Source organism: Ruminococcus sp. AM31-15AC, from assembly GCF_003462045.1.
Lineage (GTDB): Bacteria > Bacillota > Clostridia > Oscillospirales > Ruminococcaceae > Hominimerdicola > Hominimerdicola aceti.
Genome location: NZ_QTYG01000006.1, coordinates 1 through 57,671, shown reverse-complemented (window position 1 = coordinate 57,671; position 57,671 = coordinate 1). Strand labels below are relative to the sequence as shown.

Annotated in this window: 48 protein-coding genes and 3 pseudogenes (1 of these 51 running past the window's edge); 25 read left to right on the top strand and 26 right to left on the bottom strand. The window is 43.7% G+C overall.

Annotation, left to right across the window (positions count from 1 at the left end):
- Window positions 1-671, bottom strand: the 5' portion of a protein-coding gene (locus DW793_RS03025) for an ABC transporter substrate-binding protein (protein WP_118157022.1). 352 nt of this gene lie to the left of the window's left edge; the window shows 671 of its 1,023 coding nt (coding positions 1-671); it begins with the start codon at window positions 669-671; its stop codon lies beyond the left edge, outside the window.
- A 218-nt stretch (window positions 672-889) separates the two neighbouring features.
- Here DW793_RS03025 and DW793_RS03020 point away from each other — a divergent pair, with 218 nt between their 5' ends.
- Window positions 890-3,280, top strand: a complete 2,391-nt coding sequence (locus DW793_RS03020) for a CotH kinase family protein (RefSeq protein WP_118157021.1) — start codon at window positions 890-892, stop codon at window positions 3,278-3,280.
- 52 nt (window positions 3,281-3,332) lie between these two features.
- Here DW793_RS03020 and DW793_RS03015 read toward each other — a convergent pair whose 3' ends face one another.
- From DW793_RS03015 to DW793_RS03005, 3 genes are all read right to left on the bottom strand, one after another.
- Window positions 3,333-4,523 carry a metallophosphoesterase gene (locus DW793_RS03015; protein WP_118157020.1) on the bottom strand — a complete coding sequence of 397 codons (1,191 nt, stop codon included), beginning with the start codon at window positions 4,521-4,523 and terminating at the stop codon, window positions 3,333-3,335.
- A 79-nt stretch (window positions 4,524-4,602) separates the two neighbouring features.
- Entirely contained in the window at window positions 4,603-5,709 is a 1,107-nt protein-coding gene (locus tag DW793_RS03010) for an ATP-binding protein (protein WP_117876339.1), read from the bottom strand.
- A 125-nt stretch (window positions 5,710-5,834) separates the two neighbouring features.
- Window positions 5,835-7,145 carry an MATE family efflux transporter gene (locus DW793_RS03005; protein WP_118157019.1) on the bottom strand — a complete coding sequence of 437 codons (1,311 nt, stop codon included), beginning with the start codon at window positions 7,143-7,145 and terminating at the stop codon, window positions 5,835-5,837.
- Window positions 7,146-7,454: 309 nt separating this feature from the next.
- Here DW793_RS03005 and DW793_RS03000 point away from each other — a divergent pair, with 309 nt between their 5' ends.
- Window positions 7,455-8,381 carry a LysR family transcriptional regulator gene (locus DW793_RS03000; RefSeq protein WP_022286543.1) on the top strand — a complete coding sequence of 309 codons (927 nt, stop codon included), beginning with the start codon at window positions 7,455-7,457 and terminating at the stop codon, window positions 8,379-8,381.
- Window positions 8,382-8,460: 79 nt separating this feature from the next.
- On the opposite strand, the gene DW793_RS02995 is transcribed toward DW793_RS03000, so the two are convergent.
- Entirely contained in the window at window positions 8,461-8,943 is a 483-nt protein-coding gene (locus DW793_RS02995) for a metallophosphoesterase family protein (RefSeq protein ID WP_022286542.1), read from the bottom strand.
- A 108-nt stretch (window positions 8,944-9,051) separates the two neighbouring features.
- Here DW793_RS02995 and DW793_RS02990 point away from each other — a divergent pair, with 108 nt between their 5' ends.
- From DW793_RS02990 to DW793_RS02980, 3 genes are read left to right on the top strand one after another with little or no spacing between them, the layout of a single operon-like run.
- Entirely contained in the window at window positions 9,052-9,285 is a 234-nt protein-coding gene (locus DW793_RS02990; protein WP_118157018.1) for a hypothetical protein, read from the top strand.
- A 39-nt stretch (window positions 9,286-9,324) separates the two neighbouring features.
- The gene (locus DW793_RS02985; protein ID WP_252969628.1) at window positions 9,325-9,777 is read left to right on the top strand and encodes a hypothetical protein; all 453 of its coding nucleotides are present in this window, start codon (window positions 9,325-9,327) and stop codon (window positions 9,775-9,777) included.
- The gene (locus DW793_RS02980) at window positions 9,764-10,099 is read left to right on the top strand and encodes a hypothetical protein (protein WP_117896778.1); all 336 of its coding nucleotides are present in this window, start codon (window positions 9,764-9,766) and stop codon (window positions 10,097-10,099) included. Before DW793_RS02985 ends, DW793_RS02980 begins: the two co-directional genes overlap by 14 nt.
- On the opposite strand, the gene fliB is transcribed toward DW793_RS02980, so the two are convergent.
- Together fliB and DW793_RS02970 are read right to left on the bottom strand one after the other, a co-directional pair.
- Window positions 10,096-11,199: a flagellin lysine-N-methylase gene (fliB, locus tag DW793_RS02975; protein ID WP_118157017.1), complete on the bottom strand. Its 1,104-nt coding sequence runs from the start codon at window positions 11,197-11,199 to the stop codon at window positions 10,096-10,098. The genes DW793_RS02980 and fliB overlap by 4 nt on opposite strands.
- Window positions 11,200-11,304: 105 nt before the next feature.
- Window positions 11,305-12,237 carry a hypothetical protein gene (locus tag DW793_RS02970; RefSeq protein ID WP_118157016.1) on the bottom strand — a complete coding sequence of 311 codons (933 nt, stop codon included), beginning with the start codon at window positions 12,235-12,237 and terminating at the stop codon, window positions 11,305-11,307.
- Between the two features lie 337 nt (window positions 12,238-12,574).
- On the opposite strand from DW793_RS02970, the gene DW793_RS02965 reads away from it, so the two are divergent.
- The 3 genes from DW793_RS02965 to nrdD all read left to right on the top strand — a co-directional run bounded on the left by DW793_RS02965 (window position 12,575) and on the right by nrdD (window position 14,267).
- Window positions 12,575-13,102 carry an SH3 domain-containing protein gene (locus tag DW793_RS02965; RefSeq protein ID WP_118157044.1) on the top strand — a complete coding sequence of 176 codons (528 nt, stop codon included), beginning with the start codon at window positions 12,575-12,577 and terminating at the stop codon, window positions 13,100-13,102.
- Between the two features lie 55 nt (window positions 13,103-13,157).
- Window positions 13,158-13,844 (top strand): M48 family metallopeptidase, encoded by a 687-nt coding sequence (locus DW793_RS02960; protein ID WP_118157015.1) that lies wholly within the window; start codon window positions 13,158-13,160, stop codon window positions 13,842-13,844.
- 132 nt (window positions 13,845-13,976) lie between these two features.
- Complete coding sequence (nrdD, locus tag DW793_RS02955) at window positions 13,977-14,267, top strand: anaerobic ribonucleoside-triphosphate reductase (RefSeq protein ID WP_117857504.1); 291 nt, start codon at window positions 13,977-13,979, stop codon at window positions 14,265-14,267.
- Window positions 14,268-14,342: 75 nt separating this feature from the next.
- On the opposite strand, the gene DW793_RS02950 is transcribed toward nrdD, so the two are convergent.
- The 5 genes from DW793_RS02950 to DW793_RS02930 form a co-directional block, all read right to left on the bottom strand.
- A complete protein-coding gene (locus DW793_RS02950; RefSeq protein ID WP_181988272.1) occupies window positions 14,343-15,164 on the bottom strand; it encodes a zinc ribbon domain-containing protein in 822 nt (273 codons plus the stop codon).
- A gap of 133 nt (window positions 15,165-15,297) precedes the next feature.
- A complete protein-coding gene (locus DW793_RS02945) occupies window positions 15,298-18,246 on the bottom strand; it encodes a YfhO family protein (protein WP_118157013.1) in 2,949 nt (982 codons plus the stop codon).
- Window positions 18,233-19,129 (bottom strand): glycosyltransferase family 2 protein, encoded by an 897-nt coding sequence (locus DW793_RS02940; protein WP_390624612.1) that lies wholly within the window; start codon window positions 19,127-19,129, stop codon window positions 18,233-18,235. The genes DW793_RS02945 and DW793_RS02940 overlap by 14 nt, the downstream gene beginning before the upstream one ends.
- Window positions 19,130-19,257: 128 nt before the next feature.
- Window positions 19,258-19,842: a hypothetical protein gene (locus tag DW793_RS02935; RefSeq protein WP_038670641.1), complete on the bottom strand. Its 585-nt coding sequence runs from the start codon at window positions 19,840-19,842 to the stop codon at window positions 19,258-19,260.
- A 48-nt stretch (window positions 19,843-19,890) separates the two neighbouring features.
- Window positions 19,891-20,760, bottom strand: coding sequence for an AraC family transcriptional regulator (locus tag DW793_RS02930; protein ID WP_117938759.1), 870 nt, complete (start codon window positions 20,758-20,760; stop codon window positions 19,891-19,893).
- 170 nt (window positions 20,761-20,930) lie between these two features.
- Between DW793_RS02930 and galE the strand changes: the two genes are divergently transcribed.
- From galE to DW793_RS02900, 6 genes and pseudogenes are all read left to right on the top strand, one after another.
- Window positions 20,931-21,941, top strand: coding sequence for a UDP-glucose 4-epimerase GalE (gene galE, locus DW793_RS02925; RefSeq protein WP_118157012.1), 1,011 nt, complete (start codon window positions 20,931-20,933; stop codon window positions 21,939-21,941).
- A 123-nt stretch (window positions 21,942-22,064) separates the two neighbouring features.
- Window positions 22,065-22,283 carry a type II toxin-antitoxin system RelB family antitoxin gene (gene relB / locus DW793_RS02920; RefSeq protein ID WP_118124598.1) on the top strand — a complete coding sequence of 73 codons (219 nt, stop codon included), beginning with the start codon at window positions 22,065-22,067 and terminating at the stop codon, window positions 22,281-22,283.
- Window positions 22,280-22,548: pseudogene (locus tag DW793_RS02915) on the top strand (type II toxin-antitoxin system RelE/ParE family toxin). Before relB ends, DW793_RS02915 begins: the two are co-directional and overlap by 4 nt.
- A 150-nt stretch (window positions 22,549-22,698) precedes the next feature.
- Window positions 22,699-23,115 (top strand): STAS domain-containing protein, encoded by a 417-nt coding sequence (locus DW793_RS02910; RefSeq protein WP_117928104.1) that lies wholly within the window; start codon window positions 22,699-22,701, stop codon window positions 23,113-23,115.
- A 4-nt stretch (window positions 23,116-23,119) separates the two neighbouring features.
- On the top strand, window positions 23,120-23,536 hold the full coding sequence (gene spoIIAB / locus DW793_RS02905; RefSeq protein WP_117863155.1) for an anti-sigma F factor: 417 nt from the start codon (window positions 23,120-23,122) through the stop codon (window positions 23,534-23,536).
- 1 nt (window position 23,537) lies between these two features.
- Window positions 23,538-24,203: a sigma-70 family RNA polymerase sigma factor gene (locus DW793_RS02900; protein ID WP_118157011.1), complete on the top strand. Its 666-nt coding sequence runs from the start codon at window positions 23,538-23,540 to the stop codon at window positions 24,201-24,203.
- Window positions 24,204-24,240: 37 nt separating this feature from the next.
- Here DW793_RS02900 and DW793_RS02895 read toward each other — a convergent pair whose 3' ends face one another.
- Window positions 24,241-25,650, bottom strand: a complete 1,410-nt coding sequence (locus DW793_RS02895) for a helix-turn-helix domain-containing protein (protein WP_181988271.1) — start codon at window positions 25,648-25,650, stop codon at window positions 24,241-24,243.
- Between the two features lie 209 nt (window positions 25,651-25,859).
- Between DW793_RS02895 and DW793_RS02890 the strand changes: the two genes are divergently transcribed.
- Window positions 25,860-26,768, top strand: a complete 909-nt coding sequence (locus DW793_RS02890) for a 2-hydroxyacid dehydrogenase (protein WP_390624611.1) — start codon at window positions 25,860-25,862, stop codon at window positions 26,766-26,768.
- 176 nt (window positions 26,769-26,944) lie between these two features.
- Here the strand turns inward: DW793_RS02890 and gdhA are convergent, their stop codons facing one another.
- Window positions 26,945-28,297 carry an NADP-specific glutamate dehydrogenase gene (gdhA, locus tag DW793_RS02885; RefSeq protein ID WP_117876322.1) on the bottom strand — a complete coding sequence of 451 codons (1,353 nt, stop codon included), beginning with the start codon at window positions 28,295-28,297 and terminating at the stop codon, window positions 26,945-26,947.
- Between the two features lie 409 nt (window positions 28,298-28,706).
- Here gdhA and nth point away from each other — a divergent pair, with 409 nt between their 5' ends.
- The 5 genes from nth (at window position 28,707) to DW793_RS02860 (ending at window position 31,216) form a co-directional block, all read left to right on the top strand.
- Window positions 28,707-29,333 carry an endonuclease III gene (gene nth, locus DW793_RS02880; RefSeq protein ID WP_117876321.1) on the top strand — a complete coding sequence of 209 codons (627 nt, stop codon included), beginning with the start codon at window positions 28,707-28,709 and terminating at the stop codon, window positions 29,331-29,333.
- 66 nt (window positions 29,334-29,399) lie between these two features.
- Window positions 29,400-29,936 carry a DUF5662 family protein gene (locus DW793_RS02875; protein ID WP_038670656.1) on the top strand — a complete coding sequence of 179 codons (537 nt, stop codon included), beginning with the start codon at window positions 29,400-29,402 and terminating at the stop codon, window positions 29,934-29,936.
- A gap of 11 nt (window positions 29,937-29,947) precedes the next feature.
- Complete coding sequence (locus DW793_RS02870) at window positions 29,948-30,151, top strand: hypothetical protein (RefSeq protein WP_038670658.1); 204 nt, start codon at window positions 29,948-29,950, stop codon at window positions 30,149-30,151.
- Window positions 30,152-30,501: 350 nt separating this feature from the next.
- Complete coding sequence (locus tag DW793_RS02865) at window positions 30,502-30,777, top strand: HU family DNA-binding protein (RefSeq protein WP_022286828.1); 276 nt, start codon at window positions 30,502-30,504, stop codon at window positions 30,775-30,777.
- Window positions 30,778-30,808: 31 nt separating this feature from the next.
- Window positions 30,809-31,216 (top strand): DUF6465 family protein, encoded by a 408-nt coding sequence (locus DW793_RS02860; RefSeq protein WP_117891225.1) that lies wholly within the window; start codon window positions 30,809-30,811, stop codon window positions 31,214-31,216.
- A 178-nt stretch (window positions 31,217-31,394) separates the two neighbouring features.
- On the opposite strand, the gene DW793_RS02855 is transcribed toward DW793_RS02860, so the two are convergent.
- Window positions 31,395-31,949: an SH3 domain-containing protein gene (locus DW793_RS02855; RefSeq protein ID WP_118157009.1), complete on the bottom strand. Its 555-nt coding sequence runs from the start codon at window positions 31,947-31,949 to the stop codon at window positions 31,395-31,397.
- A 344-nt stretch (window positions 31,950-32,293) separates the two neighbouring features.
- On the opposite strand from DW793_RS02855, the gene DW793_RS02850 reads away from it, so the two are divergent.
- The gene (locus DW793_RS02850) at window positions 32,294-33,493 is read left to right on the top strand and encodes a 6-phosphofructokinase (RefSeq protein WP_118157008.1); all 1,200 of its coding nucleotides are present in this window, start codon (window positions 32,294-32,296) and stop codon (window positions 33,491-33,493) included.
- Between the two features lie 363 nt (window positions 33,494-33,856).
- Window positions 33,857-36,484, top strand: coding sequence for a valine--tRNA ligase (locus tag DW793_RS02845; protein ID WP_022286824.1), 2,628 nt, complete (start codon window positions 33,857-33,859; stop codon window positions 36,482-36,484).
- 140 nt (window positions 36,485-36,624) lie between these two features.
- On the opposite strand, the pseudogene ileS reads toward DW793_RS02845, so the two are convergent.
- From ileS to DW793_RS02820, 5 genes and pseudogenes are all read right to left on the bottom strand, one after another.
- Window positions 36,625-39,773, bottom strand: a pseudogene (ileS, locus tag DW793_RS02840) (isoleucine--tRNA ligase).
- A gap of 364 nt (window positions 39,774-40,137) precedes the next feature.
- Window positions 40,138-40,911, bottom strand: coding sequence for a putative ABC transporter permease (locus tag DW793_RS02835; protein ID WP_207722524.1), 774 nt, complete (start codon window positions 40,909-40,911; stop codon window positions 40,138-40,140).
- Between the two features lie 264 nt (window positions 40,912-41,175).
- Window positions 41,176-41,460 carry a hypothetical protein gene (locus tag DW793_RS02830; protein ID WP_118157007.1) on the bottom strand — a complete coding sequence of 95 codons (285 nt, stop codon included), beginning with the start codon at window positions 41,458-41,460 and terminating at the stop codon, window positions 41,176-41,178.
- 56 nt (window positions 41,461-41,516) lie between these two features.
- Window positions 41,517-42,365: a hypothetical protein gene (locus DW793_RS02825; protein WP_118157006.1), complete on the bottom strand. Its 849-nt coding sequence runs from the start codon at window positions 42,363-42,365 to the stop codon at window positions 41,517-41,519.
- Between the two features lie 222 nt (window positions 42,366-42,587).
- Window positions 42,588-43,247 (bottom strand): Crp/Fnr family transcriptional regulator, encoded by a 660-nt coding sequence (locus DW793_RS02820; RefSeq protein WP_118157005.1) that lies wholly within the window; start codon window positions 43,245-43,247, stop codon window positions 42,588-42,590.
- A gap of 147 nt (window positions 43,248-43,394) precedes the next feature.
- Here DW793_RS02820 and DW793_RS02815 point away from each other — a divergent pair, with 147 nt between their 5' ends.
- Window positions 43,395-44,087, top strand: coding sequence for an ATP-binding protein (locus DW793_RS02815; RefSeq protein WP_118157004.1), 693 nt, complete (start codon window positions 43,395-43,397; stop codon window positions 44,085-44,087).
- A gap of 101 nt (window positions 44,088-44,188) precedes the next feature.
- Here DW793_RS02815 and DW793_RS02810 read toward each other — a convergent pair whose 3' ends face one another.
- Together DW793_RS02810 and DW793_RS02805 are read right to left on the bottom strand one after the other, a co-directional pair.
- Window positions 44,189-45,361: an FprA family A-type flavoprotein gene (locus DW793_RS02810; protein ID WP_118157003.1), complete on the bottom strand. Its 1,173-nt coding sequence runs from the start codon at window positions 45,359-45,361 to the stop codon at window positions 44,189-44,191.
- Between the two features lie 96 nt (window positions 45,362-45,457).
- Window positions 45,458-46,453, bottom strand: a complete 996-nt coding sequence (locus DW793_RS02805; RefSeq protein ID WP_118157002.1) for an asparaginase — start codon at window positions 46,451-46,453, stop codon at window positions 45,458-45,460.
- A 532-nt stretch (window positions 46,454-46,985) separates the two neighbouring features.
- On the opposite strand from DW793_RS02805, the pseudogene DW793_RS02800 reads away from it, so the two are divergent.
- Window positions 46,986-48,295 (top strand): annotated as a pseudogene (locus DW793_RS02800) (alpha-amylase family glycosyl hydrolase).
- Window positions 48,296-48,638: 343 nt separating this feature from the next.
- On the opposite strand, the gene DW793_RS02795 reads toward DW793_RS02800, so the two are convergent.
- Window positions 48,639-50,795, bottom strand: a complete 2,157-nt coding sequence (locus tag DW793_RS02795) for an Ig-like domain-containing protein (protein WP_118157001.1) — start codon at window positions 50,793-50,795, stop codon at window positions 48,639-48,641.
- 495 nt (window positions 50,796-51,290) lie between these two features.
- On the opposite strand from DW793_RS02795, the gene DW793_RS02790 reads away from it, so the two are divergent.
- Complete coding sequence (locus tag DW793_RS02790; protein WP_118157000.1) at window positions 51,291-52,808, top strand: glycoside hydrolase family 43 protein; 1,518 nt, start codon at window positions 51,291-51,293, stop codon at window positions 52,806-52,808.
- 121 nt (window positions 52,809-52,929) lie between these two features.
- Here DW793_RS02790 and putP read toward each other — a convergent pair whose 3' ends face one another.
- The 3 genes from putP to DW793_RS02775 all read right to left on the bottom strand — a co-directional run bounded on the left by putP (window position 52,930) and on the right by DW793_RS02775 (window position 57,200).
- Window positions 52,930-54,489: a sodium/proline symporter PutP gene (putP, locus tag DW793_RS02785; RefSeq protein WP_118156999.1), complete on the bottom strand. Its 1,560-nt coding sequence runs from the start codon at window positions 54,487-54,489 to the stop codon at window positions 52,930-52,932.
- Window positions 54,490-54,764: 275 nt separating this feature from the next.
- Window positions 54,765-56,711 carry a threonine--tRNA ligase gene (gene thrS, locus DW793_RS02780; protein WP_117923423.1) on the bottom strand — a complete coding sequence of 649 codons (1,947 nt, stop codon included), beginning with the start codon at window positions 56,709-56,711 and terminating at the stop codon, window positions 54,765-54,767.
- A 132-nt stretch (window positions 56,712-56,843) separates the two neighbouring features.
- On the bottom strand, window positions 56,844-57,200 hold the full coding sequence (locus DW793_RS02775) for a hypothetical protein (RefSeq protein WP_051706305.1): 357 nt from the start codon (window positions 57,198-57,200) through the stop codon (window positions 56,844-56,846).
- Between the last annotated feature and the right edge of the window lie 471 nt (window positions 57,201-57,671).

Below are 57,671 nucleotides of genomic sequence, written 5' to 3'. Positions count from 1 at the left end.
AGGTTCTGAGCAGCTTCCTGAACCTCAGATGTGTTTGAAGCAGCGCCTTCAATAACAGTGATGCCCTTTTCCTCACAGTAAGCCTTTACTTCTTTAAGGGTAGAAACTGAGTTGTCCTCGCCTGTGTTGTAAAGATAACCGAGAGTTTTTATTTCAGGCTTCATTTCAAGCGCAAAGTCAAGTATCTTTGTGATAGCGAGCTTGTCAGATGTGCCTGTGATGTTTGCCCCTGTGCTTTCAAGCGAGTCGCAAAGACCTGCACCGATAGGGTCTGTTACTGCGGAGAATACTACAGGTATCTCCTCAGAGTATGGAGCTGCGAGCTGTGCGCATGGTGTTGTGATAGCGATGATGATATCGTCACCGTCAGCCTTGAACTGGTCGAGTATCTGCTGAACAGTTGTTGACTCATTGTTAGCCTGCTGAGCGTCGATAGTGCAGTTTTTGCCGTCAACATAGCCAAGCTCTGCAAGTCTGTCAATAACAGCGTCTCTGATAGTGTTGAGAGATGTATGCTCCATTATCTGCACAATGCCTATCTTATAGTGCTTTTCTGATGAGCCGCCTGCCTTTGAATCGTTTGAGGAGTCCTCCTTAACGCCGCATGACACAAGAGCAGCCACAGCCATTACCGCAGCAGCGGCAAGCGCCAGAACTTTTCTTAACTTCATATATGTACCATTCCTTTCGTATTTACGGGGATTTTACCCTACTACTCTATTAAAGCACAGCCGTAAAAGTTTGTCAAGTAAAAGTTAAAAGGATTGTAGAAATAGTAAAAGTCACAGAGAAAATTCCCATGGATTTTGTATGTTTTGCAGTCGGTTGACAGAAATGTGAAAAAAGGCTATAATGATATTTGTAATATTGCAGAGCGGGAGGTTTCATATTGGGACTGAAAAGGGTTTCCGTGATAGGGCTTTGTCTTGCGGCGGTGGCAGCGGTTGTAATGCTTGCTGCGGTGATAATAAGACCGCCGAAAATATATATAAGCGAGATATGCCCCTCAAACAGTGAAACATCTGAGAAAACAGCTATGCAGGACAAAAACGGAGAACCAAGCGATTGGATAGAGATATATAATCCCACGAATAAAGATATTTCTCTTACGGGATTTTCACTTTCAAAAAATGGCGGTGGAGATCAGCCTTTGGGCGGATATGTCATTAAAGCCCATGACTATATAATAGTATACTGCTCGTCAGCAGGCTTTGAAAATGCTGATTTTCCTCACGCTGATTTCAGCATAGGCAAGGTCAGCGAAGCGGAGATAATATTGAAATATGACTCGCTTCAGTGCGAGAGCATAAAATTGCCTAAGCTTAACAAGGGCGTGAGCTATTCTAAAAATGCCAAGGGTGAAATGTACGTTTCAGAGCCTACACCTCTTGCGGCGAATGCAGAGAAAACTATTGGCGATACGCCTGTGTTTTCTCAGGCAGCAGGCAGCTATGAAAAGGCTTTTGACCTTGAGATAACCGCAGGAGAGAGTCAGACGGTGTATTATACCGCCGACGGCACTGACCCTGCCACGTCGGACACAAGAAAGGTCTATGAAAATGCCCTGAGAATTGACGACAGGTCAGATGATGAAAATGTCCTTTCGGCTTATAACCCTATGAAAATACAGCTTGATTATCGTGACAGCATAGAACTGCCTGACAAAAGCGCAGTTGATAAAGGCACTGTCATTAGAGCCTGCGCAGAGGGTACAAGCGGAAAGTGCGGAAAAACTGTTACTGCCACCTATTTTGTGGACGTTTCAAGTGCAGATCATAACGATTTGCCTATAGTATCCATTACCACCGATCCTGATGGGCTTTTCAACGAAAAAACGGGCATTTACTGTCTTGGGGACGTATACAAAGAATATGACGAAGAAAACCCCGACCACCCTTGGAACGGCTCTATCCCTGCAAACTATAATCAGCGTGGCAGAGAGTGGGAAAAGGAATGTTATGTTGAGTATTTCGACAGTGAGGGCAACAGCCTTATTTCTCAGGATTGCGGCATAAGGATACAAGGCGGCTGGTCTAGGGCGGATTATCAAAAGTCGTTCAGGCTTTATGCTCGAAACGATTACGGCAAAAGCTCTTTTGATACAGTTTTCTGGGATAGCTTTACAGATGTAAACGGCGAGGCTATCACCTCATGCAAGACCTTTGTGCTTAGAAACGGCGGAAATGACGCCAATTATTCAAAGTTCAAGGACATGATGATACAAAATATGGTGTCAGGCAGAGGTGTTGAAACTCAGCAGGGAACAGCCTGCGTGCTGTTTATAGACGGTGAATACTGGGGTCTTTATACTCTCCAATCCGATTACAGCGACAGATATTTTGCGGATAGATATAATGTTGCAAAAAGCAACGTTGTCATGTATAAAAATGATGAGCTGAGCGAGGGTGAGGCTGAGGACGAAAAGCTTTTCAATGATATGTATAAGTTTATCACAGAAAACGATATGTCCATTGAGGAGAATTATCGCAAAGCCTGCGCAATGATAGATATGGATAACCTTGTGGAGTATGCCGCCACGGAAATGTATATCTTCAATGACGATTGGCCGCAGAACAATTATGCTTGCTGGCGCACAAGAACCATAGAGCAGGGCAATAGCTATGCAGATGGCAGATGGCGCTTTGTGCTTTTCGACACGGAATCGTCATGCTCGCATTATAACGAGAAGGATCTGGAAACAAATATGTTCTCGTATCTTAGAAGCCAAAGCTATACAAAGTTTGGCGGAATACTTTGCAGCCTTATAGATAACGAAGAATTCGATTTGAAGCTCACCTCGGCAATGTGTCAGCTTGGAAGCGTGAACTTTACTGCGGAGCGGTTCGGGGAGTATCTCGAATATTATAAGAATATCTATTACGGCGAGCTTGATAATTATTTCGACCGTTTTCCAACATGGGCAAACCTTGCGAAAGCTACAGACCCTATGATAATACGTTGGCAGAATTTTATTGAGGGAAGATATGATAAGGTGCTTGGCTATCTTGAAAGAGAGTTTGACTATTATGAGCGCAGAACAGTGAAGATATCAGCGGATAACGAGCAGGGAAGCGTTCTGATAGGGGGCGTTGAAATAGAAAGTGATTATAGCGGCACATATTTTGACGGCTGTGAGATAAAATTGAACGCACAAGCAAAATCAGGCTGGCATTTTGACCATTGGGAGGGCGTAAAGGGCGATAATACCCAATCGGAGATAAAGGCTAAGGTGAATGGTGATATGAATATCAAAGCCGTGTTTGAAAAGGATATTGTTTAGCATAAAAAAGGTCTGTCACCAAAATCAAGTGACAGACCTTTTACTATATAACTTAACCTGCAAAATCAATATCTACAGAGCATATCTCAGCGTCAGTTCCTACCCTCATGAAAGTGCCGTATACACCAACACCAGAGGTGACAATGGAGTACATATTATCTTTCTTTATCATGCCACATGGGTTTTCCCAGAAAAGACCTATTGTCAGATTGCCTGGGAAAAGCTGCCCGTCATGTGTGTGACCTGAGAAATCTATGTCTGCACCTGCATCAGCGGTCTTTTGAAGCTCGTCAGGCTCGTGGGAAAGCACGAATATCGGCTTGGTCTTGTCAAGATCCTTCGTAAGCTCCGATATCTCAGCACGAGTGCCGTCCTCAGTGCCGGGCTTGTCAGTGTCACGCCTGCCCACAAGATAAAATTCATCGTTTATCAAAACTGACTCATCATTGATAAGCTTTATGTCACACTCTTTTATAAAGTTTGTCATTTTTTCACTATTAAGCTGCTTGCCGCCCCAATCGAATGTGAAGCCCATTAGTATCTTTTCATCAATGTCATGATTGCCGTAGACCGCATATACGCCATATTTGCTTTTTATGGACTTGAGCTGTGCCTTTATCCCTTCCGGATCGTCCATGCCGTCATAGCTGTTGTCAAAAATATCTCCTGCTATTATAACAATGTCAGCGTCCTGCTGGTTTATTTTCTCAACCATGTTGGTGATGTGGTCCACACCGATAGCGTAACCCATGTGCAGGTCAGCCACAAGCACAGCTTTTAAATGCTTGTCACTGCCGCATGACTTGTTGACAGTTACGCTGTATTCATTCACCTTGATGTTTCGTGCATTGAAAATGCCGTAAAGACAGGTCGCCACCGCACAAGCCACAACCACCGAACCTATGGAAATAACGCTTCCACGGGAAAAAAGCAACGTGTTTTTGAGCTTCGTGTGCTTTGCGATAAGTCTTAGCAGGTCAAAAAGCACCACATACAAGAGCGAGTAGAGCATAATGCCTATCCAGTATGTAGAAATTCGCCTTATGACGATAGCAACGGCGGATTTTGGAAGCAGAAAAGCTATAACAGGCGAAAGCGCCATGAAAAGATAGACCACTGCAAAAGGCACTTTGAAACGCAGCCAGTTAAATCTGTGGTTGCAGTGCTTCATCCAGTAGAAAAATCGGAACATCATGTATGATGATACGCCCAGATAAAAGGGCAGAAGAAATAGAAATATCATTATTATGCCACCTTATAGATAAGTGAGGAATGAGGAGTGAGGAATGAGGAATTAAGGTATCGCCTGCGGCGATGATTTTTTATTCCTCTTTGAATCTCTCCAAAAAGCTGTGTCTGCCCTCGTCATCTTTGTATGCAATGACCTGATTGAGCATAACGTTTTCCACGCTCTTGAAAATATTATATTCCACCTGCGGATTAACAAGCTTTAGCTTTGCGATAAGCTGTTTTATCTCCATACGCTTTGATACTGTCCTGCTGTCAGGTGCGCAGGTGGTGCAGGTGTCGGTGAACTTGCAGGCACACTGTATAAAACGCAGCCCATTATAGTCACGCCACCTTTTTATGTCGTCCTCTCTTACCATATAGAGAGGTCTTATAAGCTGCATACCCTCAAAATTCGTGCTGTTGAGCTTCGGCATCATTGTCTGTATCTGTCCGCCGTAAAGCATAGACATTAGTATGGTTTCGATAACATCATCATAGTGATGTCCAAGTGCGATCTTGTTACAGCCAAGCTCCTGTGCTTTGCTGTATAAATGACCTCTTCTCATTCGTGCGCACAGATAGCATGGATTTTTCTCCACATTGTATACAGAGTCGAAAATATCAGACTCAAACACTGTTATGGGTATTCCAAGCCGCTTTGCGTTGCGCTCGATTATCTCACGGTTTGCAGGGCTGTAGCCCGGATCCATAACAAGATATTTTACCTCGAAAGGGAACTTGCTGTGGCGGTGAAGCATTTGTATGAGCTTTGCCATGAGCATTGAATCCTTGCCGCCCGATATGCACACCGCTATCCTGTCATTAGGCTTTATAAGCTCATATTCGTTCACAGATTGTGTGAATCTGTTCCATATCTCCTTGCGGAATTTCTTTTGTATGCTCCGCTCAGCGTCCTGTGAGATATCCTCTACGACCTCTTTGGAAAGCTTTTCTCTCAGCCAGCCATAGTAGCCACCCTCTAGGTTTTCAGCGTCATAGCCAAGCTCTCGAAGCTTTTCTGCCTCAGTGTCGCTTATAAGTCCGCTTTTACAGCAGATAAGAAGCTTTTTGTCCTTTGGCAGGTCGCTTTTATCAAGCTTTTCGGCAGGGATGTTCACTGCTCCGTCAATGTGACCATACTCAAAAGAAAGCTCGTCCCTTATATCTATTATCAGCGTGTTGCCGCTTGCATTTATCATTTGTCAGTTGACCTCCGCAAAATTAATCACTATTCTTTATGATAGCATAAAAATCAACTTTTTTCAAGCTTTATGCACAAATACGCAAAAATAAAAAGGCAAAGCCTGATACTTTGCCCTTTGTTTTATGTCTTGTGTCTGTTTCTTATATAGAATATTATGGATATTGCCGCTACGATAAATTCCGTGACAGGATAAGCAAGCCATACGCCAGTTAATCCTGCTGCCTTGGACATAATGAAAGCCATTGGCACGATAAGAGCAAAGCCCCTTAATATGGTGATGGTCTGGGCTGGTATGATTTTCTCAGAAGCCGCAAAAAATGCAGATATTATTATATTGAAGCCTGAGAAAAACAATCCGGTGAAGTATATTTTCATGCCGTCCTCTGCCATGTGCTGAAGAGAGTCAATATGCTCGCTGTTGAATATAGCGGCGATAGGTGTTGTGAAAAATGCAATAGCAAGGTAAACCATAAGCGCTATTACAAGCTGTGATATAATAGAATATCTCAGCACTGCTCTAAGACGGTCTTTGTTGCCAATGCCGTGAGCTGCACTGATAAGCGGCTGACCGCCTTGTGCGATACCGGTGAATATGGATACCGCCACAATGGAGGTATTCGCTATCACTGCATAAGCTGCAACGCCTGTGTTGCCTGCAAGACCAAGTATTATTATATTGAACGCAAGCACTACGATGCCTGATGAAAGCTCAGTTATAAGCGACTGCACGCCTATGGACAATATGCCGCCAAAGGTTCTCCCTTCGTGCCTTGCCCTGACGATATGGAAGCTGTTCTTTTTGCGGAATTTGTATATGCTCAGTATGCAAAGGCTTATGACAGGCGAAAGCCCTGTTGCAAGGATAGCTCCGAAAATGCCCATATTCAGCGGAAAAATGAACACATAGTCAAGGATTATGTTTGAAAAGCTTCCCGTGAGCATTGCCGCCATTGAAAGCTTTGGGCTTCCGTCGTTTCTTATAAAGCAGTTGAAAGTGTCGTTAAGCAAAAAGAACGGTCCGAACATCATAAGCACTTTTAGGTAGGTATTAGTCATGCCCACAACGCTGCCCTTTGCACCAAGAAGCTTTGCAAGTGGCATTGAAAAAAACGCTCCGCCCAAAAAGTATATCGCTCCAAGCACCAGAGCCATAAGCAGTGCACAGGAGAAAACTCTGCTTCCTGCCTCGTCACGTTTCTGACTTTTGTATATTGCAAACTTTGTCGCTCCGCCCATGCCGATCATAAGTCCGGTGCCGTGGATAAGGCTGTATATTGGAATGGCGATATTCAGTGCAGTAACGCCGTCTGCACCCATGCCCTTTGCGACAAAGAACGTGTCCGCAAGGATATAGCACGATACACCAATCATTCCGAGAACGTTCAGAGAAGCGTATCTGGCAAAGTCCCTAAGATGTGAATTTTTCTCCATTTTTACCCTCCGTTTATCCCACAAAAAAACGCCGAACACCGCTGTCTTTTAAAGCCTAACGACAGCAGGTCCGACGCAAAACTTCTACCTGGCGGCAGAAGTAAGCCTTAAACATATAAGATTATAACAGAGTATAAAGGCATTGTCAAGAGGCAAATGACTTTGCTTTATGTTAAATAAATGTTAAAAAACGCTCCTTGTGGTTGACAAGTTTTTAACAAAGCTTTATAATGAAATTGACAGAAAGCATATATAATATTATATGACAGCCTTAAAATTTTATATACCGATAACAAAGAAGGGGAAACTATGAATTTAACTCATCTCAGATATATGGTAGAGGTCGAAAGACTTGGGTCTATCACAAAAGCAGCTTCAGCACTTTATATGGGTCAGCCTAACCTTTCAAAAGCCATAAAGGAAATGGAAAGAGAAGTTGGCATACCGATTTTTAAAAGAAGTGCAAAGGGTGTTGTTGCCACAGAAAAGGGCAAACAGTTCTTGCAGTATGCAAAGGCTATACTTGTGCAAATGGATAAAATGGAAAGCCTTTATAAGGATAATGGTGAAAACGCAGTGAACTTCTCTCTGCTTTTGCCAAGGGCAAGCTATATAACACACGCTTTCACTTGCTTTGTGAACAAGTTAGGCACGAATGTGGAGCTTGACGCAAAAATAAGGGAAACAAACTCCATGGAAGCCATAAACGCAGTGGTGGAATGCGAATATAACATGGGTATAATCCGTTATCCCGTGGCGTATGAGAGCTTTTTCATGTCTATGATAGAAGAGAAAAATCTGAAATATCATAACGTGTGGGAGTTCGATTATGTACTTATCACAAGCGAAAACAGCCAGCTTGCTAAAGAAAAAGAGATAAACGAAACTGTCCTTGATAAATACATAGAGGTATTGCACGGCGATAATATCGTGCCGAACATCTCAGCGACTTATCAGAAGAAAAACGCTGAGCTTAATAATCACAGCAGGCATATTTACGTCTATGAGAGAGGAAGTCAGTTCGATATCCTCTCGGCTTGTCCGGACTCATTCATGTGGGTAAGCCCTCTGCCAAAGGAGATATTGAAGCGTTATGGCCTTGTGCAGAGAGTTTGTCATAGCTTCAAAAAGACCAATAAAGACGTTCTTATCTATCAGAGCAATTACCGCCTTAGCCATGCGGATCAGATGTTCCTTGATGAGCTTGAAAGGGTAAGAAAAGAGATATCAGAATAATTTTTTAGCATAAAAATGCGGGCGAACATGAAAGGTGTTCGTCCGCTTTTTGTTTAACAAGATCTAAGCTCTGAGCATATTATAGGTCAACGTGACTACAGAATATGCCACCGTCCTTTGTAATGTCAATATAGGCATAGCTTGCAGGCTTGCCGTCTCTCGGCTGACCTGCACTGCCGGGGTTTAAAATGTGGATACCCTCCTCATAGGCATAGTAGCGGCAGTGTGTGTGTCCGAAAAGTGCTATCTGTGCGCCTATTTCCTTGGCTTTGTAAAAAAGTCTGTCGGTAGAGTATTTCACGCCCCACTTGTGGCCATGGGTGAAAAATATCTTTATACCGTCATCGGTCATGTATATGTCGTTTTCGGGAGTGAGCGAGGCAAAGTCGCAATTTCCTGATACGTTTACTATCTTTTTGTCAAGATACTGCACTCTCAGGCTGTCAAGGTCACGTTCGCCGTCACCAAGAAAAATAAACAGGTCGGCGTCGCCGTTTCTCTTGAATATTTTGTGCATTGCAGAATAATTTCCATGAGTATCCGAAAAAACGATTATTCTCATAGTTACACCCCTTTACCAGTTATAACAAGCAATATTATAACATAAATATTTATAAATACTATAGAAAAAAGGAGAATTTTTTATGAGCGCAAAAAACAGCTCAATTCTATGGATCCAAAAGCCATGCAGGCACTTCTTGCAGTGGCTTCCAAAAAGCTAGGCACCACCCCTGATGTGCTGAAAGGTCAGCTTGAAAGCGGCGTTTATGACAGAGCACTTCAGGGTATGCCGCAAAACGAGGCGATGATGCTTCAAAAGGCTTTGTCAGATCCGAAAACTGCCGAGAAAATATTGTCCTCACCGCAGGCAAGGGCGATATTCAAAAAGCTTCAGGGGAAATAGTATTTTACAGGGCAAAAGCTTGAACAGGCGGTGAAATAATTGGACGATCTGATGAATAAAATACAGAATGTGCTTAATGATGAGGAAAGCATGAAGCAGATAAAGGAGCTTGCGGATATGCTCACGGCGGATAACGGCGGACAGGGAGAAGAGGGCGGTCAGAGCGAAGCTCCACAAAGCCCCAAAAACATGGACTTTTCTCAGCTTCTCCAAAGCCTAGGCGGCGTTTCTCTGCCTGCGGAAAGCAAGCCTGCGCAAGCGACACAGGCAGGGGGTCTTGATATCGCAAAGCTTATGAAGATACAAAGCATTATGCAGTCGGCTTCAAAGCCCGATAAAAATATCCAGCTTCTTCTTGCTCTGCGACCGCTTTTGAAAGAAGAAAATCAGGCGAAAATAGACAGGCTCATAAAAATATTCAAGCTTTTTGCAGTGTATCCTGCACTGAAAGAAAGCGGACTTCTGGGAGGTGATCTGCTTGGCATATTCTGATGACAATAATTTCACCACCATGCAGGAGGAAGCCATTCGTCGTGTGAGAGAAATGCAAAGGCGTTCACGGAGCATTGTGGGCGCAAGCCCTAATAGCGAGCCTGCACCACCTAAAGCAGAGGAAACCCCTCGCACTCAGAATGCTCATAGCCCACAAAAAGCCCCTCAGAGCAGTTCGCTTTTGAGCGGTCTGCTTGGGGGGAATTTAGGCGATATAAAGATAGACGAGGAAAAAGCCCTTATCGGTCTGCTTATTTACATATTATACAAGCAGGGCGCAGACATAAAGCTTCTTCTGGCGCTTGGTTACCTTCTTCTCTAAAGCGTCCATTCAAGAAGTGCAAGCATAGAAATATCAGAGAAAATATCGGAAAGATAGCTGTCGTCATATATCCTGTCCATGTTGTCACCTGAATATTCTATCTCCTTGCAAAGCTCCTTGACGGTTTCAAAGCGTGCGAGGGCGTCCTGCTCACGACTGAGGTTTATGACCTCTGCGGCAAAAACGAACACTATCATAGCCTTTATTTTTGACAGCAGGTCGAAATCTCTCACAGCTTTAAGAAAATATCTGTATACAAAATACACCGCAAGCTTTTCATACTCACCGCTCGTCTGAGCCTTTAAGGGTGCGGAAAGCTTTTTCACAAAGCGGCTTGCGTCCTTTATCTGCTGTGGGAGAATGTCGCCTATAAAGTCAAGACGTTCAAGATACAAAAGCATATTTTCGGCATTTTCCAAAGGCTTTTCAGGCAAAGCCTTTTTCAGGCTCTCCACACGCTCTGCAATTATCTCAGGGTGGGAAAGCTTCTGGGCAATGGCTTTTATCTCCTCTGTATCCTCTTCGTCAAGAGCATATTGTATCTCCGCTGACGCTGAAAGAACGTTCACAAGCCTGTCATGGAGAGAATATTCCCTGTTTTGAAGCAGGTCAATGAAAGCCGTCCGTGCAAAAAGCATGGTTTCAAGAAGCTTGGGATCAAACTCAAGGTCGTCAGGCTCTTCATCTATCTCTTTGGTAAAAAATCTTACAGGCTCATCGTCAGAAAGATACATTCTCACAGCTTCTTCGCAAGCAAGCCCCACGCCTGCCTCCTTGTAATCTCCAAACCACTCATAAAACCTCGGGTGTTCACGGCATATGTCTGAGATGTTTTCCTCACCGTAAGCAAGCTGAACAGAGCAAAGCCCCTTTTCGTTGAGCATAGGGCATTTGCCGTCGCAGTGGACAAGATATTTCACGCCCTCGTCTTCTGTAACTGAGTTCACAAACTTCCTGCCTATATCATTGTCAAGCTTTTTGTAAAAGCCGTAGGTGTCCTCGTCTATCTCGATATCCCAATCGGTCATACAGCAGTTGTCAGAACACTGCGAGCCTGTGCAGACGAATTTTTCAAATATCTCAGGGTAAAAAAGCTTCATATAAATATCTCCTTATGAGGTGTTGACCTTATTATAATACTAATGCTTTTATCTGTCAACTTTCAGAATAAAAAAAGGCAGACAAGCCACCTTGTCCACCTTTTGTCACTCTTGTGTGAAAACTATCCATTTTATGTTTTTGGGGCTTATCTCGTCAAGATACTCTGACGGCACTGTGACAGTTATCTGGCGCTTTGAAGTTGCCCCTGCCTTGTTCTCGGGTATCTCTTTAGCCACATATATGAAAAGGGAATCCTTGTCCTTGACCGCCCTTACTGCTTTGTAGTCGATATGCTCATATCCAGAAAGCTCTCCTTTTAGAAAAATAACATGGTTGTTGAAGCCGCCCTCGTTTTCAAAAGCTTCCATATCCTTTTTCATTTCCTGAATTTGCAGTTCACCATTGTATTTCAAATAATATTCACTGAAATCATCATAATTTGAAAACATTTTTTGATAGGGGAATGTCATGTTGGCTTCACTGCTGCACTTGTATATCTTTTGCTCAAAAGGAACGTCTGTAAGCTCACTTGTTACATTCTCTGTCTGATAAAGCTTGTTGCTTCCTGCGTAATATACCGTCAAGCCGTTTTCACAAACGCTGTAAAGGCTGTCGGCAGAAAGTTTTTTTGAGAAAAGCTTCATGCTGCCCTCAGAAAAGTCCTCAGATTCTATGGTAAGAACACCGCTGTCCCCCTCCAAAGAGCTTTCAGCATGTATCACCTGCGTGCTTGTGCATACTGTTATCTCAGCCTCAGTGCCGCTTTTTACGCAATCACAGAACTCAGCCCAGCGCATATCGCTTTCTTCCGAAGAGTCCATGAAAAGCATACCATGCTCTTTAGCCGTGTCAGCGGTTATCTCACTGCCGTTCCATGCCGAGAAAAATATCTTTGCAGGGCTGTCAACGACTTCCTCTTGTTCGATAAACGAGGAGTTTTTAGTATTGACCACGCTTTCTTCAGATCGACCGCAGGCTGAAAAAAGGGTCAGGAACATTGCAGCAGACAATGCACCGCAGATAATTTTTTTATGCAACTTCCTGCCCCCTTGCTTTTATACTGTAGGGGCAACGCCTCCCAAGGCACGCCCTTAAAACTCATTATATCACATTTTGCTGATTCTGTTAATATGTATTTTAATCAAATTAGCAAACGCCTATTTGGCTATAATGTCAAAACATCAGCGTAAATATGGCAAATATCTCAAGAAGAGGGTTTGAAGGGTGAAATGTGACAATATTGTAATTAAACTGTCATTGACATTGATGATAAAAAATATTATAATATGTTTATGTACCTGTGCTTTGTTTGCAGGTGTGCAGGTGTGTTCCTGCAAAAGGAGGCGAAATGTGACGGCTTGTGCCGTGCAATATATGGATAATAACAAGAATAACGTTTCCCGCAAGGCTTCGGGAAATACGGCGAGCGTTGTCGCAATAATAGTTGTGGGCATATTTGTGCTGTGCGTGATACTTCTGCTTGCCAAGGGGCTTTTTGCAAGCAATAGTTCAGAGGTGCCAAAGGGTATAAATACTGCTACTATAAATACAAATGAGTCTGTGGCTGAGCCAGTGAACAGCGCCGCCCCTGCGGATACGTCCGTTACTGATAACAGCAGTGTGGACGAAAGCGGTGTGGTAACAGATGTGTCCAGCGACGAGTCTAGCCAGACAGACGTGCTTGATGTAATGTATGTCACAGAGTATGCTTATCTTCATGTGGCGCCTGATAATGACGCTGAGAATATCGTTTGTATGTCACCGGGCGTTCAGGTAAACGTTCTTGAATATGAGGATAACGGATATGTGAAGATAAATTTCATGAACATAGACGGTCCACTCACTGGATATATTTATAAGGATTATCTTACGACAGACAGCTCTATAGCAGTACAGTGGTAAAAAATACAGCGCCGCACAAAAGAATGTGCGCGCTTTTGGATATGGGGGCTTTGAAGTGCCGAAATATAATACTTTTATCGAGGATAAAAACGGAGAGCGCATAGACTTTATCCTTGACGTTGCCAAAAGAAGTCGCCTTAATATGGGTATGCGTGACGGCACTTTGACGGTGCGTGTGCCTTACGGCTGTTCAAAGCAGCAGCTTGAAAGCTTTATTAATAACAATCTGGGCTGGATAAAGGAGCAAAAAGACAAGGCGGCGGTGGGTCTGCCGAAAGATTTCTGCCATGGCGAAAGGCTCAGACTTTTGGGGAACGAGCTTACCCTGACCCTTGTTCAAGCTGATAAGTATTTTTCTCCCAAGATAGAGGACGGCAAGCTTCTTATTGCCGTGAACAAGACCAGCGACCGGACCTATGTAAAAGAGCAGACCACTAAGTTCATAAACGATCTCACAGTGGCGGAGATAACAAAAAGTATGCATAAAATGTCTGCCTCCACAGGGCTTGTGCCTGAAAAGGTCACAATAAAACCGCTGACAGCAAGCTGGGGAAGATGTATCTCAAACAGGCATATTTCCATAAACTCAAAGCTTATCGTTTTCCGCAGAGAGTGCATTGATTACGTCTGCCTCCACGAGCTTTGCCACTTGGTCTTTATGGATCACAGCAAGGATTTCTGGGCTTTGGTGGGCAAGTTCTGTCCCGATTGGCGAGGCATAAGAGAAGAAATGAAAGGCTGACCATGCAGGCATACCCTACAAAATATACTCATGTGCTTTGTAGGTATTAACTATTGACAAATACAAGATATTGTGGTATCCTTTTATTGTGGCAACAATATGTATAACAAAGAAAAATGGAGGTAATGTAAAATGGTAAATGTGAACGTAACAGGCGGGGAGATGTCCCAGGCAGAGATAAATTCATATATCGACAGGGCGCAGAAGCTTTACCCTGAAAAGACTATCCAGACTATCGACCTAAAAATAGACGGCGACTTTGTTGACGTTGATTATCACTTTGCAGACGTGCCTTTTCAGCGTATAAGAAGAATAACAGGCTATCTTGTTGGAACTCTCGACAGATTTAACGACGCAAAGAGAGCGGAGGTCCGTGACCGAGTAAAGCATGGTCTTGCAAGCCCCAGCGTATCAGAACAGTAAAAATGAAACACGGCATATGTCACCGAAAAAGTGGCATATGCCGTATTTTTTATGGAAGTGTATTGGTGTAGCTTTTTAGACCTTGTTTCCGCAAACGCTGCAAAATTTGGCTCCGCTCTTCAGCTCTGAGCCACAGTGAGGACACTTTTCAGGTGCGGTCTGCTCGACAGGCTGTTCAGCCGTTTCTGTAGGTGGTTCTATAGGCTCTGTCTGTTGTGGCATCTCAGGCTCAACTACGCTCTGTGACATAACAGGTTCGGCATTGTCGGGCTTTCTGAACTGTGACATATCAGGCTGAGCAAAACTCTGTTCTTGCGGTGTAGTCATTGGGATAGGCGCAGGGGCATTGTCAGGCGTCTTTGCGGCAACAGGTATCTCAACGGAGAAATCTTCGCCCATAAGTCTGCCTGCAATAACAAGTCCACCGATAAAAAGCAGGAAAGCCGCAATAAATGGCAGAACATCATCAGCAAGTGAAAGGGCTACCCTGAACTTGTCATTGTCATAGCCCATTGTTATAGCGTTTGAGAAGTGACCTTTTACCGTAACATAGTATATCATTATGCCCTTTGTTATCATCACAACAAGCGGGAAAAGGATAAGAAAGCCTGCGAATGCACCGTCAAGCTTTTTCTTGCCCTTTGCTCTTGCAGATGTGAAAAACGCCACAAGGCTGAATATGGCGAGTGCGCATGAAAGACCATAGGTGTTCACATAAGCGAAAATGTCGGGGGTGAACAAAAAGTCTATCTTGTTTGTGAAAACGTTGTTGTAAACGAGCTTTCCCACAGGGTCAGCCAGTGCGCCTGCTGCCGAGAGAATGAATGCGAAAAAACTCAGCAGACACAGGGACATTCCTGCATATGTAAGCTTCTTGGTGTAGATCTTTTTTGCCATTTTGATTAGTCCTTTCATTTGTGAAGTCTTTATCCGCTGTCCGAAAAAAATAGGGGCGGATAGAATTTCCGTCCCTATTATAATACTATTTTATAAAAGCCTTGTCAATAGATTTTTTTCGCAGCTTTCGTCGCTATTTATCGTTTTTGCCGCTATCCTCGTCCTCACCGAGAATATTTTTCATCATCTCGTTTATGTGCCGAAGCTTTTCGTCATCATCATTGTCAGGTCGGTATATCCTCAGCGGCTCGTCCGTTGTATCAGTTGTGTCATTTATCACAGGGGTTGTGGCTTTCTCACTGCTTTCTGCCGTAAAGTTAGCTTTTGCAAGCACCTTTTTCATGACTTTTCCACGCTTATATTCAAACAGGAATATAAGCACCAGCAGGGCAACACCAAAGCCCGTTATGATAAGAGATACTTTCCAATAGTCAGGGGAGAACTTCATTGTTATCTTGTTTTCACCCTGCTCCAAAGGGATAGTTATAAGGCTGTCAAGAGATTTTTCAGCCGTCACCTTTTTGCCGTTCACAGTGATAGTCCAGCCGTTTTCGTATGGTATGGTCGTGAACAGTACAGAGCCGTCATTTTCAGCATTAACAGTGCCTTCGAGATAAGTGTCCTTAAAGCTTGTGACCTCAAGCACATTTTTCTGCATATCAGCGCAGGTCTGTGCAAAGCTGTCATAATCAAAGGTGTAGAAAAGCTGGTCTTTCCAGTAAGCTTCGTTATCGTCATTTGCCACCGTTATGCGTATGCGAAGCTCCTGACCCTCGTAGAATTTGCCGAGATTCATAATGGAATAATTGTCGCCCACAAAGAACTGACCTGCATATTCCATAGGCTCAGAGCCGTCCATATAATCGTCCTCGTCCTGTATCCACACGTTGCAGGAACGCTCATATTTGGTTGGAAGATACATATAAAGATAAGAGTCCTTATCCATTTTCACAACATAGTCAATGTGACATTCTGCAATGGAAGTGTCTGTAGGGAAGTATTTCGTGTGTCCGTCAGTGAGCTGAGATGTAGAAACGTTCTCCATTTCGCTGTTTATAACAGGTATCTTTGTGAAATATTCCTTTGTTGTGCCTGCGAGGGCGTTGAATACCATGTTCTGATTTTCAAAAGGATTATCTTCAGAAAGTGACACGTCCTCAATACTAGGCGAAGATACCATGCCAAGACCAAGAGCGTTAGGGTTGTTGTAGAATTTATATGTTGCGTCGCCCTCGGTGTATTCTGTAGTGAGCTTGTATTCCTCAGGGACTTTAACTCTTGTGCCTACGAAAGAGGTGTTGCCCGTTTTGTCCATAAGATATTTTATGTCAAACAGAGCGTCGGTCATGAAAGTTGTGCCGTCATATTTTGTGTAGTGTCCGCCGTAGGCATAGCCAAGCTTGTGGAGCATCATAAGGGCAGGTGCGTTCATTGTTGAGCTTGAATGTGAAATGCCCTTGTAGCCTGTTCCGATAGGGTCGTTCACGGTTCTGTGGAAAGTTGCCTCCATGCGGTAGAAAAGCGATGGGTCATATTCCTTCATCATTGACACAGCGTTTCTCGTCTGCGTCATGTAAGGTTCATAAGAGGTGTATTTGCTGTATGCAACGTCAGTGTCTATCTTGTCGATAGTGTCTGCACTGTTTGCAAAAAGCTCAATCGCAAGAACGCCTACCATTACGATACAAACAGCCTTTGATTTTGGATATTTCTTGATAAGATAGATAAGTGCGAAATATGCTGCCAGAGCTATCATGGATACCCATATGCCTTGTATAACGTTTGTGGTGTCGCCTGTTTCACTTGTCTTTGTTTCAAAAAGCTGGAAGTGAGAGTAATTCTCACGCTCACACCAGAATAGGAATACCATAAGCCCGAAGAAAATTCCGCCGATGTTCTTTGCAGTTATGCCCTCGAGGTTCTCAAACGCCCTGAACGCCATTACTATCATCAGGAATGAGAATATGAAAGAATATCTGTAAGGCAGCCAATTCGGCACTTGAAAGCCGTGCATTGCCATGTCGGCAGGCTTTATATACATTAGTATAACAAGCAGGAAAGTGAGCAGACCTGTGGAGGTCTTTTCTTTCATTGTTATCCTGTCGTTCATAAAGAACAGCGGAACAAGTATCAATACAGCCGTTCCGCAGTATATCATAGGCATACCCTCAGGGTAAACAGTGTCATATGACATTGGGAAAAGCTTTGTTATGAACGTAAGGAAATCAAATTGCGTTGCAAGTGAGAAATCAGGGTCAGTGAACTCAAACTTGCCAAGCTTCAAAGAATTGTAAACGGTTATAAGAACGAACGCCGCACACATAAGCGCAACAAGTGTGCCAATACCGAAAGCCACACAGCGTGAGAAGAACTTTTTTGGCAATATCCTGCCCTCTCTTGAAAGGCAGTACCAGCAGAAGTAGAAAAACGTGAAAATTCCCACCATATAGCCGATGTAGAAATGTGCAATGAACATAAGCGCCAGCGGCACTATATAAGGCACAAGCTTGCCCTCATCAACGAGCCTGTGAACGCCCCAGCATATAAGCGGCAGATAGATAAGTCCGTCAAGCCACATAGGGTCCATAAGCTGTACCACCATGTATGACATAAGTGCATACATGGTAGGGAATATGATAAGTGAGATAGTCTTAGGTTTCTGCACTGATATCTTTTTTAAGAAGAACATGAACGTCACAGCCGCCGTGCCTATCTTTGCAAGCTGTAAAATAAGGATAGAGGTCGCCATCATCGTTCTCGGCAGCAGCACAAGTATCAGCATAAAAGGGCTTGCAAGATAATATGCAAATACACCGAACATTTCTCCGCTGAGGTTTCGTGACCAGTTGTAGATAAAACTGCCGTTGCCATGGAAAGCGTCACGGAACTGTTCGTAGTAGTAAACATACTGACCGTTCAAATCAAGCACAAGCACCGAGCTGTCGCCGATAGGGTGTATCTTGAAAAACGCATAGGCAGAAAACATTATTGCCACAGGCAGAAAGAACACCAAAAAGTACAGCCGCTTATCATAGCACCATTTTTTTATAAATGAAAGGGGAGATGTCTTAGTCTTTTCCATTCTTTTTCTCCTCGTCGTCTTTTCTTATGATATCACGGATTATGTATCTAGGCCGCTGTTTTATCTCCTCGTATATCTTTGAGAGATAAAAGCCTATTATTCCAAGACTTAACATTATTATACTCGATGTGAGAAGCTGTAGGATTATGACAGTTGAAAAGCCTGCTTCCGAAGCACCTATTATCTTTTTGATGAGTGTCTGAAGCCCTAATATCACAGAGAATATGAAGGTTATAACACCGCATACTGTCACTATCTGCAAAGGCGCAGAGGTAAAAGAGGTTATGCTGTTTATGGCGAATTTGAAAAGCCCCTTTACAGACCACTTTGATTCGCCTATCTCTCTGTCAGCAACGTCAAAATATACACGCTCCGTCTTGTAGCCTACCCAGCTTGACATTGCTCTGAAAAACGTCAGTCTTTCAGGCATTGCATTCAGTGAATCTACCACAGCCCTGTCAAGAAGCTTGAAATCGGAAGCCGCTTCCATGTCGAGGCCGCTTGACTTGTTTATCATTTTGTAAAACCACAGAGAGAAAAATTTGTATACAGGGTTTTCCTTTCCACGGGAATTTTTTCTGCCCTCAACAATGTCAACGTCATTGTTTTTCCAGATGTTGTACATCTCGATTATGACCTCAGGCGGGAACTGCAAATCACAGTCCAGCAGTACGCAAGCGTCACCCTTTGCAGTTTCAAGTCCTGCGAAAATTGCGCTCTCCTTGCCGAAATTTCTTGAAAAGTTCACGCCCACGATATGCTCGTCATTGCGTGCAAGGTTTGAGATTATATCCCATGTTCTGGCCTTTGAGCCGTCGTTTACAAAAACAAGCTCATAGTCTATACCGTTTTCACTGAGAAGCTTTGAACAACAGAAGCACATTTTGCAACGTTGCCTTCCTCGTTATAGCTTGGTATTATTATTGATAGCATTTTTCGTTCTCCTATTCTTTGTTGCCTTTATACACAAAACAGAACGCCATTTGTGAACATGACGTTCTTGAAATATCCTTATTTGTTTTCTCTTTCACGGCGTTTTTCATAATCTGTCCTCAGCTTGTTGAAGTTGTAAAGCATGATGAGCAGGAAAATATACACAAGTATTTTTGCTATTGCCGCAATAACGCCTGCAAGGGTGGTGACGAACTCTATTGGTATTAGCCTGTTGAGCAGGTCGCCGCCAAAGTAAATAAACGTCATAAGAGCAAGCTTGTTGAAACTGCCCTGAAGCCTTACAATGTTTGAAACGTCTTCCACAAGCTCTCTGTGGCTGTCAAGCGCCACAAGGAACATTCTCATAAGGTTCAGTGACATATAGACAGTTGCCGCCGACAGCAAAATGCTTATAACGTTCGCCGCCATTGCCGCAGGGGAGAGAAGCTTCAATAGAAGCTGACATACCACCGCAAGAGCGCACATAGCGGAAGAAGTGTAAGCAGGCTTTTTAAGATGTGCGAAAGCGTCAGTGCGTTCTTCCGCCTCAGCCGTTCCCACTGCGAAAAATAAAAAGCCTACAAGCTTTATAACGTAATTAGAAGTCCAGCCTGCGTTTAGCATGAAAAGCATGAAAAACGAGCCGACCATAAAGAAATTCATTGTTTAAGACCCTTTCGTAGCTGATTATACCTATTTATTATATCTCATTTATATACCCTTGTCAACCGAAAACGCCTTGTTTTCACCTTTTGTACACAAAGCGTCAGCCCTGTATTCCGTAGGTGACACACCCTTTGTCTTGTGGAATATCCTTGAAAAATAAAGGCTGTCATTATACCCTACCGACCTTGCCACGGCCGACACAGGAAGCTCAGTTTCTTCCAACAAACGGCAGGCGGCGTTCACACGGAAATCAGTTATATACTGTGCAGGAGAAAGCCCCTCGTATTCCATGAAAGCTCGATATAGCGTGGCACGGCTCACGCCAACGAAATCGGTGGCATTCTCGACCCCTATCCCAAGGGTGTAGTTGTGTGCAATGTAGTTTTTCGCCTTTGTGACATATCCCTTTGCGGTGCTCCCAGAACGGCTTTGACTTCCCGAGCGTTCCATAAGAATGCCCAGCGTGATGTAAAGCTGACCTGTCATTTTCACAAGGTCTGAGCTTCTGTTTCCACTAAGACGATAAATGCGTTCAAGACTGTCTTTAAGCTCGCTTCCAAAGTCTGCGGAGATAACGGGACACTCTCTTGTGAAGCCTGCACGATCAAGGATAAATTCAGCGTCAGAGCCGTTGAAGCCTGCCCAGTAGTATTCCCATGGGTCGTTCTTGTCGGCAGTGTATGTTATAACAGTGTAGGGGTAAATGAGAAAAGTGTCCCCTGCGCTAAGGTGATACTCTCCCTGCGGCGTTTTGTATATGCCCTTGCCACTTATGATGTGGTGGATAAGATAATGGTCACGAACGCCGCTTCCCCAACTGTGAAGCCCCTGACATTTTTCATAGCCCACGTTGTATACTGACAGCGAAAGTGCGTCCGTCTGGTCTGATTTAAAGGAATGGCGGTCTGTATTCATTCTGTGTGTTCCTTTCTGTGAGATGGTCTGTTATAGATATGATAGCATATTTTTATTCTCTTTGCAACAAAAATCCATGCGTTTGAAACAAAAATGGTATTGCAAAAACGTGAAAATATGGTATAATGTAAGTGTAAGAAAAAACCTGACATATTTGGGAGGTAAAGAATATGGCAAAAATACTCGTTACAGGCGGAGCAGGATTTATCGGAAGCCACACCTGCGTTGAGCTTCTTGAAGCAGGCTATGAAGTAGTTATAGTTGATAACTTTTCAAACTCAAAGCCGGAGGCTCTTAACAGAATAAAGAAGATAACAGGCAAGGACTTTGCTTTTTATGAGGCTGATCTTCTTGACCTTGCGGCTATGGAAAAGATATTTGAAGAAAACAAGATAGACGCTGTTATACATTTTGCAGGTCTTAAAGCGGTTGGTGAGTCTGTTCAGAAACCTGTTGAATATTACCACAACAACATCACAGGCACTCTCATGCTTATCAAGGCAATGAGAAAATACGGCTGCAAGAAGATAGTTTTCTCATCTTCCGCAACAGTTTACGGTCCTGTGAACAAAGCTCCATATACTGAGGATATGCCAACATCTGCAACAAACCCTTACGGCTATACAAAGGTAATGATAGAGCAGATACTGAGAGACGTTTATGTTTCCGACAACGACTGGTCAGTTTCACTTCTGAGATACTTCAACCCTATCGGCGCACATAAGAGCGGTCTTATCGGCGAAGACCCTAACGGTATACCAAACAATCTGCTTCCTTACATCTGTCAGGTAGCAGTAGGAAAGCTTGAAAAGCTTGGCGTGTTCGGTGACGATTACGATACTCCTGACGGAACAGGTGTAAGAGATTATATCCATGTTGTTGACCTTGCTAAGGGTCACCTTTGTGCAGTCAAGTATGTAATGGAAAACAAGGGTGTTGAAGCTGTAAACCTCGGCACAGGAAAAGGCTCAAGCGTTTATGACGTTCTTCACAGCTTTGAAAAAGCCTGCGGAAAGAAGCTCCCATATGTGGTAAAACCAAGACGTGCAGGCGATATCGCAACCTGCTATGCTGATACAGCAAAGGCAAAGAAGGTCTTTGGCTGGGAAGCACAGTATGGTCTTGATGAAATGACAGCAGACAGCTGGAACTTCATTAAGAATAATCCTAACGGACTTTAATACATAAGCATAGAACATAATAATTTTCCTAGGCAGGGACACACTAATGTGTGTCTCTGTTTTTTATCCATTGACAAAATTATAATTTTGTGCTACAATGTAATACAAGAGGAGGTGCTTACAATGAATGTATCAGTAAGACTTAACGATGAGGACACAAAGCTTATAAAAGCCTATGCAGATATGTACGGAATAACTGTTTCTGAGCTAATAAGAAAGTCTGTATTGGAACGTATAGAGGACGAGTTTGACTTGAAACTCTATAATGAAGCCATAGAGGAATACAAGAAAAATCCTGTAAGCTATTCCCTTGACGAGGTTGAGAAAGAGCTTGGCTTATGAAATACAGGGTAGAACTTACGGAAAGAGCCAAAAAGACTATCAAGAAGCTTGATAAATACACGGCGAAAATGATATTGAGTTGGCTCAGAAAAAATCTTGAGGGTTGTGAAGACCCCAGAAGTCACGGCAAAGGCTTACCGCCAATAGGAGTGGTCAGTGGCGATATCGAATAGGCGATTACCGCCTTATTGCAGATATCCAAGACGATAAAGTTCTGATATTGGTACTGGAGATAGGTCACAGGCGTGATATCTATGAAAGATAATGATGTCAAAGGCAGGGACACACAAAAAAGTGTGTTCCTGTTTTTTTATGCCCTTTTTCCATTCATACAATAATGCGACAAAAAAATCCCACTGTAAGTGATAATATATTTTCAGCGGATAAAACGAAAAAATGAAAGGAATGATAAAGCATGAATGTGGAGATAAAAAACTATCCGTCAGCCAGAACTCTTGTGGCAGAGATATGCGGCGATATCGACCACCATACAGCAAAATATTTCAGGGGAGAGATAGATAAAGCCATTAGAAGCCATAACCCTCTTACCCTTATCCTCGACTATTCTCAGGTGACCTTTATGGATAGCTCAGGCATCGGACTTGTTATGGGCAGATACAGGATAATGTCAGAAATGGGTGGCGAGGTGATAGTGGCGTCGCCTCCTGCTTATATCCGAAAGGTCTTGCAGCTTGCAGGTATGCACAGACTCACAAAGATAGTTATGGATATTGCTCCGTATATACAAGAGAAGAAAGCAGCTCAGGAACAGAATGAAAGCCCCGATGACAAAACAAAGGAGAGTGATAAAATTGAAACGAAAACCCCTTAATGAAATGAAAGTCAGTTTTCCCAGCTATTCTGAAAATGAGCGCTTTGCTAGAGTTGCAGTCAGCGGTTTCCTTACTCAGCTTGACCCTCAGATCGACGAGCTTGCAGATGTCAAGACCGCAGTGTCAGAGGGAGTCACAAACGCCATTGTCCACGGATACCGAAACACCCTAGGGGAGATATTCATGCAGATAAGGATATTCGAGAACAGACACGTCTACATAAAAATAAGGGATAAGGGCTGCGGTATCGCTGATATAGAGCAGGCTATGCAGCCGCTTTTCACCACTGCACCTGAGGAGGAAAGAGCAGGCCTTGGCTTTGCGGTCATGGAAAGCTTTATGGATAAAGTGAAGGTGCGCAGCAAGCTTGGAGAAGGAACTACCCTTATCCTTGAAAAAACCTTGAAAGAAAGAGTATAAAATGAGCAGCATAGTCGAGACCCCTCTTGCAGAAGAAAATCTGGGGCTTGTTCACCTGTGCGCAAACCGCTTCCGCAACCGTGGCATAGAGTATGACGACCTCTACGGTGCAGGCTGTATAGGTCTTGTAAAAGCTGCGAAAGCCTTTGACAGCGACCGTGGTGTGAAATTCTCCACCTATGCAGTGCCAGTGATATTAGGGGAGATAAAAAGGCTTTTCCGTGACGGTGGCACGATAAAAGTGTCACGGAGCATAAAAGAGCTTTCCATGCGCCTTGTAAGAGAGCGTGAGCGATTTTCCATACAGCAGGGGAGAGAACCTACAGTAAGCGAGCTTTGTGAGCTGTCAGGAGAAAGCGAAGAAGCCGTTACTCTAGCCATGAACGTCGCCCTGCCCCCTGTTAGTCTTACTGAAAGCTCAGATGAAGACGACCGCCACGGACAAATAGATATCCCTGTTGACGCTCCTGACATAGAAATTGCTGACAGGCTCTCTCTCCGTCAGGTCATAGCTTCCCTTGAAGCGGAGGATAGAAAGCTTATATACCTGAGATATTTTCAGAATAAAACTCAAATGGAAACGGCAAAACAACTTGGTATGTCACAGGTGCAGGTGTCAAGACGTGAAAAAAAGCTGCTCACTTTAATGCGTGAACAGCTTACATAATATCATTACAGTGGGCGGCTTTTGGTCGCCCATTTTTTTATAAATAAGACCTGAGTATCTCGATAGTTTCTTCATGTGAGCAAACAGCGTCAGAATCTATAAAGTGCTGAAAATAATCCCAGAAAGCCTGAACAAGGCTCGTTTCGCTTATCTTCAAATAAGAAAAATCAGAGAAGCAGTTGTTTCTGGCAACGATGTTAAGACTTGTGTTGTCAGAAATGTTGATACAAAGATTTTTCGACACCGCAAAATAGTCGTCCTTTATTATCCTGTAGTCTGCCATGCCGTTTTCACAAAGCGATATCATTATCTGTAGCATTATCTTGCGTTCTGCAAGAGTGGGAAAAGTATATGAATTTCTCGGAAGCTCAAAGATCTCTCCCGTCGTCATAAACTCTGCAAGACCCTTTTCACTGAACAGATTTACAAATTTGTGTTCAGAAAGAGCCTTCTTGCCCATGGTGAGCTTTGCTTTTACAAATTTCTTTGCGTCAGCTGGCAAAAGTGCATGGGCGTTGTATATATCCTCTGTAAGACAAAGCATGGTGCATGGCTGAAAATCCACGCCGATGAAATTTGCGTTGTCATCGTACCAAAAGTAAACATATTCCAAAATATCCACGGCGTGGTCGAGAAGCTTTGCACATTTTGTCTTGAACTTTTCAAACTGCCGCATATAAAATTCAACCATAGGCTTAGATCTGTATATAACTCCCTCGCAATAATCGCTGTCTGTTCTGATCAGAAAATTATTCGTTATCATTATGTTTGGCATGATGTTCGTGGAGTTGAAATATGCCGACGCACCCTCATAATAATAAAAAGCCTCATATTTTTCATGCTTTTGTGCAAGGTGACATATGAACGGAAAAATATCCAGATTGTATTTTGCGGTGGTTTTTTCACCTGAGGTGTTGTCAAAGAAGAACAGATGGTTTATGGTAGACTCGCTGCCTTCTGCGGCAATGGACAGCAGATTGGTAAGAAACTCTGTTGGCTGAGCGATGACCTGAATGTCAGAACCATTATGAACATCGCTGCATATAAGCACCTGCAGGTTTTTTCTAAGCTCACGTTTGTCGGTGTAGATGGATATCTCAGGCACAGAGTCAATATCAACTTCTGTCTTGAAAGTCAGAGCGTCAGGATCTTCCATGTTTGTGTTTGCCATATCGTGTATTATCTTTGACACCTGCTTACGGCGATTGTAGACATCTTCCCCCATCTCAGAAATGTTATAAAGCTCCATGAGCCTGCTTTTATCCTCTGTGGAAAGCATGAGCTGCAAGCTTATATTTTCTACAAAATCTACGCTTGGCACTTTCCTTTCCCCTTTGAGTATCTTATGAAGATATGTTCTGTCGATACCACATTTTTCGGCAAGGGCTTTTATAGTAATATCTTTTTTCTTTATGTATTCTCTGAGAAGTTCCGAAAATTGTGACATTGGCATCATATCCTTTCTGTAGAAAACAGGCATTTAAAGTATATTTAAAGTATATTTTTACATACCGATACCTATATTATATCCTATTTACGCACAATTGTCAACCTTTGATAATTTTATCTTATTAAGGCAAAAACCGTATATTTTTATAAACAGCTGCAAAAAATACAAGCGTAAAATGGAATACTTTAAAATTTGGAGGAGTTTTCATGAAAATAATATTCTATGACGCAAAGCAGTATGATATAGATTCATTTGAAAAGCAGCGAAAAAACTATCCCGATATAGAAAGCGTCTACCTTGAAGCCGACTTGACGGAAGACACAGCAAGGCTTGCCGAGGGCTGTGAGGGCGTGTGTGCCTTTGTAAGCTCAACGATAACAGGCTCAGTGCTTAGACGGCTCCATGAACACGGTGTAAAGCTTCTTCTTATGCGATGTGCAGGCTATAATAATGTTGATATAAAAGCCGCCGATAAATACGGCATAACAGTGCTTAGAGTGCCTGGGTATTCTCCGGAAGCCGTGGCAGAACACGCTATGGCGCTTGCGCTTGCAGTCACAAGAAGAATACACAAGGGCTATATAAAGGTAAGAGAGAACAATTTCAGCCTGAATGGTCTTATGGGACTTGATTTCCATGGCAAGACTGCTGGTATAATAGGCACAGGCAGGATAGGTGCGGCAATGTGCAGGATATGCCACGGCTTTGGTATGCGTGTTATAGCTTATGACGTTTATCAAAACCCTGACCTTGACTTCGTGAAATATTATCCCCTTAGCGAAGTCCTGAGAGAAAGCGACCTTATCTCGCTCCATTGCCCGCTGACCGAGGCAAGCTATCATCTTATCAATACTGAAACTATCTCCCTTATGAAAGAGAATGTTGTTTTCGTAAATACCTCCCGAGGTGCGCTTGTGAATACCGAAGACCTTATAAAAGGTATCAGAAGCAGAAAATTCCACGGAGTGGGTCTTGATGTTTATGAAGAAGAAACAGAGAACGTCTTTGAAAACCGACAGGAGGATATCCTAGAAAGCTCCGTGACCGCAAGGCTTCTGTCTTTTCCTAACGTTATCGTCACCTCTCATCAGGCTTTTTCACCGAAGAAGCCCTAGCCGCCATAAGCCGCACAACGCTTGAGAATGCTTGTGCTTTTGAGCGTGGCAGGATAATAAAAGAAAATCAGGTCAAATAGACGTGTGGGAACGTTCCATGCGTCTTTGAAATATAACAAAAAACGGACGGCATAAAAACCGTCCGCTTCGTATATAGCTTTGTTTATACGCTCTTATTAGTAAGCGATACCCTGCCACTTCATAGCGTCAGCGACCTTCAGGAAACCTGCGATGTTAGCACCTGCAACGAGGTTGCCTTCAAGACCGTACTCCTTAGCTGCATTGTATGAGTTGTGGAAGATGTTTGTCATGATGTTCTTGAGCTTAGCGTCAACTTCCTCGAATGTCCAAGAAAGTCTCTCACTGTTCTGTGACATCTCAAGAGCTGATGTAGCAACACCGCCTGCGTTAGCAGCCTTTGCTGGTCCAAAGAGAACGCCTGCATTCTGGAATACAGCGATAGCCTCTGGAGTTGAAGGCATATTAGCACCCTCAGCAACAGCAAATACACCGTTAGCTACGAGAGCCTTAGCTGACTCTTCGTTGATCTCGTTCTGTGTAGCACATGGAAGAGCGATGTCGCACTTGATAGTCCAGATACCGCTGCAGCCCTCGTGGTACTCAGCACCCTGTACTCTGTTTACATACTCCTTGATTCTGCCTCTCTCAACTTCCTTGATCTGCTTAACAACATCGAGATTGATGCCGTTTGGATCGTATACATAACCGTTAGAGTCAGAAAGTGCAACTACCTTGCCGCCCAGCTCTGTAGCCTTCTGTGTAGCGTAGATAGCAACGTTACCAGAACCGGAGATAACAACTGTCTTGCCTGCAAATGTTTCGTTCTTCATGCACTTGATCATCTCAGCTGTGTAGTAGCAAAGACCATAACCAGTAGCCTCTGTTCTTGCAAGTGATCCGCCGTATGAAAGACCCTTACCTGTAAGAACGCCTGTGAACTCGTTTCTGATCCTCTTGTACTGACCGAACATATAGCCGATCTCTCTTGCACCTGTACCGATATCACCTGCTGGAACGTCTGTGTCAGCACCGATATGCTTGCAAAGCTCTGTCATGAAGCTCTGGCAGAATCTCATAACTTCTCCGTCAGACTTGCCCTTAGGATCGAAGTCTGAACCACCCTTACCGCCGCCGATAGGAAGACCTGTAAGGCTGTTCTTGAAGATCTGCTCGAAGCCGAGGAACTTGATTACTGATGCACATACTGAAGGGTGAAGTCTGATACCGCCCTTGTATGGTCCTATAGCAGAGTTGAACTGAACTCTGAAACCTCTGTTTACCTGTACCTTGCCGTTGTCATCTACCCAAGGAACACGGAAAATGATCTGTCTTTCTGGCTCAACTATTCTGTCGATTATACCTGCCTCAACAAGGTCAGGTCTCTTTTCTACAACAGGAATGAGGCTTTCCAGTACCTCATATACTGCCTGGAGGAATTCCTTTTCGCCGGGATTTCTCTTCTCAACCTTCTCATAAACGCTTTCAAGATACGCATTGTTCAAAGCCATTATTAAAACTCCCATCTTATAAATTATAATTTGTGCACGGCTTTTTTACTCATTCCGCACATCACCTACTTATTATAGCACACTATTTTGCAATTTGCAAGTAGTAAAATGCAAAATTTCATAATTTTATTGAAATTGTATAAAAATCATAGCCTTTTTTTGAAATGTGAAGTAAAATCACGATTATAAATTCATAATTCGTGTAAAATTTCCGTGAAATGTCGACAAATCATTGCGCTGTGACCAAAGCTGTTTCAGCCCGCAAAAATGACAAAACGCATTTTTATGCCGATATAACGCACAAATCCGCTGGAATATCGTCCCTGATATGAAATTTTGGTTGACGAATCCTGCAAAAAAGTGTACAATATAAAGTAATAAAGCACTTATAAATAAAGGAGCAGTACCGATGACAAAGAAAGAACGTGCACAAATGATAGTGGAAAGGCTGGAACAGGTCTACCCCGAGGGCATATGCTCTCTAGACTATAAAAAGCCCCACGAGCTTATGATAGCAGGCAGACTTTCTGCACAGTGTACAGACGCAAGGGTGAATATCGTTACGAAAGAGCTTTTTGCAAAATATAAGACCATTGAGGATTTTGCTAACGCAGATGTCGCTGATATCGAGGAGATAATACGCCCGTGCGGTCTGTATAAAACAAAAGCTCGCTCTATCGTAACAATGTGCAGACAGATAATGGATAACTTTGGCGGTGAGATACCTGATACCATAGAAAAGCTCACTACCCTTGCAGGCATAGGCAGAAAGACGGCAAATCTTGTTATGGGAGATGTTTTTCATAAGCCTGCGGTGGTAACCGATACCCACTGTATAAGGATATGCGGAAGACTTGGGCTTACAAAAAATAAAGAGCCTGCAAAGGTGGAAGAGGATCTGAGAAAGATACTTCCCCCTGAGAGATCCTCTGATTTCTGTCACCGCCTTGTGCTGTTCGGACGTGAATACTGCAAGGCAAGGGGAGAACGCTGTAGCGAGTGTCCCCTGCTTGATATCTGCGGCAGCAGAAAATGACCGCAGGCTGTTGAAATAATAAAGCAAAAGTAGTATAATAAGGTCACAAGATGAAATGCAGAGGAGATGAGCGTTTTGATAAAGGCATGGGAGCATTTCAAGACCATTACAAGACATCGCCACGGAGTGATAAAAAACTGCTATAAGGCAGGCATTTTGTGGCAGGGTCTGAGGCATGACCTTTCAAAATATTCCCCGGAGGAGTTTCTCAAGGGCTGTAAATATTATCAAGGCACACGTTCGCCCCATGAAGCAGAGCGTGAAGAATACGGATTTTCTTACGGCTGGATGCATCACAAGGGAAGAAATAAGCATCACTTTGAATATTGGACGGACTATGACCTGCGGACTAAGCTGATGACCCCTGTGAAAATGCCTCTTAAATATGTGAAAGAAATGTTCTGCGACAGAGTTGCCGCAAGCAAGATATATATGAAAGACAAATACGACGACGGTGCACCTCTTGCGTACTTTTTAAGAGCAAAAAAGACAAGAGCCATCCACCCTGAAACATCAGACCTTTTGGAGAAGCTTCTTACAATGCTTCGTGATAAAGGCGAGGACTACACTTTCGCTTACATAAGACGTTTGAAAAAATATTAGGGGGAATTTCCGTGGGAATTTTCAAAAAGAAAACTGTCAAGCCCGTCCCTGAGGAGTGCAGGGGAATGGAGATAAAAATAATGTCAAGCACCTGTACCGGCGAGAAAACTATCGGCTTTTATAACCGCAACACTCGTGAGATAATGTATCCCGAGCTTGTGAAAAGCGACAGCGATGTTGAGGCTTTTTATGAAAAATACGGATTGAAAAAATGAATTATGTTGCATGAGAGAATATATAAAAGAATGTAAATATTTAATGAACTTTGAAATGAAATATATGTAAGAATATTTTGTGGGTGATTTTTACAGAGCACGAAAAATAGGCGTTTATAAAAAAATAATGATGCTGATCTAAAGTTAATTATGGCTAAATTATAAATACTATTTCCAACGTGTGAATAAGTACAAAAATCAAGCGGTGACTATGCCTCTTTTTTATGTAAAGCTACAAAGATTGCAAGAAAGCACGCAAAATCAGGCAAATTAATTGACAATAGGGGTCAAATACGTTATAATAACAGCATAAAAACAATGTAAAAAATTATAACGGAGGTAGATTCAAAATGACAAAAAATGATCTGATATCCGCAATAGCAGAAAAGGGCGGCTATTCTAAAAAGGAAGCAGAGCAGGCACTTGCGGCTGTAACAGAAACTATCACAGAGGCACTTGTAAAGGGCGAAAAGGTATCTATCGTAGGTTTTGGTGCATTTGAGGTAAGAGATCGTGCAGCTAAGGATTCTATCAATCCTGCAACAAAGAAGCCTATCCATGTTCCTGCAAAGAAGGTTCCTGCATTCAAGGCAGGCAAGGCTCTTAAAGAGGCTGTGGATAAGTAATTAGTAACACTTTTAAAGGAGAGGTTTTACAATGGCTGAAAAGAAGATCGCCGCTGACAAGAAGGCAGAAGAAGCTGTAAAGGAAGTCAAGGCTGAGGTAAAGTCTGCTGCTGAAAAGACAGGCGCAGCAGTAAAGGAAACAGCAAAGAAAGCTGTCAAGACGGCAGAAAAGGCAGTAAAGACCGCAGCAAAGGCAACAAAGGCAAAGAAGGAAACTGTAAAGAAAGCAGTTGAGGCTGAGATAAAGGACGAGGTATTCGTTCAGTTCGCAGGCGTAGAGATAAATGTTGAAGCTGTAGTGGCTGCTGCAAAGGCTGACTACAAGGCAAAGGGTCACAGAACACCAAAGACAGTTTCAGTATACATCAAGCCTGAAGAGGGCGTTGCTTACTACACTGTAAAGGGTGTAGGCTCAGAGGATTACAAGGTAGAACTCTAATTGTAACATTTGTGTGTAGGGGCGAACAGCGTTCGCCCACTATTTAACACGTTCTATCTATATGATAAGCTACATCAAGCGGAGGAAAACACCTCCGCTTTTTTTGCGTATATAAACAGAAAGTGCAGCATATTTCCATGCTGCACTTTCTGCGTTATTTAAGAAATCGTAAAACACATTACTGTGGTGGTGTCGAGAAGAATGTCTGCCATGCGTAGCCCTTTGTGCCATTATATTCAACATAATACCAGCCGTTTTCGTTGCGGTAGTATTTGCAGGTCGCACCCGATGGGATAGTAAGAAGGTTTTCACTGCTCGATGTAGGCTGTGGGTGGAGATAAACTGCACTTATGCACTGGATATCACCAATAGCGTCACCGTTGTCATCTTTATCACCGTCATATGGATCTTCGTCAGGCTCAGTGGTCTTTTTGGACTTTTTAGATGTTTCCTGTGGCTTTTCCGAAGTTGTGGTGGTCTTTGGCGGAATGTATTCCGTAGAAGTTATCGTACCGGTCTTTTTCGGAGTGGTGTTGGTGTTCACAAAAAGAGTTTTTGCAAATATCATTATTACTATGGCTACCACAAGTACAGTCAGTAGTATCGCTATTATTCCCTTTACAGTAGGAGTGAGCCAAGTGGAGCTTTCCTGCTGCTGAGGTCTGTTCTGACCCTGCGGTCTGCGATTCTGTTCAGGACGATAGTAGCCTTTATTGTTTCTGTTGTCAGGCATTATTTATATTCTTCCTTTCGGTTCATTGACTAAAGTTCGACACATTTCGTGTCCACATCTTTAATTATACAGAATATAAGCTGTTCTGTCAATTAAAATTCGGTTACGATTTACATTTACTTTATAACAATATGGTGTAAAACGGGAGGCGTTTTTATGTAACAGATGTGAAAATTATCAAAGTGGATATAGATAACGTTTTCTTGCAGGCATGTTTTGTTACAAAGGGAAAAAATATGTTAATAAATTTTCACAACCCTTTTATTTGTATATATAATATGCTATAATAATAACAAATATGAGAATTTTAATATTCTCAGTAAGCTGTAAGGAGATTGATGATAATGAATATTGCCGTTGCACAATCAGGAGGACCTACCTGCGCTATCAACGCTTCATTGGTGGGAGTTTTCAAACAGGCTGTGAAAACTCCACAGATAGACGCCGTTTTCGGCTCGCTCAATGGTATCGAGGGTATCATAAACGACCAGCTCATAGATCTTAAGCTTGTTATAAAAACAAACGAGGACATGGAGCTTCTAAGACAGACACCGTCAACAGTTCTCGGCTCATGCCGTTATAAGCTTCCGGACGTTGAGGAGGGCGGTGAAACATATGAGCGTATCCTGAACTGCCTTGAAAAGCATAGGATAGAAGCTTTCTTTTATATCGGAGGAAACGATTCTATGGATACCGTGGCAAAGCTTTCCGATTATCTTGCGGCAAGAAATTCAAAGATAAGAGTTATAGGCATACCAAAAACTATAGATAACGACCTGCCTGTAACAGACCATACACCAGGCTTCGGCTCTGCCGCAAAGTATGTTGCCGCAACGGTTCAGGAGATAATCCGTGACAGCTCGGTTTATTCTATCGAGTCCGTCACTATCGTTGAGATAATGGGCAGACACGCTGGCTGGCTCACAGCCTCTACCTGCGTTCTCAGAGCAAATGACGAGATAGCCCCTCACCTTATCTATCTCCCTGAAAATAACTTCACCGCCGAAAAGTTCCTGGAGGACGTAAGAAATCAAATGGCAAAGCATAAAGCCGTTATCATCGCAGTTTCCGAGGGCGTAAAGCTTAAGGGCGAGGAAAATAAGCCGAGAGTTGTGGATAATTTCGGTCACGAGTATCTCTCTGGCATAGGAAAGACCCTTGAACAGCTCGTTAAAGAGAATATCGGCTGTAAAGTCCGTTCTATTGAGCTTAACGTTATGCAGAGATGTTCTTCTCATATCTGCTCAAAGACGGATATAGACGAAGCCGAGGAGATAGGCTCAGCAGGCGTAAAAGCGGCTCTTGCAGGGAAAACAGGTAAAATGATGATATTCAAGCGTATCAGCGACGTGCCTTATGTTGTGAACGTTGACAGCGTTGACGCCCATGATGCTGCAAATAAGGAAAAATTCTTCCCAGCCCAGTGGTTAAGCGAGGACGGCAATGACGTAAATCCGGAAGCCGTAAGATACTTCCTGCCACTTATCCAAGGCGAGGTAAAAATAGCAATGAAAAACGGTATGCCCGTTCATTTCAAGCTGTAAGCGTAAATTCGTTTTTATGCAAGTTGTAGGGGACGGCGCCCTCGACTTCCCGCTTGTTTAAGTCTTTTTCAGCACTCTCAGCAGAGCAGTTTCAAGCTGTTCTGCTTTTTTCGTTCCATACCGTCATCAGCCCTTGACAATTCGGTGCAAAAGTGAGATAATATTATAATAGGTGCAGTAATGCCATATCATGCGGAAAGGAAAGAATATAATGTGTGATCTCAAATTCAGCTTTCAAATGAAATTCACAGTTCCGTTTCGCAGACAGCCTAAGACACGAGTCTGACGGCAAAAAGGCAACACCTCTTGGTCTTGCCACGATACTGTGATAGAAAAAATATTTGCGAAAGGAATTGTTTTATAATGAAAAAAGAGCTTTCAAAGCTTTATGAGCCTAATAAGGTAGAAGATAAGATCTACAAATATTGGCTTGACGGTGGATTTTTCCACGCTGAGCCTGATTCCAAGAAAGAGCCATACTGTATAGTTATCCCACCACCGAACATCACAGGACAGCTCCATATGGGTCATGCCCTTGATGAAACTTTGCAGGATATACTTATCCGCTGGAAGAGAATGAGCGGATATGCCGCAGAGTGGATACCTGGTACAGACCACGCTTCTATCGCAACAGAAGCAAAGATAGTTGAAGCTATGCGTAAAGAGGGCCTTACAAAGGACGATATCGGCAGGGACGGTTTCCTTGAAAGAGCATGGGATTGGAAAAAGAAATACGGCGGCAGAATAGTTGAGCAGCTTAAAAAGCTCGGCTCTTCCTGCGATTGGGACAGAGAGCGTTTCACAATGGACGAGGGCTGTTCAAAGGCTGTAAAGGAAGTTTTCATAAACTACTATAATAAGGGACTTATCTATAGAGGCGAAAGAATAATAAACTGGTGCCCGCATTGCCGTACATCTATCTCAAACGCAGAGGTTGAGTATGAAGACCAGGCCGGTCACTTTTGGCATCTGAAATATCCTCTTACAGACGGAAGCGGATATGTAGAGCTTGCTACAACACGTCCTGAAACACTTCTCGGCGATACTGCCGTTGCAGTAAATCCAAAGGACGAAAGATATAAGGATATCGTAGGCAAGACACTCACACTGCCGCTTGTTGGCAGAGAGATACCTGTTGTTGCCGACAGCTATGTTGATATGGAGTTTGGTACAGGCGTCGTAAAGATAACTCCTGCCCATGACCCTAACGACTTTGAAGTCGGTAAAAGACATAACTTGCCTGTTATCAACGTTCTTACTGAGGACGCAAAGATAGTTGACGATTATCCTGAGTATGCAGGCATGGATAGATACGAGGCAAGAAAGAAAATAGTTGAAGACCTTGAAAAGGGCGGCTTCCTTGCTTATGTTGAAGACCATGAGCATAATGTAGGTACTTGCTACCGCTGCGGAACAACTGTCGAGCCAAGGGTATCACTTCAGTGGTTCGTTAAAATGGACGAGCTTGCAAAGCCTGCAATAAAGGCTGTTGAGGACGGCTCTATCAAGTTTGTCCCTGAAAGATTTGAGAAGAACTACCTTAACTGGATGAACGATATCAGAGATTGGTGTATCTCACGTCAGCTTTGGTGGGGTCATCAGATACCGGCATTTTATTGCGACGATTGCGGTGAAACTGTGGTAACAAAGGAAGACCATGCTTGTTGCCCTAAGTGCGGCAAGGAAATGCGTCAGGACCCTGATACTCTCGATACATGGTTCTCATCAGCACTGTGGCCATTCTCAACTCTCGGCTGGCCTGACAAGACAGAGGAGCTTGAGTATTTCTACCCAACAAACACTCTCGTAACAGGCTATGATATCATTCCTTTCTGGGTATCGAGAATGATAGTTGCAGGCATGGAGAACATGAAGCAGAAGCCTTTTGATACTGTTCTTATCCACGGCCTTGTTAGAGATTCACAGGGCAGAAAGATGTCAAAATCTCTTGGCAACGGTATCGACCCGCTTGTTATCATCGACCAGTACGGTGCAGATGCCCTGAGATTTATGCTCGCAACAGGCAACGCACCTGGAAACGATATGAGATTTATCGAGGATAAGGTAAAATCCTCAAGAAACTTTGCAAATAAGATATGGAACGCCGCAAGATTTATCATGATGAATCTTCCTGACGATTTCAAGGCTGATAAGCTCCCTGAGAACCTCAATGTTGAGGATAAGTGGGTAATATCAAAGTTCAATACTCTTGCAAAGGAAGTAAACGATAATCTTGATAAGTTCGAGCTTGGCGTAGCAGTTTCAAAGCTTTATGACTTTATCTGGGATATCTATTGCGATTGGTATATCGAGCTTACAAAGCCAAGAATAGCCGCAGGCGGTGAAACAGAGGCTACCGCACAGGCAGTTCTCGTGTGGGTAATGAAAGGAATGCTGAAAATGCTCCACCCATTCATGCCTTATATCACCGAGGAGATCTGGCAGGCTCTCGTAAATGACGGCACAGCTATCATGGTTCAGGATTACCCTGTATATGACGAAAAGCTTGAATTTGCCGATGAAGAAGCAACATTTGAGAAGATAATCGCAGGCATAAAGAGCATAAGAAACTGCCGTGGTGAAATGAACGTTCCGCCGTCTGTAAAGGCAAAGCTTTATATTGAAACTGCACAGCCAGAAGTATTCTCACAGGGCGTAATGTTCTTTGAAAGACTTGCTTCTGCATCTGAGGTCATCATTACAGATAAGTGCGAGGAAAAGGATTGCGCCGCCGCTGTTACAGACAGTGCAAGATTTTTCATTCCGCTTGCGGATATCATAGACGTTGACAAGGAGCTTGCACGTCTTGATAAGGACAGAAAGAATGCACAGAAGGATATAGACTTCCTTAGCAAGAAGCTCAGCAATCAGGGATTCCTTGCAAAAGCCCCTGAACAGCTTATCGAAGCCGAAAAGGCAAAGCTTGCAAAGGCAGAGGAGAAGATGTCAAAGATAATGGAATCTATCTCCGCTCTGGAAGCAAGAAAGTAATATAAAAAAATCAATGGCGAGGTCTTTCACCTCGCCATTTTTGTGTTTTATGTAGGGGGAGCTGTGCATGGCTTATAACCCAAAACCAAAAAAGCAGGATAGCCCGAAAGCTGTCCTGCTTGATTTTTTATATCTCAGAATTAGTTCTTCTTTACGCCGATAGAAACCTTTTCGCCGTTGATATCCCAATCCTTTTCGTTGCCGACATTTTCGCCAAGAACGATATCGTCTGCAAGAACGTCATGAGAAATAGCCTCTCTGTTCTTGTCAACAACAGCCATAACCTTTTCGCTGCCGCTTACAGAAACAGTGATGTGATCCATTACCTCAAAGCCCGAATCCTTTCTCATTGTCTGAACCTTGCTGATAACTTCTCTTACAAAGCCCTCTTCAATAAGCTCAGGAGTGAGAACAGTGCTGATAGCTACAGTAACACCGTTTTCAGAAAGGGTGTAGAAGCCCTCTTTCTGCTCAGACTCGATAAGAACATCATCCTTGTCAAGTGCTATCTCACCGCTTGAAAGCGTGAGTTTCAGGCTGCCAGTTTCGTTCAGTTCGCTCATAGCCTTGTGTCCGTCAAGCTGTGAAAGCTGTGTTCTTATCTCACCAAGCTGCTTGCCGTACTTTGGACCAAGTGTCTTGAGCTGTGGCTTGAACTTATAATCAATATATGCAGATACATCATTTGAGAACTGAACGTCCTTGAGGTTAAGCTCATCTCTGATGATGTCGATATAGTAGCTGTCAAGTGGGTGGTCTGCGGCAACGTACATCACGCTCAAAGGCTGACGGTTTTTAAGGCTTGCGCCGTTTCTTGCAGAACGTCCCAGAACAACTATCTCCAGAACTTCTTCCATGTCAGATTCAAGCTTTTCGTCTATCATGTTCTCGTCGCAAACAGGATAATCGCAAAGGTGGATACTCTCAGGAGCGTCCTTGTCAACGCTTCTAACAAGATTCTGATAGATCTCCTCAGTGATGAACGGTACCATAGGTGCTGCACACTTGCAGAGCGTAACGATAGCAGTGTAAAGAGTCATGTAAGCGTTTATCTTGTCCTGTGACATACCCTGAGCCCAGTATCTCTCTCTGCCTCTTCTTACATACCAGTTGGAAAGATCATCAACAAACTCCTGCATAGCCTTTGCAGCCTCAGGTATCCTGTAGTTGTTAAGGTTATCGTCAGCAGCCTTTATCATAGAGTTCATCTTTGAAAGCAGCCACTTGTCCATTACAGAAAGCTTGTCATATTCTATCTTGTGCTTTGTAGGGTCGAACTGGTCTATCTCAGCATAAAGCACATAGAACGCATATGTGTTCCAAAGCGTACCCATGAACTTTCTCTGACCCTCTGTTACGCCCTTGTCATGGAACTTATTAGGCAGCCATGGAGCAGAGTTTGTGTAGAAATACCACCTGATAGCGTCTGCGCCGTATTTAGCCAGTGCCTCGAATGGGTCAACAGCGTTGCCCTTTGACTTTGACATCTTCTGACCGTTCTCGTCCTGAACAAGTCCAAGCACGATAACGTTCTTGTATGGAGCCTTGTCAAATATAAGAGTCGAGATAGCAAGGAGTGAATAGAACCAACCTCTTGTCTGGTCAACAGCTTCTGAAATGAAGTCAGCAGGGAACTGTGACTCGAAAAGCTCCTTGTTCTCAAATGGATAGTGATGCTGAGCGAAAGGCATAGAACCTGAATCGAACCAGCAGTCTATTACCTCTGATACACGGTGCATCTGTTTTCCACACTCAGGGCATTTGATAGTTACAGCGTCGATGTATGGTCTGTGAAGCTCGATATCATCAGGGCAGTTGTCCGACATTGACTTAAGCTCCTCGATAGAGCCGATAGAATGTCTGTGACCGCACTCACATTCCCAAATGTTCAGCGGAGTACCCCAATATCTGTTTCTTGAAATGCCCCAATCCTGAACGTTTTTCAGCCAGTCACCGAAACGTCCCTTACCAATGCTCTCAGGGATCCAGTTGATAGTGTCATTGTTTGCGATAAGTCTGTCCTTGACATCTGTCATTTTGATGAACCAAGTATCTCTTGCATAGTAGATAAGAGGTGAGCCGCATCTCCAGCAGTGCGGATAATCATGCTCGAACTTAGGAGCGGCAAAAAGCTTGCCTGACTTGTCAAGGTCTTTGAGTACCTCAGGGTCAGCGTCCTTTACGAACATTCCGGCATATGGAGTTTCAGCAGTCATGTCGCCCTTGCCGTCAACGAACTGAACGAAAGGCAGATCATACTTCTTTCCGACTTTAGAGTCGTCCTCACCGAAAGCAGGCGCAATATGAACGATACCTGTACCGTCTGACATAGTTACATAGCTGTCACAGGTAACAAAGTGACCCTTTTTGCCCTGCTTCTTTGCGCTTTCGCCTGCGCACTCATAAAGCGGCTCGTATTCAATATATTCAAGATCCTTGCCCTTGTAAGTTTCAAGTACCTTGTATGCAGGCTTGTCCTCAGTTGCAAGCTTGCCGAGAACAGTGTCAAGAAGCGCCTCCGCAAGAATATAAGTGTAGCCGTCAGCGGCCTCTACCTTGCAGTAAGTTTCATCTGGGTTTACGCAAAGGGCAACGTTTGAAGGGAGCGTCCAAGGAGTTGTTGTCCATGCAAGGAAGTATTCGTCCTTGCCAACAAGCTGAAACGAACGATAGCAGAACGCTCTTTAACTGTCTTGTAGCCCTGAGCAACTTCGTGAGAAGAAAGCGGTGTGCCGCAGCGTGGACAGTAAGGAACTATCTTGAAGCCCTTGTAAAGCAAGCCCTTTTCGTATATCTGTTTCAAAGCCCACCATTCAGACTCGATAAAGTTGTTGTCATAGGTAACATAAGGGTGTTCCATGTCAGCCCAGAAGCCAACAGTGCCTGAGAAGTCCTCCCACATACCCTTGTATTTCCATACAGACTCTTTACACTTCTTGATGAACGGCTCAAGACCATATTCCTCGATCTGCTCCTTGCCGTCAAGACCAAGCATTTTCTCTACTTCAAGCTCAACAGGCAGACCATGTGTGTCCCAGCCGGCCTTACGAGGTACCTGATAGCCTTTCATCGCACGGTATCTTGGTATCATATCCTTGATAGCACGAGTGAGAACGTGACCGATATGCGGCTTGCCGTTAGCCGTTGGAGGTCCGTCATAGAAAACATAGGACTCGCCCTTTTTACGGCTGTCAATACTTTTTTCAAAGATATTGTTATCGTCCCAGAACTTTTCCACTTCTTTTTCTCTCTGAACGAAGTTCAGATTGGTGTCAACCTTTTTGTACACGAAGATCAATCCTTTCTGATTTTGTAATAAACGATCAGTTACGCATAAAGATAAAATGCAATAAAAAAGGCTTCCGCCCTGAAACAGGACGAAAGCCGTAAAGCCATTCGCAAACCACCTTTTCAGCATACTGACATATGCGTTCCCTTTAACGCAGGAAAAGCGGCGAAGCTTACTTATCATACTGATTTTCAGCCTGCAACTCGGAAGTGATATTCAGCCTGAAACTAATCATACCGCCCTCTCACTGTCGGCGGCTCGCTGAGATTTTCGCATAAAGCCTACTGTCTTCGTCAACGTTTTTTACATATGAAATCAGTATATCACCATGCTGATGTTTTGTCAATGGTTATTTTGTTAATTTTCATGTATCCGACTTTTTTATTTTTGATATAAAGTCATTGAGCCTGTGTCCACGTTGCTCCTCACGCTGTTTGTCACGATACTTTTTCAAATGCTCGCCAAGCCTTGCGCCTGAGCCCATGGAAAGCATAAATCTGTATTTCTCTTTTCTCTCCTCTGAACTTTCCCTGATGTGCCGTTTGAACTCTTCGTATCTGATGACCATATCGTTCTCTTCCGCAAACGTTTTTATCTTCTCTGCCAGCTTCAGGGAATAGAATAGGTCGATAGCAAAAACACCATAGAAAAATCCAATAAAGAACGAGAACGCCAAATTATTCGCAAGCCAGTTGAGTGCGTCAAGAATGTATGGGTGTATAAAGAAATAATAGACCGCGCCCAGTGCTGCCCATATGAGCGAATACAACGGACATATTATGCCTTTATAGTTGAATTTGTTTCCAGTGTAGTCCCACAGCTTGACGTGCATTTTCACAATGAATATCTCGCCTGCAATAAGCTCTATCACTGTCATTGCGATAGCCATAAGCAAAAAAAGTATAAACTTCTGCAAAGCCGTGTTGTCAGTGTGTATAAATTTTTCAAGCCCCGCCAGCAGATAAAGGGTGCAAAGCCCGAAGCCGTATAAAGGCAGATAAGGACCAATAAGAAAGCCGGGATTTATCCATTTTCTTGCTTTGTTGCTAGGCTCAAATCGTCTGAAAATAACTTCTATCCCCCAGCCTATCAGACACCCTGCAAAGAACAGGAATGCCAGAATAAGTATATTGCTCATATAAAATATCCTTTCAAGGTTTATAAAAGCATTGTACCATATTTGCCGTTATTTTTCAATACTTTCAGGCGAAAAAGTTTGACTTTAATCAAAAAACATCAGCCTGCCATCACCTGTAGGGGAGCGGCGCAATTTCTGCTTGGCAGAAATGCGACGTCCTGCTTCTTTCGTTTATCATCTGTGCTATTCTCCACTTCATTCCCCACAAATAAAAAAGGCAGGAAACCGAAGCCTCCTGCCTTATATGATTTGAATAAGACGCTATTACATATAGCTCTTGAATTCGTTGTTTTCTTTTCTAATGCCTTCGATCTCAGCGTTTACCTGACTGATCTGAATATCAACCTGCTCCTTCTCGGCGTTGAGTGCCTTAGCCTTTTCCTGAAGCTTAACGATCTCCTCATAGATATCGCTTGCCTGCTTACCGAGATCCAAAGACTTTGCCTCAGTTTCAGCAATGCTTGCCTTAAGCTCGTCGATCTTCTTGTTGTTCATCTCGATCTGCTCCTGCGCAAACATACGCATTTTTTCCATTGGACTCATACCCATATTCTCGCCCTCCTCTTTATTATTTGTATTTTCAGCTTCCGCAGCTTTCTTTTCAGCTATCTCTCTTCTATAGACGGCATAGTAGACTCAGGGGCAGGTGAAACCACCATTGTGTCATCAAGGCTTATAGGCTCGATGGACGGCATCTCGACCTCGTCCATTGTAGGAACTTCCTCAGCCGCAGCAGCTTCAGCCTTTGCATTTTCCTCTGCCTTAGCTTTTTCCTCAGCCTCTTTGAGAGCCTCAGGAGTAACAAGGTGAACGCTATTGTCCTCAGGAGGAACAGGAGCGGAAACAGGTTCAGCCTTTGCAGGTGTTTCGATACCTGTTGCATACATATTGCTCTTTCTCTTTGCAATGCCGCTTGCAAGGCTTGCCGCCAGCGGATCAGTTATGTTCTGAGCAGGTTCTTCCTTAGGCTCAGACGCAGGCTCGACCTTTGGGCCCTTGTATGTATTCATTCTTTTGAAATGCTCGTCCATGCAGCCCTGAACAGCCTTGATATCCTCGGGATCTTTATTAAAGAATCCTGCGATATCGTTTACGCTTCTGCCTTTCTGAAGCATTGAGGCGATAGCCGCAACACTGTGATCAACAAATCCGTCATCGTCCATAGCAAGATTTACAGTTACCTTTGCAGGCTCAACATTCTCCTGCTTTTTGTTCTTCTTTCCGAAAAGCTCGCTTACAGACATATTGAAAACGCTCTTCTTTCCGTTGCCGTTTTCATCGGCACTCTCTCTTACAGGCTGTTCAAAGCTTGCATAGTCAGGGAAGTGCTTTTCAAGTATTCTCGGAACATTATCCTTAGGCATCTCCATTTCTTTTGCTATCTCAGGAATAGAGTAGCCCTCCTTATACAAACGAACGATCTTGTCGCTTATGCTTTCATTCTTCTTTGCCAAAGCAATCAATCCTTTCAATCAATTTCCCGATACCGTGACCTTTTGTAAATAAATACATTCCCACAATAAACGTTTAAGTAATTATGAACTGTCACGGCGGCACTATATATATTATACAACACAAAGCAGGTTGTGTCAATATAAAATATGCAATTTTTCTTTAAAAGAGCAAAAAAAATGAATATGGTTAAATGACTTATTATTTACATATAAATTAACAAATCACGTTCCACGAGAGCAGTTTTCAGGCAGTATAAACTCCCGCCCCTTGAGATCTATCAGCCCCTCACGGTGCATTTTTCCAAGCTCTGTTGACAGCGCACTGCGGTCAACGCAGAGAAAATCTGCAAGCTGTTGACGGTCGAAATTTGTCGTGACAATGTGCGATCCGCTTTTCTTTGCAAGCGAAGAAAGATAAGCCATAACACGCTCTCTGATAGTCCTGGGGGTTATCACTTGTATCTTTTCGTTGAGCCTGAGATTTTTCATAGCCGTTATCTTTAGAAGCCTAGCCGTCAGCGTCGAACTTTCCTTTATAATAGACTCAGGGGATAAAAACAGCACTGCGCATTGCTCCTTTGCACATACGCTCACCCCAAGCGGTTCACCTGTGCAGGCATAGACCTCCCCAAAAAGCTGTCCTGCCTCTAAAGGAGCTATTATGCTCCTGTCGCCCCAAAGTTCGTCACGTTCGATAAGCGCCTTGCCCTCCAGAAGTATGCCGAAATAAGCGGTCTTGTCTCCTGCGTGAAAAATATAGCTTTCCTTGCGAAAGCTTTTTATGCCACTGCCGTCAGGTCTGAGAAACTGAGCTATCTCCTCGTCGCTCATGCCCTGGAAAAGGGGAGTGCCTTTTATTATCTTTATGTATTTATTATCCATTTTATCTTCCTCATTTTTACGAAATAATTTTATGCTTTTGTTGTAATTACAACAGACTTTGTGATAAGATTATATTATAATCATAGCATAAAGTCAAGAGCTTTATGCCGAAACGAAAGATATCAATAAAAATACGGAGGTAACCATATGATAAGACGAGTAATACAAATAGACGAGAAAAAGTGCAATGGCTGCGGAGCTTGTGCTAAAGCCTGCCACGAAGGCGCAATAGGCATGGTGGACGGCAAAGCAAAGCTTATGCGTGACGATTATTGCGATGGCCTTGGAGATTGTCTTCCAGCCTGCCCAACGAACGCCATATCCTTTGTTGAGCGAGAAGCTGCCGCCTATGACGAAAAGGCAGTGGAAGAAAACAAAAAACGCCTTGGCAAGCCTGTTTTTCATGGCTGTCCAGGCTCAATGATGAAAACCTTTGCCAAAAAGCCGGCCCCGGTAGATACCCCGTCAGCAAAAACTCCGTCACAGCTTATGCAGTGGCCTGTGCAAATAAAGCTTGTACCTGTGAACGCACCATACTTTGACGGTGTAGACCTGCTTGTCGCTGCGGATTGCACAGCCTATGCCTGCGGAAGCTTTCATTCCGATTTCATGACAGGCAAAATAACTGTCATAGGCTGTCCGAAGCTTGACGCCACAGACTATTCCGAAAAGCTTGGCGAGATAGTGAAAAGAAACAATATCCGCAGCATAACAGTAGCCCGAATGGAAGTTCCATGCTGTGGCGGAATAGAACACGCAGTAAGAAAAGCAGTCACCGACAGCGGCAAAAATATCCCCGTGGCAGTAAGAATAATCACCACAGACGGCAATGTGATATAACACAAAAGGCAGGACAAAACGTCCTGCCTTTTTCATATCTGTAGGGGCGACTTCTGGCCGCCCGCATTTTTTTGTGTCTGATTTATCTGACTGAGCGAAATTTATTCACCCTTAGCCATGACCCCAGCCAGCTCGCCCAAAGCCTTTTCTGAAACCTCATTAAGCGTAGAGCGTATAGTCACAACAGGCTCGGCAATGGTAACATTCTTGAAGTTTTCCACATATCCCTTCATAACTCTTGCCGCAGTAGGCGCCCATGAGCCGTTCTCTACAAGACCTATCTTTCTGTTCTGATAGTTCTTTGATTTAAGGTGCATAAGGAAATCCTCCATAACAGGGAATACACCGCCGTCATAACTGCTTGCCATAAGTACGATCCTGTCATATCTGAAAGCGTCCTCGATATTTTCTGCCATGTCGCTTCTTGAAAGATCGCTGATAACTACCTTCTCAGCACCTTTTTCTTTCAGCATCTCACCAAGCTTTTCAGCTGCCTTTGCGGTGTTTCCGTGTATTGAAGCATATGCAACGAATACGCCCTTGCTCTCAGGCTGATAGCTTGACCATGTATTGTAAAGTCCAAGATAGTAACCAAGATCTTCTTTGAGTATAGGACCATGTAAAGGGAGTATCATCTTTATGTCCAGTGCCGATGCTTTTTTAAGAAGCGCCTGCACCTGTGCACCATATTTGCCCACAATGTTGAAATAGTATCTTCTAGCCTCGCAAGCCCAGTCCTCATCAACATCAAGTGCGCCGAACTTTCCAAATCCGTCAGCAGAGAACAACAGCTTTTCGCTCTGCTCGTATGTCACCATTACCTCAGGCCAGTGTACCATAGGCGCCATTACGAACTGAAGTGTGTGGTTTCCAAGTGAAAGCGTGTCCCCCTCTTTTACCACAACAGACCTATCGTCAAGTCCGTCAATGGTGAAAAACTGCTTCATCATAGGGAAAGTCTTTGCATTTCCCACTATCTTCATTTCAGGATATTTCTCCGCAAGCTTTTTGATGTTTCCTGCATGGTCAGGCTCCATGTGCTGAACAACAAGATAATCAGGCTTTCTGCCGCCCAAAGCCTTTTCAAGATTGTCAAACCAAACGTCCGTTACCCTAGGGTCAGCAGTGTCCATTATCGCTATCTTCTCGTCAATGATAACATAAGAGTTGTACGAAACGCCGTTTGGCACAACATATTGGCTCTCAAAAAGGTCAATGTCATGATCGTCTGCACCAATATAAATAACTGAGTCTGAAATTTTTGTGTCTGCCATTTTTATTACCTCCGTTGTACTTTTTCTAAATATACTATTTTAATATACTTTGATTTTATCACAAGCTCAGCATTTTGTCAATAACTGAAACAATGTTTATGAGAATTTTACCTCCTCAAAGAAAAGGTCTTTCCCCATGACCTCTTTCACAGGCATTTCCTCCTGATTGTAAGCAAGCAGAAGTTTCATATAAGCCGCCACAGCTGAGATGGTGTATATTGGTATGCTGCCTGCCTTTATTATCTCCGCCACAGTGGAGTATATAGGCACTTTTCTTTTCAAACCGCAAATATACACCATAATGTTCTTTGTTATGCACCGCTTGATAAATTCCGTCAGTGCATAGCTTTTCCCTTCTGAAACGTCAGTGCAAGCCGTCGCACTGTGATAAGGTGAGTAAAGCACCGCCGCCGTGTCCTCGTTTGGCACAAAGCACCCGAAGTCCATTGCAGGATAACCCTCTATAAAAAGAACACGCTTCCCAAATTTGACATCATTATGGAAGATCCGTTCCCTAGGGCGTGACAGCATATTCTCGCTCACTCCGCTGAAAACCGAAAAATCATTGAAGCCGTCATAACCATATACCCCAAACCTGTCCCGACAGGTGTCTGCAGGTATCACCCTAGTAGGAAGCATGACCCTCTCGTACAGCGTGAAAACGCCCTTGTATTTTCCCTCTTTTATAAGACCTACCGCCGAGGTGAAGTTGAAAAGCCCGTTCGAACCTTTCTCGCCAATGGGCTTGTTGCTTGCGATAATAAAAAGGGGTATATCAAAATGCCTGAAATACATTCCAAGAAGTGCAGAAGTGTAAGCCAGCGTGTCGCTTCCGTGGGTGAGGATAACTCCCAAGTATAAAGCCGTGTCAATGCTGTTTATCTCGTGTATCATTTTCTCCCACCCCGAAAACCCCATGTTTTCGCTGAGTATATTAAGTACCTGTCGACATTCAAATTCCACATCATCGCCGTATGCACTCTTGTAAGCCTCCACAACAGCGTATTTTCCCTCACGCTCAACATCTATTATGCCGTCAGTAGTAATGCTCCCGATAGTTCCGCCTGTGAAAAGCACAAGTATCTTCTTCATATTTTTATCCCTGCCTTTACCAAAAATCAACCCTTGACATTTGTTATAAATATAATATCATTTCACGATTGATTTGTCAATAGTTGTACAAAATGCACAAAAGTGTGGATTATATTAATGAAAAATGAGCATTGAGAAATATGCCAAAGTTTGATATAATAATAAGGCAACACCGCACAAGGCACGCCTGTCGGCTTTGCACGCAATCTGCTTGCAGATTTTCCGTCATATCGCACTAAAGCTCCTTGAAATACGTTAGTATTCCTGCGTCGCTTTAGCACAATCTGACGAAAAACATGACGGCGCATCTTATGCACAATCCTTGTGCGGCGTTGCCTTTTGTTGTATTTTGTACAGTTTAACTATAGTTTTGCAGATATCTCATAAAATATAAATAAGCTGAGAAATTTAAGGACTAGAAACGTCATGCCACCCCTGTAGGGGCGAACAGCTTTCGCCCGCTTTTTCTCAGTAAATCATATTTCATCTGCGAACAACATTTTCTATTAGCATCAGAAAGGAAGATAATATTATGTGGGCATACGAAAGTGTATTTTATCAGATCTATCCTCTTGGATTCTGCGGTGCGCCATTTGAGAATGACGGCAAAGAGGAAAGCAGGATATTAAAGGTAATAGATTGGATACCTCATATCAAAAAGCTTGGTGCCAACGCTATCTATTTTTCACCAGTGTTCGATTCCGGCACTCACGGCTATAATACCAGAGATTACCGCAAGATAGATTGCCGCCTTGGCACAAATGAGGACTTTGCAAAGGTCTGCAAAGAGCTTCACGAAAACGGCATAAAGGTAGTTTTGGACGGCGTTTTCAACCACGTCGGCAGAGGCTTCTGGGCTTTTCAGGACGTTCTGAAAAACCGTGAGAACTCACCATATAAAGATTGGTTCCATATCAATTTCGGCGGCAACAGCAACTATAATGACGGACTTTGGTATGAGGCTGGGAGGGCCATTTTGACCTTGTTAAGCTAAACCTTAACAATCCGCAGGTAGTGGATCATATCTTGGAATGCATAACAAATTGGGTCAAGGAGTTTGATATAGACGGACTCCGCCTTGACGTTGCGTATTGCCTTGATAAGAACTTCTTGAAGCGCCTCAGACAGCATTGCGATTGGCTCAAGCAGGATTTCGTTCTTATCGGCGAGCTTCTACATGGTGATTACGCTCAGTGGGTAAATCCTGAAATGCTCCATTCCTGCACGAACTACGAGTGCTATAAGGGACTTTATTCAAGCTTCAACTGCATGAATATGTTCGAGATATGCCACTCTCTAAAAAATCAGTTCGGACCTGAGAACTGGTGCAGATACAGAGGAATGCACCTGCTGTGCTTTGTTGATAACCATGACGTATCAAGAATAGCAAGCCAGCTCACAAACGAGAAACACCTGCCGCTTATCTACGGAATGCTCTTTGGTATGCCTGGTATCCCATGCGTTTATTACGGCTCAGAGTGGGGAACAAAGGCAAACAAGAGCGAGGGTGATCCTGCTCTCCGTGTAAGCTTTGAAAAGCCTGAGTGGAACGACCTCACAGAGCTTATCTCAAAAATGGCAGAGGCACACAAAAACAGCAAGGCTCTCTGCTATGGCTCTATCAAAATACCTGTTCTTACTAATAAGCAGTGTATAATCGAGCGTGAGTTCGAGGGTGAGCGTGTCCTTGTTGCAATAAACGCCGACGATCAGCCTTTCACAGCTCACTTTGACGCAGGCTGCGGTCAGGCAGAGGAGCTTCTAACAGGCACAATCCATGATTTTGGTGGCGGCAGCGAGCTTAAGCCATACTCTGTAGAGTTCTGGAAAATGGAAAGATAGACCCATATGAATATAGAAAAAGGACAGCATTTTTTTCCAAAGTGCTGTCCTTTTTTGTGTAGCAATAAAAAATGTAGGGGCGAACATCGTTCGCTCGTTTGGTTTACCTCAATTGTGTAGCGTACCAGTCATGTATCTTAGTGGCGACCGATATATGGCGAAATTACACAAGTTTTTTGCAATCTTACAAATGGTAACGTTCCGAAATCGGGTCGTCGTATTTCTGCAAAGCAGAAATTGCGCCGCTCCCCTACAATGCTTGAACTATCGTAGGGGCGACCTTTGGTCGCCCGCATATCACCTATCGCTTGCTTATTTTATATCATATGTTTCTGTATCCAGCCTACCTGACAATAACCATAACAGCCTGCGAAAAAGCCCCGTAAGAAGTCTTTCCGTTTACAGTTTTGTAAGCCCTTATCTTTACCATTCTAAGTGAGTAAGGCTCAAATCCTGATACGATAGCACTCTTTTGAGAGCCACCCACCTTTGCCGACTTCACATAATCACTGCCATTTGAAGAGGAGTATATCTCATATCCGCTTGCACCCCCAACAGCTTTCCATGATACCTCAATGCTGCCGCTGCCTGCTGATTTAGCCGTGCATGAAGCCTTTGCAGGCTTGGTGACAGCCTCTACAGCCTTTGAGTAGCTAGCCGAAATGTATTCTTTTCCGCCAGATTTTTTCACAGCCTTTACCTTGTAGCTGTACCCCTTTGCACGAGCAAGTCCGCTGTCAGTGAAGCTCACAGCCTTTACAGTTTTTATTCTCTGCCATTTCTTACTTGTGTTGTCATATCTGTATATAGCGTAGCTGTCAGCACCCGTTATCTTTTTCCAAGAAAGCTTAACGCTCTTTTCACCGGTGGAAGAAACTTTCAGCTTCGTCACTGTGGCAGGACGAATGTTGAAGTTCACAGTTTTTGTGCCTTTGTATAAGCCTTTGCCTGTTATTTTCACGCTCGCCTGACCTATGGCTGTGTTCTTTGAGTAGCTCACAGTGTAGTCAGTGTTCTTTACAAGCTTTTTGCCACCATATGTCACTGCAGGCGCAGGAGAAACCGCCTTCCCTGTGTAGCTTTGCGTCTTTATAGCCGAAATACTGCTGTCACTGATTTTACCCTTTACAGTGACGGTACATTTAACATTTTTTCCTCCTGTTGTGTATGCCGTGATAGTTGCTCTGCCTACTCCTTTTGCAGTGACCTTTCCGTCTGACACAGAAGCTATTTTGCTGTCAGAGGACTTCCAGGAAACAAAGTCTGTCAGACCGCTTCCGCCACCCATTTTTGCAGAAATAACACTGCTTTTGCCCTTGTCAAGAGTCAGTGAAGCCTTATCCAATGTTACCGAAGCCGCAGGCTTTATGCTAGCCTTTATAGTTTTTGCTGAGCTGTTTCCGTATTTGTCATAAGCCGTTATCTTAACGGTAAATTCACCGCTTTTTACTGAATAGTCCTCAGCAGAAACATAAGCCGAAGCCTTGCCGCCCGAAAGCTTTCCGCTTGCGTATTTCTTTGCACTTTCACCATTTTTTGTAGGGTAAGCAGGGAAGACCACCTTTGAAACTCCGCTCTTGTCGCTCACATTGCAAGAAACATCAAAGCCCTTTGCTGTGATGTTCTCCACCTTTGCCCCCGATATGGTCGGCGCAGTTGTGTCAACATAAGTCTTTATGACCTGCTCAGAGCTGTTCCCAGCCTCGTCAGTAGCCGTTATGGTTGTAATATAATATCCGTCCTTGCCCCCAAGGTCAGTTACCTTTACTGAGTGTGAAAGTGAGTTCACTGCCGATGTGTAAACACGGCTTATAGTCTTTGCCTTGTTGCCCTCAAAATAAGTGGATACCTTCACCGAAGCCACAGCCCTGTTGTCAGAAATATCCGCTTTAACAGTGTAGCCTTTTCCCGTGATGTTCTCACAGCCTGCGTTTGCGATAACAGGTCTTGTTGTGTCGATGTCAAGGCTTTGCGCAACGCCGTTTATGTAAAGTCTGTAGAAATAGTGGTTGTTAGTAAGCACCTTTCTGTTTTTCACAGTGTAAACAGTGTCGTTCCAAGTCCATTTGTAGTTCTGCTCGATAAGAGTAGCCGTCGTACCCTGACAGTCCTTTACAATGGCAACATGAGAGTAATCCTTGTCCTGCATTATGTCCCCGGCCTGCGGAGTTTTCACTTCACGAAGCTCCGCCCTTTTGCCGTAGCAGTACACGCTAGGCTTGTCGTCCACCATATTTATGTTGTATACTGTAACACCGAACTTTTCTTCATAAAAACGTGAAACATATCCTGCACAGCAATAATAACCGGTGTCGGAATAGCCGAGAACGTATTTAGCGTCAACGCCCTCAAAAGAGTCTATGACCTGATAATCATAGTCCACAGTGACGGTCTGTTCGCTGTAGCTCACCGCATTTGTCACCTGACAAAGCAAGATCATCATAACAGCACAAAATACTGCGCCCATAGCCGAAAAAATTTTTTTCAGCCCCTTTTCCATTCCAAACGCCCCCTAACTGACAGAATTATCTTATACGTTTTCGTATATCAACTTCATGATATCATAAAGGTTACAATTTGGCAACAGATTTTATCGCTTTTTGCCGAAATGACTAAAATATTTGTTTGTTTTCACAGGGAACACAAGTTCTATATTCAGATATATCTTCGAAATATAGACTGTTATATGCCATACGAACAAATGTCGGAGCAAAAATTACAATTTGTAACTTTTATACTTAACACGCTATCAAAAACGTTTAACTTAACATATATCCCCGCAAAAAACTGTAGGGGCGAACATCGTTCGCCCGTCAAAGCTACTATCCCACTTAGATATCCGTATCAATTGATCGCTTTACTCCAACGCAAAGATCGTAAACTGAAATTTGTTTTTTATTTGCACAAAAATTCACCGATCCTGCACGAGAAGATATTGAAAAGCCATCTGAAATAGATTATAATGTCTGTAAAATAAAAAAACGGAGGTCACAATATGAAGTACATAAATCCGGTCATATCAGGTTTTTATCCTGACCCTAGCATCTGTAAGGCTGAGGGCAAATATTATCTTGTTTGCAGCTCTTTTCAGTTTTTTCCGGGCGTTCCTCTATATGAAAGCGACGACCTTGTGAACTGGAAGCAGATAGGTCATGTTCTCACAAGAAAAAGTCAGCTCCCATTGGAGGGCGCAGGCTCTTGGGGCGGCATCTATGCCCCAACTATCAGATACAATAACGGCAGATTTTACATGGTAACGACTAACGTCACAAATGGTGGAAACTTCTATGTCTATACTGACGATATCCACGGTGAATGGTCTGAGCCTGTTTATGTTCAGCAGGGCGGTATCGACCCGTCACTGTATTTTGAGAACGGCAAAGCCTACTTTATGTCCAATGGTGAAGACGATGAGGGCAACCATGGCGTTACACAGTGCGAAATAGATATCGAAACAGGCAAAAAGCTCACGCCAAGCAAGACCATATGGACAGGTGCAGGCGGACGTTTCCTTGAAAGCCCGCACCTCTACAAAATAAAGGGCGAATACTATCTTATGGCGGCTGAGGGCGGTACGGAATACGGTCATATGATAGTCTACGCCAAGGGCAAGACCCCTTACGGTCCTTTTGAGAATTATCCTCACAACCCAGTCCTCACAAACAGAAATCTCGGTGGATACGAGATACAAGGGTGCGGTCACGGTGATCTTGTGGAGGACGAAAACGGCAACTTCTGGTGCGTCCACCTTGCGTTCAGAATGATAAATATGTGGGTGATGCACCACATTACAGGCAGAGAAGTCTATCTCGTACCGGTGACGTTCGACAAGAACGGCTGGTTCACAATGGGTGATAACGGCACAACTCGAAAGGAAGTCGAAACTGACAAACTCAGGGATATCAGGCAGGGGTTTTGGAAGGAATACACTTTTGAGAATACCAAAGTCGGACGTGAGTGGTGCTTTATGCAGAATCCCGATATGACCCTCTATAAACTCGATAAAAACCGCTTTGAACTTACCCCTAACGAGCATACTATCTTTGAGGCAGACGGCTCGCCTGCTTTTGTCTGCATAAGACAGAAAGAAATGAATTTATCAGTGGAGTGCAAAGTCGAGATAACCGAGGGCGAAGCAGGATTGGTGTTCTACATGACCCCCGATCAGCATTATGAAATAGCATTAAGACGCACGGATAAAGGTGTCGAGCTGTTCCGCAGACTTTGCATAGGCGATATTCGCCATGAGGATCATGTCATAGCATTGCCGCAGGGAGAAAGCTCGGCTATGCTTTGCTGTAATGCCTCCAACTTTACATACAATTTCTCGGCGAAAACGCATTCGGGAGATATAGACTTGGGCGGAGCACAAACGAAGTTTTTGTCTACTGAGCTTGCAGGTAATTTCACGGGCGTGGTTATAGGATTGTATGCACAGAAGAGCGAGGATAAAGGCGGAAAAGCTACGTTCACAAAATTCAAGTGCAAAAATCTAGAAGAATATAACGGCTAAGAAAATAGCAAATCATAAGAATCCACTTAGCAACCCGTATTCTAGCACAACCCAACACAATAAAAAAACACGGCGATAAACTCACCGTGTTTTTGATTATCCACATTTACGTCACCTGAACCTAAGCCCTCTCCGCATTGTCATCACAGCCGCAATTTATACCATTTTTAACATCATCAAATGCCTTCAGCATTTCCTCGGACGGCTTCTTTGTGCAAAGGCTCACTATAATGATAAGTATAAGACTTACTGCAAAACCTACTACCAATGAGTAAAGCCCCGTCTTATCACCTAAAGTCTGTCCACCTGCAAGAGGTATGTAATCCCATATTATTACCGATAACGCACCGCTGGCAACGCCTGCCGCCGCACCTGCAAGGTTTGTTCTCCTCCAATAAAGGGACATAAGTATTATCGGACCAAACGAAGCTCCAAGACCTGCCCATGCGTTTGAAACAAGACCCATTATACTGCTGTTAGGGTCAAGTGCTATTATGTATGCCACTACCGCTACAGCAAGAACTGTTATCCTGCTCACAAGCAGTACCTTCTTGCTCTCCGCCTTAGGTGCAATACATGAGTGGTAAATATCCTCTGATACCGATGAGGCAGTTACAAGCAGCTGAGAATCAGCTGTTGACATTATGGCGGCCAGTATTCCGCAAAGGAAGATTCCGCCTATGAAAGGTATGCCTATATCGGAGTTGAATACCTTCTGTATCATCTCGATGAAAACATTCTCTGACTTGTTGTTTGCAAGTGCAGGCACAAGATAAGCCCTGCCCACGATAGCTATAAAGCAAGCGAAGCAAAGTGATATAGCACACCATACACAGCCTATAACTCTTGACTTTTTTACCTCTTTTTCAGAGCTTATAGCCATAAATCTTACCAGAATGTGCGGCATACCGAAATAACCAAGCGCCCAGCCGAGCTGAGAGATTATGTCGATGGCTGAAAGGGTCTGACCCTTTTCATCATTGAATATGTTAAGATAGTGATGTGCCTCAACACCGCTTGCAGTGATGTTGTCCATAACGTTTCCTGCTCCAACAAGGAAAAACGCAATGATAGGTATAGTCACAACTCCTGCCAGCATGAGCAGACCCTGAACAAAGTCAGTTACACATACTGCCATAAATCCACCCATGAAAGTGTATCCCAAAATTACTACCGCACCGATAGTAAGGCATATCTTGTAGTCGATACCGAATATAGAGTTGAAAAGCTTTCCGCCTGCCGAAAGAGCAGACGCTGTGTAAACAAGGAAGAATATGACGATTGCCACCGACGATACCAAAAGCATTATCTTGTGCTTGTCCTCAAATCTGTTTTCAAGATACTTAGGAAGCGTCATGGAGTTGTTCGCCCTGATAGTGTATCTTCTCAGTCTGCCCGAAACTATCGCCCAGTTAAGTATAGTGCCGATAAGCAGACCCACAGCTATCCATATCTGACCTGTTCCGAATGCGTAAACAGCGCCAGGCAGCCCCATGAGCATCCAGCCCGACATATCAGAAGCCTGAGCAGAAAGTGCCGCTACCCAGCCGTTAAGTCCTCTGCCACCAAGGAAAAAGTCCTCGGAGCTTTTTGTTTTCTTCATATATGCAGCACCTATGAGAAGCATTCCTGCCAAATAGAATGCAAATGCCACAAGCGTCCAGATCATATCTGATTTCATCTATTACCTCTTTCCCGAAGCGGATTTTATCCTGTCCGCCCCATATTTTATAAACGGCAATGCCGCACAAGAGAAACTCCCCCTGTGCGGTATCGCATAAAACGTCTGTATAAAACACATTGACAGCAAAAACCAACGGGCGAACGAAAATTGTTGTTTGGCAAGGCTCACAACAGTTTTCGCCCATACCTTAATTTGTAGGGGACGGCGCCCTCGACGTCCCGTCTGTTGCCGCAAACGTCGTTTTTACGCACCTTTCGATGTTTTGCTACCAATTACTTAGCCTTAGTCTTTATCTCCTCATCAAGCTTAGCGATAAGCTCGTCAACAGGCATTGCAGGAAGCTCGCCCTCTTTTCTTGAACGAACAGTAACCGTGTTGCTGTTTACCTCGTTGTCGCCAATGATGAGCATATAAGGTATCCTCTCAAGTCTTGCAGCCTTGATCTTAGTACCAATGTTCTCATCTCTGTTGTCAACAGTAACTCTCATGCCCATAGCCGTCATTCTGTCGGCTATCTTCTGAGCGTATTCAGCATGGCTCTCCTTGATAGGAAGCAGTCTTACCTGCTCAGGAGCGAGCCACAGAGGAAGAACGCCGTTGAAATGCTCAAGCATATAAGCAAGTGTTCTTTCAAAGCAGCCAAGTGAAGTTCTGTGAATGATGTAAGGAAGCTTCTTCTGACCGTCCTTGTCAACATAGTACATACCAAATCTTTCAGCCAAAAGCATATCTATCTGGATAGTAACAAGCGTGTCTTCCTTGCCGTAAACGTTCTTGTACTGAATGTCGAGCTTTGGACCATAGAACGCAGCCTCGTCGATACCGATATCGTAATCAACGCCAAGGTCGTCAAGAATAGTCTTCATTGCAGCCTGTGCGTGCTCCCACTGCTCAGCCGTACCCTCGTACTTGTTCTTAGGGTTAGCAGGATCCCACTGTGAGAATCTGAATGTGCAGTCATCAAGCAGACCAACAGTGTCAAGGAAATACTTGGCAAGCTCCAAACAGCCCTTGAACTCCTCTTCAAGCTGGTCAGGTCTGAGAATATAGTGACCCTCAGAGATAGTGAACTGTCTTACTCTGATAAGACCGTGCATCTCGCCGCTGTCCTCATTTCTGAACAGCGTAGAAGTCTCTGTCAATCTCATTGGAAGCTCTCTGTATGAACGCTGTCTGTTAAGAAATACCTGATACTGGAATGGACAAGTCATAGGACGAAGTGCGAAGCACTCTTTTTCCTCATCATAAGGGTCGCCAAGAATGAACATTCCGTCAAGATAGTGATCCCAGTGGCCTGATATCTTATAAAGATCTCTCTTTGCGAAAAGCGGAGTCTTTGTAAGCAGACAGCCCTTTGCCTGCTCGACATCTTCTACCCAACGCTGAAGAAGCTGGATAACTCTTGCGCCCTTTGGAAGCATAACAGGAAGTCCCTGACCGATACAATCAACAGTTGTGAAATATTCAAGCTCTCTGCCTATCTTGTTGTGGTCACGAAGCTTAGCTTCCTCCTGCTGTTTAAGGAACTCATCGAGCATTGAAGCCTTAGGGAATGCAGTTCCGTAAATTCTTGAAAGCTGCTTGCCGTCCTCTGCCTTGCCCCAGTATGCACCTGTGCATGAAAGAAGCTTAACAGCCTTGATAGGTGCAACGCTCATTATGTGCGGACCTGCGCAAAGGTCAACGAAATCACCCTGCTTGTAGAATGAAAGCTTTTCGCCCTTATCGTCATGCTTGTGGATAAGCTCTACCTTGTAATCTTCGTGTCTTTCCTCCATGAGCTTTATAGCCTCGTCAGCAGAAAGCTCAAAACGCTCCAAAGCATAGCCCTCTTTTGCAAGCTTCTTCATTTCAGCCTGTATCTTTTCAAGGTCAGCAGGCGTAAAAGGCTTTTCCACCTCAAAATCATAGTAGAAGCCTGTGTCTGTAGCAGGACCTCTTGCAAGCTTTGCCTCAGGATAAAGATTTTTTACAGCCTGCGCCATAAGGTGAGAAGCTGTGTGCCAGAAAGTTTCCTTACCAGCCTTTGAGTCAAAAGTCATGACCTCAAAATGGCAGTCATGGTCAACGACAGTTCTCATGTCGAAAACTTCACCGTCCAGCTTTACGCAGCAGGCAGCCTTGTAAAGTCCCATGCCGATATCCTTGATTATCTCGCTTGCAGGCATTGCCTTTTCGATCTCACGGACAGAGCCGTCTTTTAATTTCAGCTTGATCATTTTTGATTCCTCCGATTTATATAATATTGTAATTCTTTATTATAACGTGCATAAACACGTTGTTTCTTTTTGTGATGCGTCACATATCACACGTTTTTTTGTGGGCGACCTCAGGTCACCCCTACAGGCATATTATTTGAAGTTCAGCAGTTCAGTATACTGCGAAACATACACATATATCCAGAAGCAAAGAAGCACTACGCTCAGCACCGTTGAAATGTCGCTCAAAACGTGCCTTGCCCTTTTTTTGATAGCCCATTGCCTGGAGCCGTCTTTTTTCACCCTGCAAACAAGCTGAGAGAAAAATGTGTTGAACCAGTATGATACTATCCATATGGGCAGAAAGGTGAGAAACCCTTGCTTGTCGGATATAGTCCCGTTCCATGATAACCAGCAAACATATCCTGCTGCACCATAAGCGCAAAACCCAATGGTATAGCAAATGATCGCAAGGATACGCCTTGTTTTCATGGCTTTCCTGTCTTTCATAGTATCATCACCCTCTTACATGACAAAAAGTCCCATAGGATACAAATATCCTATGGGACGATGATATCGTGGTTCCACCCAACTTCATGCGCAGTTTCCTGCACAACTCATTAGCTGCTCCTTTAACGCTGAGCCTGCGGCGTGTATTAAACGCACTCAGGGGCGGTATCCTCACTCTGCATAGTCCTGCACCGCTCACAGCTCGTATAAAAACGTGCGGCGCTCTCTGAAAAGACCTTTCGCCGAGGGGCTTCCCCGTCAAAGCTTTCAAGTATAACTGCAAAAGACTTTATCTTTTGCTTCGACTAACATTTTAACACCTCTTCACCCGCTTGTCAAGGGGTTTGTTAGAAAATATATAATTTTGTGGATTTAACTAAAAAAATTCTTGACAACAGAGAAGTTTTATTATACAATAATATTATGCATTATAATTTTATATAACTGAAAGATGAAGTATATTTTTGTATT

What these genes read in the sequence shown, in the direction of transcription:
- DW793_RS02940 (WP_390624612.1), bottom strand. Translation starts at nt 19,129, where the DNA reads ATGTGCTTCTGTTGTTCAAAGCTTCTCAGTGAAAACGGTATAGACTAT.
- DW793_RS02945 (WP_118157013.1), bottom strand. Translation starts at nt 18,246, where the DNA reads ATGGAAAAGACTAAGACATCTCCCCTTTCATTTATAAAAAAATGGTGC.
- DW793_RS02900 (WP_118157011.1), top strand. Translation starts at nt 23,538, where the DNA reads ATGAGCAGCATAGTCGAGACCCCTCTTGCAGAAGAAAATCTGGGGCTT.
- DW793_RS03000 (WP_022286543.1), top strand. Translation starts at nt 7,455, where the DNA reads ATGAATTTAACTCATCTCAGATATATGGTAGAGGTCGAAAGACTTGGG.
- DW793_RS03005 (WP_118157019.1), bottom strand. Translation starts at nt 7,145, where the DNA reads ATGGAGAAAAATTCACATCTTAGGGACTTTGCCAGATACGCTTCTCTG.
- DW793_RS02855 (WP_118157009.1), bottom strand. Translation starts at nt 31,949, where the DNA reads ATGCCTGACAACAGAAACAATAAAGGCTACTATCGTCCTGAACAGAAT.
- thrS (WP_117923423.1), bottom strand. Translation starts at nt 56,711, where the DNA reads ATGATCAAGCTGAAATTAAAAGACGGCTCTGTCCGTGAGATCGAAAAG.
- relB (WP_118124598.1), top strand. Translation starts at nt 22,065, where the DNA reads ATGAATGTATCAGTAAGACTTAACGATGAGGACACAAAGCTTATAAAA.
- DW793_RS02990 (WP_118157018.1), top strand. Translation starts at nt 9,052, where the DNA reads ATGGATCCAAAAGCCATGCAGGCACTTCTTGCAGTGGCTTCCAAAAAG.
- DW793_RS02965 (WP_118157044.1), top strand. Translation starts at nt 12,575, where the DNA reads ATGGATAATAACAAGAATAACGTTTCCCGCAAGGCTTCGGGAAATACG.
- gdhA (WP_117876322.1), bottom strand. Translation starts at nt 28,297, where the DNA reads ATGGCTTTGAACAATGCGTATCTTGAAAGCGTTTATGAGAAGGTTGAG.
- DW793_RS02820 (WP_118157005.1), bottom strand. Translation starts at nt 43,247, where the DNA reads ATGGATAATAAATACATAAAGATAATAAAAGGCACTCCCCTTTTCCAG.
- DW793_RS02865 (WP_022286828.1), top strand. Translation starts at nt 30,502, where the DNA reads ATGACAAAAAATGATCTGATATCCGCAATAGCAGAAAAGGGCGGCTAT.
- galE (WP_118157012.1), top strand. Translation starts at nt 20,931, where the DNA reads ATGGCAAAAATACTCGTTACAGGCGGAGCAGGATTTATCGGAAGCCAC.
- DW793_RS03015 (WP_118157020.1), bottom strand. Translation starts at nt 4,523, where the DNA reads ATGATATTTCTATTTCTTCTGCCCTTTTATCTGGGCGTATCATCATAC.
- DW793_RS02935 (WP_038670641.1), bottom strand. Translation starts at nt 19,842, where the DNA reads ATGAATTTCTTTATGGTCGGCTCGTTTTTCATGCTTTTCATGCTAAAC.
- fliB (WP_118157017.1), bottom strand. Translation starts at nt 11,199, where the DNA reads ATGAAGCTTTTTTACCCTGAGATATTTGAAAAATTCGTCTGCACAGGC.
- DW793_RS02810 (WP_118157003.1), bottom strand. Translation starts at nt 45,361, where the DNA reads ATGGCAGACACAAAAATTTCAGACTCAGTTATTTATATTGGTGCAGAC.
- DW793_RS02875 (WP_038670656.1), top strand. Translation starts at nt 29,400, where the DNA reads ATGAGCGTTTTGATAAAGGCATGGGAGCATTTCAAGACCATTACAAGA.
- DW793_RS02805 (WP_118157002.1), bottom strand. Translation starts at nt 46,453, where the DNA reads ATGAAGAAGATACTTGTGCTTTTCACAGGCGGAACTATCGGGAGCATT.
- nrdD (WP_117857504.1), top strand. Translation starts at nt 13,977, where the DNA reads ATGGTAAATGTGAACGTAACAGGCGGGGAGATGTCCCAGGCAGAGATA.
- DW793_RS02830 (WP_118157007.1), bottom strand. Translation starts at nt 41,460, where the DNA reads ATGGGTATGAGTCCAATGGAAAAAATGCGTATGTTTGCGCAGGAGCAG.
- DW793_RS02995 (WP_022286542.1), bottom strand. Translation starts at nt 8,943, where the DNA reads ATGAGAATAATCGTTTTTTCGGATACTCATGGAAATTATTCTGCAATG.
- DW793_RS02950 (WP_181988272.1), bottom strand. Translation starts at nt 15,164, where the DNA reads ATGGCAAAAAAGATCTACACCAAGAAGCTTACATATGCAGGAATGTCC.
- spoIIAB (WP_117863155.1), top strand. Translation starts at nt 23,120, where the DNA reads ATGAAAGTCAGTTTTCCCAGCTATTCTGAAAATGAGCGCTTTGCTAGA.
- DW793_RS02910 (WP_117928104.1), top strand. Translation starts at nt 22,699, where the DNA reads ATGAATGTGGAGATAAAAAACTATCCGTCAGCCAGAACTCTTGTGGCA.
- DW793_RS02890 (WP_390624611.1), top strand. Translation starts at nt 25,860, where the DNA reads ATGAAAATAATATTCTATGACGCAAAGCAGTATGATATAGATTCATTT.
- DW793_RS02795 (WP_118157001.1), bottom strand. Translation starts at nt 50,795, where the DNA reads ATGGAAAAGGGGCTGAAAAAAATTTTTTCGGCTATGGGCGCAGTATTT.
- DW793_RS02860 (WP_117891225.1), top strand. Translation starts at nt 30,809, where the DNA reads ATGGCTGAAAAGAAGATCGCCGCTGACAAGAAGGCAGAAGAAGCTGTA.
- DW793_RS02930 (WP_117938759.1), bottom strand. Translation starts at nt 20,760, where the DNA reads ATGAATACAGACCGCCATTCCTTTAAATCAGACCAGACGGACGCACTT.
- nth (WP_117876321.1), top strand. Translation starts at nt 28,707, where the DNA reads ATGACAAAGAAAGAACGTGCACAAATGATAGTGGAAAGGCTGGAACAG.
- DW793_RS02835 (WP_207722524.1), bottom strand. Translation starts at nt 40,911, where the DNA reads ATGAGCAATATACTTATTCTGGCATTCCTGTTCTTTGCAGGGTGTCTG.
- DW793_RS03010 (WP_117876339.1), bottom strand. Translation starts at nt 5,709, where the DNA reads ATGATAAATGCAAGCGGCAACACGCTGATAATAGATATAAGGGACGAG.
- DW793_RS02895 (WP_181988271.1), bottom strand. Translation starts at nt 25,650, where the DNA reads ATGTCACAATTTTCGGAACTTCTCAGAGAATACATAAAGAAAAAAGAT.
- DW793_RS02790 (WP_118157000.1), top strand. Translation starts at nt 51,291, where the DNA reads ATGAAGTACATAAATCCGGTCATATCAGGTTTTTATCCTGACCCTAGC.
- DW793_RS02775 (WP_051706305.1), bottom strand. Translation starts at nt 57,200, where the DNA reads ATGAAAGACAGGAAAGCCATGAAAACAAGGCGTATCCTTGCGATCATT.
- DW793_RS02845 (WP_022286824.1), top strand. Translation starts at nt 33,857, where the DNA reads ATGAAAAAAGAGCTTTCAAAGCTTTATGAGCCTAATAAGGTAGAAGAT.
- DW793_RS02850 (WP_118157008.1), top strand. Translation starts at nt 32,294, where the DNA reads ATGAATATTGCCGTTGCACAATCAGGAGGACCTACCTGCGCTATCAAC.
- putP (WP_118156999.1), bottom strand. Translation starts at nt 54,489, where the DNA reads ATGAAATCAGATATGATCTGGACGCTTGTGGCATTTGCATTCTATTTG.
- DW793_RS02815 (WP_118157004.1), top strand. Translation starts at nt 43,395, where the DNA reads ATGATAAGACGAGTAATACAAATAGACGAGAAAAAGTGCAATGGCTGC.